Annotated in this window: 45 protein-coding genes (1 of these 45 running past the window's edge); 18 read left to right on the top strand and 27 right to left on the bottom strand. The window is 60.2% G+C overall.

Going from position 1 to position 57,671, the window contains the following annotated elements:
• Nucleotides 1–345: 345 nt before the first annotated feature.
• Both O9H32_RS24170 and O9H32_RS24175 read right to left on the bottom strand, forming a co-directional pair.
• Nucleotides 346–1,389 (bottom strand): HD-GYP domain-containing protein, encoded by a 1,044-nt coding sequence (locus O9H32_RS24170; protein ID WP_269868687.1) that lies wholly within the window; start codon nucleotides 1,387–1,389, stop codon nucleotides 346–348.
• 256 nt (nucleotides 1,390–1,645) lie between these two features.
• On the bottom strand, nucleotides 1,646–3,955 hold the full coding sequence (locus O9H32_RS24175; RefSeq protein WP_269868688.1) for a putative bifunctional diguanylate cyclase/phosphodiesterase: 2,310 nt from the start codon (nucleotides 3,953–3,955) through the stop codon (nucleotides 1,646–1,648).
• Nucleotides 3,956–4,165: 210 nt separating this feature from the next.
• Between O9H32_RS24175 and O9H32_RS24180 the strand changes: the two genes are divergently transcribed.
• The 6 genes from O9H32_RS24180 (at nucleotide 4,166) to O9H32_RS24205 (ending at nucleotide 10,169) form a co-directional block, all read left to right on the top strand.
• Nucleotides 4,166–4,966 (top strand): Cof-type HAD-IIB family hydrolase, encoded by an 801-nt coding sequence (locus O9H32_RS24180; protein ID WP_269868689.1) that lies wholly within the window; start codon nucleotides 4,166–4,168, stop codon nucleotides 4,964–4,966.
• A gap of 222 nt (nucleotides 4,967–5,188) precedes the next feature.
• The gene (locus O9H32_RS24185) at nucleotides 5,189–6,607 is read left to right on the top strand and encodes a hypothetical protein (RefSeq protein ID WP_269868690.1); all 1,419 of its coding nucleotides are present in this window, start codon (nucleotides 5,189–5,191) and stop codon (nucleotides 6,605–6,607) included.
• A gap of 93 nt (nucleotides 6,608–6,700) precedes the next feature.
• The gene (locus tag O9H32_RS24190) at nucleotides 6,701–7,105 is read left to right on the top strand and encodes a hypothetical protein (RefSeq protein ID WP_269868691.1); all 405 of its coding nucleotides are present in this window, start codon (nucleotides 6,701–6,703) and stop codon (nucleotides 7,103–7,105) included.
• Between the two features lie 207 nt (nucleotides 7,106–7,312).
• On the top strand, nucleotides 7,313–7,876 hold the full coding sequence (locus tag O9H32_RS24195; protein ID WP_269868692.1) for a hypothetical protein: 564 nt from the start codon (nucleotides 7,313–7,315) through the stop codon (nucleotides 7,874–7,876).
• Nucleotides 7,877–8,030: 154 nt separating this feature from the next.
• Nucleotides 8,031–9,137, top strand: coding sequence for an NAD(P)/FAD-dependent oxidoreductase (locus O9H32_RS24200; protein WP_269868693.1), 1,107 nt, complete (start codon nucleotides 8,031–8,033; stop codon nucleotides 9,135–9,137).
• A gap of 24 nt (nucleotides 9,138–9,161) precedes the next feature.
• Complete coding sequence (locus O9H32_RS24205) at nucleotides 9,162–10,169, top strand: DUF3231 family protein (RefSeq protein WP_269868694.1); 1,008 nt, start codon at nucleotides 9,162–9,164, stop codon at nucleotides 10,167–10,169.
• A 144-nt stretch (nucleotides 10,170–10,313) separates the two neighbouring features.
• Here the strand turns inward: O9H32_RS24205 and O9H32_RS24210 are convergent, their stop codons facing one another.
• Nucleotides 10,314–11,468 (bottom strand): hypothetical protein, encoded by a 1,155-nt coding sequence (locus O9H32_RS24210; protein WP_269868695.1) that lies wholly within the window; start codon nucleotides 11,466–11,468, stop codon nucleotides 10,314–10,316.
• 284 nt (nucleotides 11,469–11,752) lie between these two features.
• Here O9H32_RS24210 and O9H32_RS24215 point away from each other — a divergent pair, with 284 nt between their 5' ends.
• Both O9H32_RS24215 and O9H32_RS24220 read left to right on the top strand, forming a co-directional pair.
• The gene (locus O9H32_RS24215; RefSeq protein WP_269868696.1) at nucleotides 11,753–12,475 is read left to right on the top strand and encodes a class I SAM-dependent methyltransferase; all 723 of its coding nucleotides are present in this window, start codon (nucleotides 11,753–11,755) and stop codon (nucleotides 12,473–12,475) included.
• 179 nt (nucleotides 12,476–12,654) lie between these two features.
• Nucleotides 12,655–13,392: a nucleotidyltransferase domain-containing protein gene (locus O9H32_RS24220; RefSeq protein WP_269868697.1), complete on the top strand. Its 738-nt coding sequence runs from the start codon at nucleotides 12,655–12,657 to the stop codon at nucleotides 13,390–13,392.
• A gap of 239 nt (nucleotides 13,393–13,631) precedes the next feature.
• Here the strand turns inward: O9H32_RS24220 and O9H32_RS24225 are convergent, their stop codons facing one another.
• From O9H32_RS24225 to O9H32_RS24245, 5 genes are all read right to left on the bottom strand, one after another.
• Nucleotides 13,632–14,594 (bottom strand): ABC transporter permease, encoded by a 963-nt coding sequence (locus tag O9H32_RS24225; RefSeq protein WP_269868698.1) that lies wholly within the window; start codon nucleotides 14,592–14,594, stop codon nucleotides 13,632–13,634.
• Nucleotide 14,595: 1 nt separating this feature from the next.
• On the bottom strand, nucleotides 14,596–15,672 hold the full coding sequence (locus O9H32_RS24230; protein ID WP_269868699.1) for an ABC transporter permease: 1,077 nt from the start codon (nucleotides 15,670–15,672) through the stop codon (nucleotides 14,596–14,598).
• Nucleotides 15,665–17,203, bottom strand: coding sequence for an ABC transporter ATP-binding protein (locus O9H32_RS24235; protein WP_269868700.1), 1,539 nt, complete (start codon nucleotides 17,201–17,203; stop codon nucleotides 15,665–15,667). The genes O9H32_RS24230 and O9H32_RS24235 overlap by 8 nt, the downstream gene beginning before the upstream one ends.
• 152 nt (nucleotides 17,204–17,355) lie before the next feature.
• On the bottom strand, nucleotides 17,356–18,411 hold the full coding sequence (locus tag O9H32_RS24240) for a BMP family lipoprotein (protein ID WP_269868701.1): 1,056 nt from the start codon (nucleotides 18,409–18,411) through the stop codon (nucleotides 17,356–17,358).
• Between the two features lie 186 nt (nucleotides 18,412–18,597).
• The gene (locus tag O9H32_RS24245; RefSeq protein WP_269868702.1) at nucleotides 18,598–19,029 is read right to left on the bottom strand and encodes a universal stress protein; all 432 of its coding nucleotides are present in this window, start codon (nucleotides 19,027–19,029) and stop codon (nucleotides 18,598–18,600) included.
• A 184-nt stretch (nucleotides 19,030–19,213) separates the two neighbouring features.
• Here O9H32_RS24245 and O9H32_RS24250 point away from each other — a divergent pair, with 184 nt between their 5' ends.
• Entirely contained in the window at nucleotides 19,214–19,705 is a 492-nt protein-coding gene (locus O9H32_RS24250; protein WP_269868703.1) for a CcdC family protein, read from the top strand.
• A 108-nt stretch (nucleotides 19,706–19,813) separates the two neighbouring features.
• Here O9H32_RS24250 and O9H32_RS24255 read toward each other — a convergent pair whose 3' ends face one another.
• On the bottom strand, nucleotides 19,814–20,833 hold the full coding sequence (locus O9H32_RS24255; protein WP_269868704.1) for a Gfo/Idh/MocA family protein: 1,020 nt from the start codon (nucleotides 20,831–20,833) through the stop codon (nucleotides 19,814–19,816).
• A gap of 81 nt (nucleotides 20,834–20,914) precedes the next feature.
• Entirely contained in the window at nucleotides 20,915–21,688 is a 774-nt protein-coding gene (locus O9H32_RS24260; RefSeq protein ID WP_269868705.1) for a sugar phosphate isomerase/epimerase family protein, read from the bottom strand.
• Nucleotides 21,689–21,825: 137 nt separating this feature from the next.
• On the opposite strand from O9H32_RS24260, the gene O9H32_RS24265 reads away from it, so the two are divergent.
• Nucleotides 21,826–22,644, top strand: coding sequence for a helix-turn-helix transcriptional regulator (locus O9H32_RS24265; protein ID WP_269868706.1), 819 nt, complete (start codon nucleotides 21,826–21,828; stop codon nucleotides 22,642–22,644).
• Nucleotides 22,645–22,846: 202 nt separating this feature from the next.
• Here the strand turns inward: O9H32_RS24265 and O9H32_RS24270 are convergent, their stop codons facing one another.
• From O9H32_RS24270 to O9H32_RS24315, 10 genes are all read right to left on the bottom strand, one after another.
• Nucleotides 22,847–23,074, bottom strand: coding sequence for a 3-dehydroquinate dehydratase (locus O9H32_RS24270; protein WP_269868707.1), 228 nt, complete (start codon nucleotides 23,072–23,074; stop codon nucleotides 22,847–22,849).
• A 226-nt stretch (nucleotides 23,075–23,300) separates the two neighbouring features.
• Nucleotides 23,301–24,854 carry a GGDEF domain-containing protein gene (locus O9H32_RS24275; protein WP_269868708.1) on the bottom strand — a complete coding sequence of 518 codons (1,554 nt, stop codon included), beginning with the start codon at nucleotides 24,852–24,854 and terminating at the stop codon, nucleotides 23,301–23,303.
• On the bottom strand, nucleotides 24,851–27,646 hold the full coding sequence (locus O9H32_RS24280; protein WP_269868709.1) for an EAL domain-containing protein: 2,796 nt from the start codon (nucleotides 27,644–27,646) through the stop codon (nucleotides 24,851–24,853). The genes O9H32_RS24275 and O9H32_RS24280 overlap by 4 nt, the downstream gene beginning before the upstream one ends.
• A 473-nt stretch (nucleotides 27,647–28,119) precedes the next feature.
• Nucleotides 28,120–30,882, bottom strand: a complete 2,763-nt coding sequence (locus O9H32_RS24285) for a GAP1-N2 domain-containing protein (protein ID WP_269868710.1) — start codon at nucleotides 30,880–30,882, stop codon at nucleotides 28,120–28,122.
• Complete coding sequence (locus O9H32_RS24290) at nucleotides 30,882–32,144, bottom strand: TRAFAC clade GTPase domain-containing protein (protein WP_269868711.1); 1,263 nt, start codon at nucleotides 32,142–32,144, stop codon at nucleotides 30,882–30,884. Before O9H32_RS24290 ends, O9H32_RS24285 begins: the two co-directional genes overlap by 1 nt.
• Nucleotides 32,145–32,178: 34 nt before the next feature.
• Entirely contained in the window at nucleotides 32,179–32,814 is a 636-nt protein-coding gene (locus O9H32_RS24295; RefSeq protein ID WP_269868712.1) for a hypothetical protein, read from the bottom strand.
• 49 nt (nucleotides 32,815–32,863) lie between these two features.
• Nucleotides 32,864–34,153 (bottom strand): vWA domain-containing protein, encoded by a 1,290-nt coding sequence (locus tag O9H32_RS24300; protein ID WP_269868713.1) that lies wholly within the window; start codon nucleotides 34,151–34,153, stop codon nucleotides 32,864–32,866.
• Nucleotides 34,150–36,582 carry a hypothetical protein gene (locus O9H32_RS24305; protein ID WP_269868714.1) on the bottom strand — a complete coding sequence of 811 codons (2,433 nt, stop codon included), beginning with the start codon at nucleotides 36,580–36,582 and terminating at the stop codon, nucleotides 34,150–34,152. The genes O9H32_RS24300 and O9H32_RS24305 overlap by 4 nt, the downstream gene beginning before the upstream one ends.
• A gap of 51 nt (nucleotides 36,583–36,633) precedes the next feature.
• On the bottom strand, nucleotides 36,634–40,023 hold the full coding sequence (locus O9H32_RS24310) for a tubulin-like doman-containing protein (RefSeq protein WP_269868715.1): 3,390 nt from the start codon (nucleotides 40,021–40,023) through the stop codon (nucleotides 36,634–36,636).
• A gap of 727 nt (nucleotides 40,024–40,750) precedes the next feature.
• Nucleotides 40,751–42,511 (bottom strand): VWA domain-containing protein, encoded by a 1,761-nt coding sequence (locus O9H32_RS24315; protein WP_406627369.1) that lies wholly within the window; start codon nucleotides 42,509–42,511, stop codon nucleotides 40,751–40,753.
• A 358-nt stretch (nucleotides 42,512–42,869) separates the two neighbouring features.
• Here O9H32_RS24315 and O9H32_RS24320 point away from each other — a divergent pair, with 358 nt between their 5' ends.
• The 7 genes from O9H32_RS24320 (at nucleotide 42,870) to O9H32_RS24350 (ending at nucleotide 50,375) form a co-directional block, all read left to right on the top strand.
• The gene (locus O9H32_RS24320) at nucleotides 42,870–43,019 is read left to right on the top strand and encodes a hypothetical protein (RefSeq protein WP_269868717.1); all 150 of its coding nucleotides are present in this window, start codon (nucleotides 42,870–42,872) and stop codon (nucleotides 43,017–43,019) included.
• Entirely contained in the window at nucleotides 43,016–43,966 is a 951-nt protein-coding gene (locus tag O9H32_RS24325) for a hypothetical protein (protein WP_269868718.1), read from the top strand. Before O9H32_RS24320 ends, O9H32_RS24325 begins: the two co-directional genes overlap by 4 nt.
• Before the next feature lie 60 nt (nucleotides 43,967–44,026).
• Nucleotides 44,027–45,973, top strand: a complete 1,947-nt coding sequence (locus tag O9H32_RS24330) for a hypothetical protein (RefSeq protein WP_269868799.1) — start codon at nucleotides 44,027–44,029, stop codon at nucleotides 45,971–45,973.
• A 312-nt stretch (nucleotides 45,974–46,285) separates the two neighbouring features.
• Complete coding sequence (locus O9H32_RS24335) at nucleotides 46,286–47,821, top strand: spore germination protein (protein WP_269868719.1); 1,536 nt, start codon at nucleotides 46,286–46,288, stop codon at nucleotides 47,819–47,821.
• A gap of 9 nt (nucleotides 47,822–47,830) precedes the next feature.
• On the top strand, nucleotides 47,831–48,946 hold the full coding sequence (locus O9H32_RS24340; protein ID WP_269868720.1) for a GerAB/ArcD/ProY family transporter: 1,116 nt from the start codon (nucleotides 47,831–47,833) through the stop codon (nucleotides 48,944–48,946).
• Nucleotides 48,943–50,148 (top strand): Ger(x)C family spore germination protein, encoded by a 1,206-nt coding sequence (locus tag O9H32_RS24345; RefSeq protein ID WP_269868721.1) that lies wholly within the window; start codon nucleotides 48,943–48,945, stop codon nucleotides 50,146–50,148. Before O9H32_RS24340 ends, O9H32_RS24345 begins: the two co-directional genes overlap by 4 nt.
• On the top strand, nucleotides 50,145–50,375 hold the full coding sequence (locus O9H32_RS24350; RefSeq protein ID WP_269868722.1) for a hypothetical protein: 231 nt from the start codon (nucleotides 50,145–50,147) through the stop codon (nucleotides 50,373–50,375). Before O9H32_RS24345 ends, O9H32_RS24350 begins: the two co-directional genes overlap by 4 nt.
• A 63-nt stretch (nucleotides 50,376–50,438) precedes the next feature.
• Here the strand turns inward: O9H32_RS24350 and O9H32_RS24355 are convergent, their stop codons facing one another.
• The 4 genes from O9H32_RS24355 to O9H32_RS24370 form a co-directional block, all read right to left on the bottom strand.
• Nucleotides 50,439–51,827, bottom strand: a complete 1,389-nt coding sequence (locus O9H32_RS24355) for a phytase (protein WP_269868723.1) — start codon at nucleotides 51,825–51,827, stop codon at nucleotides 50,439–50,441.
• Between the two features lie 85 nt (nucleotides 51,828–51,912).
• Nucleotides 51,913–53,784, bottom strand: a complete 1,872-nt coding sequence (locus O9H32_RS24360) for a heparinase II/III family protein (RefSeq protein WP_269868724.1) — start codon at nucleotides 53,782–53,784, stop codon at nucleotides 51,913–51,915.
• Between the two features lie 323 nt (nucleotides 53,785–54,107).
• A complete protein-coding gene (locus O9H32_RS24365; protein ID WP_269868725.1) occupies nucleotides 54,108–54,332 on the bottom strand; it encodes a type II toxin-antitoxin system HicA family toxin in 225 nt (74 codons plus the stop codon).
• Nucleotides 54,325–54,744 (bottom strand): hypothetical protein, encoded by a 420-nt coding sequence (locus tag O9H32_RS24370; RefSeq protein WP_269868726.1) that lies wholly within the window; start codon nucleotides 54,742–54,744, stop codon nucleotides 54,325–54,327. The genes O9H32_RS24365 and O9H32_RS24370 overlap by 8 nt, the downstream gene beginning before the upstream one ends.
• A gap of 486 nt (nucleotides 54,745–55,230) precedes the next feature.
• Here O9H32_RS24370 and O9H32_RS24375 point away from each other — a divergent pair, with 486 nt between their 5' ends.
• Nucleotides 55,231–55,386, top strand: coding sequence for a hypothetical protein (locus O9H32_RS24375; protein WP_269868727.1), 156 nt, complete (start codon nucleotides 55,231–55,233; stop codon nucleotides 55,384–55,386).
• 127 nt (nucleotides 55,387–55,513) lie between these two features.
• Here the strand turns inward: O9H32_RS24375 and motB are convergent, their stop codons facing one another.
• From motB to O9H32_RS24390, 3 genes are all read right to left on the bottom strand, one after another.
• Complete coding sequence (gene motB / locus O9H32_RS24380; RefSeq protein ID WP_269868728.1) at nucleotides 55,514–56,347, bottom strand: flagellar motor protein MotB; 834 nt, start codon at nucleotides 56,345–56,347, stop codon at nucleotides 55,514–55,516.
• Nucleotides 56,340–57,134 (bottom strand): flagellar motor stator protein MotA, encoded by a 795-nt coding sequence (gene motA / locus O9H32_RS24385; RefSeq protein ID WP_269868729.1) that lies wholly within the window; start codon nucleotides 57,132–57,134, stop codon nucleotides 56,340–56,342. The genes motB and motA overlap by 8 nt, the downstream gene beginning before the upstream one ends.
• A 348-nt stretch (nucleotides 57,135–57,482) precedes the next feature.
• Nucleotides 57,483–57,671, bottom strand: the 3' portion of a protein-coding gene (locus O9H32_RS24390; RefSeq protein ID WP_269868730.1) for a DUF2512 family protein. 69 nt of this gene lie beyond the right edge of the window; the window shows 189 of its 258 coding nt (coding positions 70–258); its start codon lies beyond the right edge, outside the window — the gene reads right to left on this strand; its stop codon occupies nucleotides 57,483–57,485.

Raw genomic sequence — 57,671 nt, forward strand, 5'->3', positions numbered from 1 at the left:
TGCCTCCAGCTTCCTTCAGATTCCACCTCACGGTGGACACCCTTGCTCTTGGCTAACGGTAGGCGTTCGCCAGCCCCCGTTCGGGACTTTCACCCTAGAGATGACGCCCATGCTGGGCGTACGACCAAAAAGCCGCTTCTCCTTGACGGGGAAGCGGCTTTTATTGTGCTGCCCGGAGCAGCGGGCCAGAAGGATGACAGCCGAATGGAGCAGACGCACACAGTCCTGCCGCGACGCGCCAGACGCCCTTGCATCCAGCAGCGTGCCGCGAGCCCACTTTAATAACCGGCTTCGCCGTCCTTGTAAGGACCGCACTGCGAAGCCTGTTCGCGATGCGATTCCGGGTTAGACAGCGACCGTTTGAATAGACAGATGCCTCTCCTTACTGAGATCGACGAAGCTGGAGCCGGTCTTGACGAGCGGGGCCGTCTTGTCGTGCGAATGGATGAGCACCACTTCCCCTACCCGGCCGTCCGACAAGAGGACCTCCCGGCCAAGCAGCCGCTGGGCGATGCCGTTCAGGAAGACCGTAACAATCTCCGGATTGAGCTGCCCGAATACGCCTTGGCGCATCTGCTCGACCACCCCGGTGAACGGCATAGGCTCGTGATACGGCCGCCTCGAGGACATCGCATGAAAAATATCGGCGACCGCGACGATTTTGCTGAAAAGATCGGTCTGATCTTTCCTGAGACCGAGCGGATATCCCTGTCCGTCTTCCCGCTCGTGATGCTGCAGCGCAATCAGCGCGACCCGGTAATTCAGGCCCACCGTCTCCTTCAGGAGACCGTAGCCGTATATCGTGTGCTTCTTGATCAGCTCGTACTCTTCCTTGGTCAGCTTCCCCGGCTTGTTCAGAATCTCCAGAGGAATGTTCACCTTGCCGACATCGTGGAGCGTGGCTCCGAGACTCAGGAGGCCTAACTCCGTCTCGTCCAGTCCCATCCATTTGCCGATTAACGTAGAGAGCACCCCCACACCGATGTTATGCTGATACGTGTACTCGTCCTGCGCTTTGACGGCTTCGAACAAAGCAAACACATCCTCATTGGCGGCAATCTGCTGTACAGCGGGAAGAATGGCATTGCGGAATTCCATAACGGGGATTTTGCGGGTATGGGCCGCTTTGCCGAAGAGCGCCTTCGACTGCTCTGCCGCCGTCCTCACTGCCCAGGACAAGGAATCCGCGGCAGAACCGGACCGATGCCCTTCCCCTGTGATAAGCTGATCGTCCTTATTTGCGGTGAAGCTGAGATCCCCCTCTTGGATTCCATGCTTCCCAAGCAGCCCGATGTGCTCCTCCCGAATGAGGGTGCCCGCAGGTAGGATCACGAGCCCCGCCGCATTAAACACATCCTGCTTCAACCTTTTGCCAAGATAGTCCTTCATGATGATATCCCCCGCCTGCCAAGTATAAATGCCGCTTCCTATGTATCATTAATATTACATTCACTATACCACAGCGGAAGTCCTAGGACTATAGGCCTCTAATTGGAAGTTGCCTGCACTCTATTAAGCTGAACGTAAAAACAGATCCGAGCCCCCGCTCGAATCTGATCTTTGATGCACCCCATTATCCGGCATGGTACCAGGTATTCCGCCGGGCATTCCACCGGGCATTCCACCAGCCATTCCACCGGACTTTTTATCCCTTCCAGCCGGCCTGCTTCCGGAGGATCGCCGTCAATTCCTGCGGAGGCAGCGGCTTGTAGAAGTAATAACCTTGCACGAGGCATTCAGCTATTCCTTTGAGCAGCCTGAGCTGCCCCTCGGTCTCCACGCCTTCCACAATGACTTCCAGGTGCATGCTTCCCGCCATGGCCATGATCGCCCGGACGATCCCTTCATGCTCGGCCCCTACGGTAATCCGGCTGATGAAGGACTGGGCAATCTTGAGGGAATCGACCTGGAAGGTCCGCAGATAGCCGAGCGATGAATAGCCCGTACCAAAATCGTCCATCGAAATCTGGATGCCGAGCTTCTTGAGCCCGATCAGCGTATCGGTCGTTTCGGCCGTATTGAGCAGCGCGATCCCTTCGGTAATCTCGATGACCAGCCGCTCCGGCTGTACGCCCGTCTCCTCCAGGATCGACGCCACCCGCTGAACGAACAGGTTCTGCACGAGCTGCTTCGGCGATACGTTCACGGCGACTTTGAGCGGGGGCAGTCCCATCCGGTCCCACTGCGCAGCCTGCCGGCATGCGGTACGCAGCACCCATTCACCGATCGGTACGATGAGTCCCGTCTCTTCGGCCAGCGGAATGAATTCCGCAGGGGAGATCTGGCTCCCGTCCTCCAGCTTCCAGCGCAGCAGCGCTTCGGCTCCCATGATCTCCTCGGTCTTCGTGCATACCTGCGGTTGATAGTGCAGGTGCAGCTCGCCCCGGCTCAGCGCATGCCGCAGCGCGTGCTCCAGCGCCACCCGCTTCAGAATCTCCCCGTTGAATGCGGGTTCGAAGAACTGAATTCTGCCCTTGCCAAGCTCCTTGGCTTTGTACATGGCCGCGTCGGCATGCTTCATGAGCTCGGATCCGCTGTTCCCGTCCTCCGGATACAGCGCAATACCGATGCTGGTGGTAGTCAGAATTTCGTGGATCTCCACCTTGTAAGCCGCAGCAATCCGGTGGAGGAGCAGCGTGGACAGTTCCTCCACCTCCTCCTTCTCCCTCCAGCCTATGAACAGGATCGTGAATTCGTCCCCCCCGAGCCGTGCCACGAGCCCCCGGCCTGCCACGATCTCCGCAATGCGGAGCCCCACCTGGCGGATGAGCTCATCCCCGATCGCATGGCCGAGCGAATCGTTGATATATTTGAACCGGTCGAGATCCATGAACAGAACAGCCAGCTTGCCTCCGCCTGCCGCCGATTCCTCCACAGCCGAGCTCAGCCTCCGCTCGAACATACGCTTGTTCGGCAGACCGGACAGCTCGTCATGGAGCGCCTGATATTCGCTGCGGTTCAGCATATCCTTCAAGCGCGCGACGAGCCCTTCGTTCTCGAACAGAATTGAGATCTGCCGGACCACGATCAGCAGAATGACCAGAATGGTCCCGATGACCAGTCCGTCCACTGCATTGACACGCTGCACCATCAGGCAGCAGAGCAGCACCAAGCCGCAATACGGCGACAGATAACGCAGGCGCTTGCTGCGGGCCTCACGGCCGGCACCGTGTTCGGCGGAGGCCGAACCTTCCTCCTCGCCCCTGCCGTACATCGCCGCCAGTCCGCAGAGCAAGAGACCCACGCTCCAGAAGGGATCGTACCATCGTCCTACCGTATAAGTACCCGCCAAGATATCAAAGAAGTAGAGCACGTCCCCGATGACAAAAGCAATAAATCCATACGTAAACAGGCGCATAACACGGGAGGAAAACAGGCTAAGGTGTTCGAAATGGAGCATGAGCAGGCCCATGACCAGCCCCAGATCGCTCGCCGGATAGAGCACACCGCTCATGATCAGAATCCAATCCGGGTCGTTCACCATCATGGCCAGGTTCGGCCCTACGATGAATTCCCAGCCCAAGGTTCCGAAGACGAGCATCATGATCGTCGTGTCGAAGAGAAAGCGCATCCCCCTTACGGCACTGACCTGCTTGTACATGATATAGTACAGGGCCAGAACGAAGAAGGCCGTCTGCATGTTCCATAAGATATCCGCCGCACCCGCCGCCGGTACGGATACGTCCGCGCCGGTACTATAGTAATAGCACCAAATCGATTGGCCCGCGGCATAAAAACCGGCGCCCAAGGAGATCAACCCCCAGAAGTTTCGCAGGATGCCTCGCTGCCGGACAGCCGCCCAGACGGCAAGCACGGTGGTGACAACAGGTGCGGCAAGCTCCGCCAAGGTGACTGCGCTTTCGCTGGCCCCTCCCCATAAGAGCAGGCTCCAGAGACCGATTATGTACATGAGCACCGCGAGGCCCGCCCATTGGATTGAAGTCGATGGTTTCATGGCATTTCCAGCCTCTCCGTCTTGGTGAATATCGCATGATAGATGCAGGGATGAATGGACGCACTCTCGAACCATCAGCCTGCAAGTGCCGGACTGCCGGGTCCTCTACTTCCCTTCATCGGTTCGGCCGAAAGCTTTTTTTAGTTACAAATTTGGGGAGGGCTAGGGTATAATGAGAACACTTTGGAGAAACGGAGTGACCCTAGAGAGATGTATACCATGCTGGCTATTGATATCGACGACACCCTGATCACCGACGAGAAAGAAATTACCGAGGGCACGAAGCAAGCCTTGGCCGCTGCAGTGGCCCAAGGGGTGAAAGTCACGCTCGCGACAGGCCGGATGTACGCTTCGGCGAAGAAGCTCGCCGAGCAGCTGGAACTGAATGTGCCGATCATCACCTACCAGGGTGCCCTGGTCAAGAACGCGCTCGACGGCCATGTGCTCTACGAGCGTACGGTGCCTGAAGAAGCGGCCCTGCAGATCTTCGATTACTGCGAGGCGCACGGTCTGCACCTGCAGACCTACCTCGACGATGTGCTGTATGTCAAAGAGGACAACGATAAAGCGAGAGCCTACGCCCAGCTGTCCAACATTCCGTATACCGTGCATCCCGACTTCCGCGAGCTTGCTTCGAAGCCGTCGACCAAGCTGCTCATCATCGATGACCCTGCGCGCCTCGACGAAGTGGCCCTGGAGCTGCGCTCCCTGCTGGGCGCCGCGGTGCATATTACGAAATCCAAGCCCCACTTCCTGGAGATTATGCATCCGGAAGGAACCAAGGGCCACGCCCTGACCCACCTGGCCGAGCACTTCGGACTGGAGCTCTCCGGCGCCATTGCAGTCGGCGACAGCTGGAACGACCGCGAGATGCTGGAGGTGGCCGGACTCGGCGTCGCCATGGCCAATGCGGTCGATGCGTTGAAGGAGATTGCCGATTATGTCACGGCGGGGAATAACGAAGAAGGCGTGAAGCATGTCGTGGAGAAATTTATACTGCGGACGGTATAATCATACGTTATCTCGAGAGCGGCCCGGAGGACGAGGCCGCTCTTAGCCGTCCTCCAGGTGCGGTCCGGGCAGGTACTGCACCTGGAGCATGTTCTCACCTGTACAACCTCGCGTGCATAAGCTGTAGCACCCTACCCCATAGGCGGATGTCTACCGGGTAGCGATGACTTGCGGAGCGGCCCTCAGGCCTGCCGCTCAGGCATCTAACGGAGGTAGACGGCGATGGACATTACCCTGGTTTCCCTGCACTGGGCGTACCTGCTTCTCATTCTGGCGATGATCGGATTCATGGTGATGCGCAAGGATACGACGATACTGTGCACGGCCGGCATTCTGGCACTTGGCCTGCTCGCCACGCTTTCCCTGCCCGCTTCGGTCAGCGGCGTGTTCTCCTCCTTCATCTTTGCGATCAAAGAACTGCTCGGTACCATCCTCATTATCTCGATCGTCGTGTCGCTCAGCCGGACGCTGACCGCCACAGGAATCAACGAAGTCATGATCCGGCCCTTCGCCCGGTTGATTCGCACGCCGGCCCTTGCCTTCTGGGTGATCGGTCTGGTCATGATGACCATCTCGCTCTTCTTCTGGCCGTCCCCGGCGGTCGCCCTGCTCGGAGCCGTGCTGCTGCCTGCCGCCCGGCGGGTCGGACTGCCGGCGATCGGCGCCGCGGCAGCGATGAACCTGTTCGGGCACGGCATCGCGCTCTCAGGCGACTTCGTCATCCAGGGCGCCCCCAAGCTGACCGCCGACGCCGCAGGCCTTCCCGTCGCCGAGGTCGTGCAGGCCAGCGTACCGCTCGTGCTGATCATGGGCGCGGTCACCACGCTGACGTCATTCTGGCTGCTCCGCCGCGACATGCGTCTGGGCCGGCTGCAGCCAGGCACCGACAGCTTCGGCTCTCTGCCTGCAGGTGCCGAAGCCGCTCAGGCCGGAGAACCCGCGGTGCCTTCCCGCCTCACGCCCGGCGCCCGCCGCGAATTCGCCCTGCTGCTGCCGCTGCTCTTCGCGGCGGACGTCGCCGCCATGTTCGCGCTGAACCTGCAGGGAGGTGACGCTACGGCGCTCATCGGCGGCACGGCTCTGCTAGCCATGCTGCTCATCTCCCTTGCCGCGCACCGGGAGCAGGGGCTGGCACAGGCGACCTCCTACCTGACTAGCGGCTTGCTGTTCGGCTTCCGCGTCTTCGCTCCGGTCATACCGATCGCCGCCTTCTTCTATCTCGGCGACTCGGCTTTCACGGAGATCTACGGAGCGGTGCTGCCTGCAGGGTCCCACGGTCTCGTCAATGACCTCGGCTCCTCCCTGGCCGGTATCGTGCCGCTGAACCCGGCGATTGGCGCGGTGACCCTTACCGCCGTAGGAGCCATTACCGGTATGGACGGATCCGGCTTCTCCGGTATCTCGCTGGCCGGCTCCATCGCCCAGCTGTTCGCGGCAGCTATCGGTACGGGGCTCGCGACGCTCACGGCTCTGGGCCAGATTGCGGCCATCTGGGTGGGCGGAGGCACCCTCGTGCCGTGGGCGCTTATCCCCGCGGCGGCCATCTGCGGCGTCAGCCCGTTCGAGCTTGCCCGGCGCAACCTGGTGCCCGTTGCCGTCGGCCTTCTGGTGACCACCGCCGCCGCCATGCTGTTGATCTGACTTCGGCAGCGGCCAGACTGCTGCCGGAGGGCTTGGTTCAGGGACTGACCTCCCGGTTAATGAATAGTACTAACTCACCTGGAGGCGATTCCGATGCCGAAGAAAATCTACTATATCTCCGTAGGTCCCGGTACCATCGAAGATCAACAGATGCTGGCCGATCAGCGTAATTATACGTATGACTATCAAGTTGAAGCCGACGAATCCGAATACCAGGAGCTCCGCAGGCTGCTCCAGTCGACGGAAGAGACGCAAGACGGAACGTTCGCCAGAGCGCCGATTCCTTACAAATCGGCCGATCACGATCCGGCAACCGACCAGTTCAATGACCGGCTGAAGCATTTGTACACCCTCTTGTACCGTCTGGGAACAGCCGAGACCCGGGGACACATCGAGAAGATGGGCATCCTGAAAAAGCTCGGGAATACCGATTACGACCTCCCCGGTTATAGTCCGAACGATGCGGATGAAGCGATTGATGCGGGGAACCGACGCTAACTTTTGACGAACCGGGGCTCCGCCCCTTCATGAACGGCCGGCGCCAAGCTTGGCTTCCGAATTCCGGAGTCTCTCCGGAGGAGGGAACCAAGCTTGGCGCTTTTGTAGGTCAGCTTTGGGCGCCTCCGTCATAGTATGGTAGGGAGAACAGCGCATTCACATGGCAGGGATGTCCCCTACTTCTGCCCAAAGAGGAGAGAAATCAAGATGACCTATCCCGTCTACTACTTCGATCCCTATCGCAGCTTGTTCCCCGGAGTTCCCGGAGGACCAGGAGGCCCCGGCGGCGGTCCCGGCGGATTCCCTGGCGGCGGCCCGGGCGGATTCCCCGGCGGCGGCCCCGGCGGATTCCCCGGCGGCGGTCCCGGCGGATTCCCTGGCGGCGGTCCCGGCGGATTCCCCGGCGGCGGTCCCGGCGGATTCCCTGGCGGCGGCCCCGGCGGATTCCCTGGCGGCGGCCCCGGCGGATTCCCTGGCGGCGGCCCCGGCGGCGGGCCGCAAGGGGGCGGAGCTCCCAGCTCCCCGCCCCCTTCGTTCACGCCCCAGAAACAGCACCAGTCGCTGTATGCCGTTGACTCAAGCACGATCCGGGGCTGCCTCTTCCGGTATGTGTATATTTGGCAGCGCAACGGCGACCAGTATTGGATCTTCCTAACACGAGTCAGCCGTAATTCCATCGGGGGGTTCCGCTGGTACGGCTTCGGCCCTGTTGGAACCTGGGTCTTCTTCGGACTGGATCTCGACCGCGTCGATCAATTCCTGTGCTTTTGAGACAAGATGGAGAGCCCCGTGCGCCAGCACCGGGCTCTCTTCTTGTCTGCAGCATCCGGCATCCTCTTCTCAGGACCCGTTCACTGCATAAAAAAAGGCCATTTGAACGACGCTACCAGTATGTTTTTACTCTTCGAACGAAGGAAGTGTCCTCTTGAAGGTCGCCATCATGGGTGCCGGATTGTCCGGGCTCGCCTGCGCCATTACGCTGGAGCAGCACGGCATTGAGCCTGCTATCTTCGAAAAACGAAGCCGGGTGGGGGACCGCTTTGTGAATGCGGAGGTCCTCCTCTCGCTCATGACCCGTCCGGTTCACGACTGTATTGCCTATTTGTCGGAGAAGCACCGCATATATCTGCAGCCTACGGCGAATTTGCAGAAAATGACTGTCTATTCAAGCGGAGAAAAAGCGATATTGGAAGGACAGCTCGGTTTCACCAATGTGCGGGGAAGGGAGAGCGACGCTTTCGAAGTGCAGCTCAGCCGCCAGGTGAAAAGTCCCATCCGGTTTCACTCCGAAGAAACGTATGAGGATTTGCTCGGCCACTACACGCATGTAGTCATGGCGACCGGCGACGGGGATTATGCCAAGCGGACCCGGAACTTCCGCGAAGACCTTACCGTCTCCCTGCGCGGAGCTACGGTCGAGGGTACCTTTGACCGGTATGCCGTGTCCGTCTGGCTCGACAATGAACTGGCCCCCAGCGGCTACGGCTTCTGTATCCCGTTCTCGGAGAAGGAAGCGACGATCGTGATCGCCTTCCCTGATGATCCTGCCAAGGAGGAGCAGCCGGACAGCGGGCTCCTATGGGACCGATTCTGCGAGAGAACCACCCGCGATCTTCAGCAGACGCTGCATGTGACCGACACGTTCCAGTTCACCCGGTACCCGATCGGCATCTGCCGCTCCGCCCGCATCGGCAATACGTTCTTTACCGGCAACTGTTTTGGCAGCCTGATGCCTTATCTCGGCTTCGGGCAGTTTGCCGCGATCCTTACCGGCATCTACGCCGCCTATGACTTGACCGGTCAAGGGAGCTACGAAGAACTGACCGCCCCGCTGCGGCAGAGCTACGAGAATTCCCTCGTGCTGCGCCGGACCGTGGAACACCTCCGTAATGCGGATCTGGACCGGATCGTACGGGTGCTAGGCGGCGGCCTCGGCGGCCGGTTGATGCAGAACAAACAGCTCAATCCGCTTCAGATCGCCAGTTACCTGCTGAGGCCCTATGTCAAATGGAAGCAAGGCGTCACTTCTTAAAAATGAATGTGGAGATGAACACCCATGTCAACGCGCTTCCCCCGGCTGAGCAGCTCCGAGATCGGATACCTGTGGACCGGCTATATGATTGACGACATGTCCCTAAATGTACTGGCGGCTTTCGAGAAGCAGGCGGAAGATGCCGACGTGTTGCGGGCATTGGTCTATGCGCTGGAGCTGGCCCGGGAGAACAACCGCGAGCGCCTCGGCTTCTTCTCAGGCGAAGGACTCCCCCTGCCCCGCGGGTTCGCGGAGGCGGAGCCTGCCTCCTCCCTGCCCGCATTGTTCGAGGAACGGTTCTTCCTCTTCTACCTGCTGCAGGGCGGGCGGCTAGGCCTTCATTTCCATGCGGAGTCACTCTCGGTGTCGACCCGCCCCGATTACCGCGCCTTCTGTGCGGAGCGCCTCCACAAAGCTGTCCGGTTGTATGAGGAGATCATGGAGATGATGCTCGCCAAAGGACTCTACGCCAGACCTCCCGTCATCCCTGTACCCGAAGCGCCGGAGCAGATCCAGAAGACCAGTTTTCTCCAAGGATGGTTCGGGGACACGCGCCCCCTGCACAGTGTAGAGATCGCCAATGTATACAAGGGCATGGAACTGCTCGGCTTGATCCAGGCCATCTGTATAGCCTTCGCCCAAACCCTCGTGCCGAAGGATCTGCGGACGCTCTGTATCCGCGGAGCGGAAACGGCGGAGGAACACCTGGAGCGCCTCGGGGGACTGCTCACCAAGGACGATCTCCCGCTGCCCCCTACCCACGTAAGCGAGATAACCGGTTCGCAGACCCCGCTCTTCTCCGAGCGTCTCATGCTGTGCCATGTCTCGGGGTTGTTCGGGTCCTTGATCACGCATTACGGCCAATCCCTCGGCTCCGCAATGAAGCATGATGTCGTCGCCGCCCTGCTCGCCTTGATCGCGGGAGCGGGTAATTATACGGAGGATGTGACCGAGGCGCTCATCCGGCATGAATGGCTCGAAAAAACGCCGGGCGCGCTGGACCGGGACGCTCTCATTGATCATCCGCAGTAAGACGACAAGCTTGTAAGACCCAACGCACACCCAAAGCCCCCGTACCGGATCCGGTACAGGGGCTTTGGGTGTTAGCGGCGATGTTCGTGCCGATGTCCAGGAGGACGAAGAAGTCTGCGGACGCCATAGCCGCAGTCCCCCTGTTCAGGCGGACAACATCACCTGTTCTATCTTCCAGGGAGACTTCATCCCCTCGCGCTTCAACCGAAAAATTAACCTGCGCCGTTCCGGCTTGTGATCCTTCCGGTACACCGTCGTATCTACCGCCACCTCTGCCGACAGTACGTCGTCCCCCGGCGGATTCGAAGCCCCCTCCCGCTGGCCCTCCACCGGCTTGATCCCTTGGAGACTCTCCATCTCAGAGAGGAAGTAGGAGAGCTGGGAATGACCGGGACTGGCGAACGTGCGCTTCAGCAGCTCCCCGTCCTTCTGGTTCAGGGCGACGATGAAACCCTCCGCTACGCCGGCCGGGTCCGCTTGGCCCAGTGCTTCGTCCAGGCGGCCGGAGGCCTTATACACCATCCACTGGTGATCCGGATCCACATGCTTCGATCCGTGCGTCGCGCTGCCCAGGAAGTGAATGCAGAAGTGGCCCGAGAATCCGTTGTCCGGGATCCCGTCGCCGCCATGGGGCATGCCGTGCATGGAAGCGGCCAAGGCTGGACCTCGTCCGTCCAGCTGCACGAGCACCGCTCTGCGGCGCCAGCTCCAGGCTCCCCCATAGATTTCTTTCATGATCTTCGTATCCGCCTTCGATACCGGCTGCATGTCCGCATGGCTGCGGCCCGCCCGCCGCTGGGCCTGGAAGCTGCGGCCTGTCTCCAGATCCGTAACGGTACAGATGCTCTTCATCGTCACGGTCTTCGACGCTTCATCCCAAGGGACGAGCCGGCCGTAGTGGGCCTGCCGCGCGGCTTCGATATACCGGCTGAGTTCGGACCTCGCCCCTTCGGGAAGCTCCCAACCCTCTCCGGTTGCGCCCTCATGCCATACGCCATTTCCGTCTATGGAGAACTCCCGCGGGACTCCGCCTTCCTTCCAAGTGACGTAGGTGTCGCTGGGCGGCACTGGCGTATCCTGATGCTTCCGAACCCCACGCAGTCCCTTAGTCAGGTTAGGCGAGCGGACCTCGAGCTCGGTGGCGAACTCTGCTTCCGGCGATGCCTTCACGGTGATGGTCAGGGGCTCGGCCTCCTTAGGGCCCGCTTCCGCCGTGTCGCCGCCCGCAGCTGCAGCGAGCAGAACCCCCGCGCTGATGGCCATCCCCTGCAGGATGATCCGGTATGTGGTTTTGTTCATAGCCCGACCTCCGATAGTAAGCATACCGTTATAGCCTGTCTTCCCATCTCCTCTACCATTCCCGGAAAAAACATGCAGCCCCCTTTTATGAGCAGGCCCACCGGGCCGCACTGGGGCGTATAGACCGTGCCGGGAAGAACGGCAACTGAGCCGCTTGCTGCCGTCTCCCTTGCGTCCCCTAAAAAAGAAGCGGTCCCGGGACACCCATCCCTAACCTCTCCGCCCCTGGCCACATACAATGGAAAAACGTGGTTGTGCACCTAGACAGGAGGAATGCAATACCTATGGATTATTTGGATATGCTTACCCGCCTCGGCGTCTCCAGCGCCCATCCTGGCGGCTTCTCGGCAACCTTATCCCAGCTGCAGCGCTTCCCCCTGCCAGCCGGCAGCCGGGTGCTCGAAGTGGGATGCGGTACGGGCCGGACCGCCTGCCATCTCGCCGCCCTCGGCATGAACGTGACCGGACTGGACATCCGCCCGGAGATGCTCGCGAAAGCGGGGCACCGGGCCGCCCACCAAGGCGTCGATGTACATTTCGTGGCAGGCAGCATTACCGAGCTGCCGTTCGAAGAAGGCTCGTTCGACGTCATCCTGGCCGAATCCGTGACGAACTTCGCCTCGATCCCCGAGGCGCTCCGGGAATACAACCGGGTCCTCTCCCCCGGCGGCCTCCTGTACGACCGTGAACTCATTCTCTCCGCAGCCCTCCCCCGGGAAGCGTACGAACAGCTCGCCGGCTTCTTCGGATTCGGAGGCCTCCTTGGCGAAGATGGCTGGCGGGAAGAACTGCGCCTCGCCGGCTTTGGCGCCGTTCAAGTATGGGACCGCCTGCCATTCGGGCGGCCGCCCGGGGAGGATCTGACGGAGCATCCCGATCCGCACCAGCTCATGGACCATGGGGCGATCCTGGATGCGGCCGTCTGGCAGACTTCGATTGCCCATGACGAATTGATCGAAACCCACCAAGCCTATCTCGCCCATGCCTTATTCGCTGCCCGCAAGTAAATAGCCCCCTCTCCCGCCGCGCTGAAGCGACAGCGGCGGGAGCCGCCTTAGAAGATCCCGCGCGGATACGGCGCCTTCGACCGAGGAAGACAATGATGGACGGCAGCCCGCGCGAACCCCCGATTCCCCTGCCGCATAAGCTGTCGGAACAAGAGTTGGAATGACAGGAGGAACGGCGGATGAGACAAGATGCAGAGGCAACGGCCCGGAGGTTCCTCCGGGAGGAATATCCGGACTGCGAGGCGGCCCTGCTGGCCGGCAGCGCGGCCCAAGGCGAAGCTACGCCGACATCCGATCTCGACCTCGTGATCTTCGACGAGAGCGGGGAGGGACCATTGCGCCGGACCTATCTGGCAGAAGGCTGGGTTATTGAAGCCTTCGTCCTGACGCGGGATACATACCGCTATTTCTTCGACCAGGCGGTCGAGTCCGCGGTTCCCTCCCTGCTGCGGATGTGTGCCGAAGGCCGGCTGCTGCTGGGCGGGGAAGCGGCCCACAGCATCATAGCGGAAGCCCGCCGCGATCTGCTGGCCGGTCCCCCGCCGTGGAGCCGGCAGGAACTGCGCCAAGCCCGCTACGAGCTCGGCGAGACCCTCGCCGACTTCGAAGGAAGCGGGAGCCGGGAGGAAGCGCTCTTCATCGCCGCGAAGCTGGCGTTGCAGCTCGCCTCCTTCGCCCTGCGCACGCGGGGGCAGTGGCTCGGGGACGGCAAGTGGCTGCAGCGGGGGCTGCAGCGCTGCGACCCGCCGGCCGCTGCCGAGCTGCATGATGCGCTGGAAGCTTATTATGCCGGCGCCAGCAAGGAGGCTCTGGCCTCCCTCACCCGCCGCTGGCTGGCCCCCTTCGGCGGGATCCTGACGGAAGGCTATACCGAGGGCGGGTCCGGCGAGGGGGAGGAGGATGAAGAGGAAGCGTGAATGGCTGTGGCTGCCTTCTTTTCAGCCTCGCCCCGCGTCCTCCCATCTCCCTTCCAGCCCTTCCCCTTCGTGCTCCAGCCATGCGGGCGGGGCACTCCCCATATGGCATGCCCTTGGGAAAGAATGCGCCAAACGCAACAAAAAGGCGGTATCCCGCCTCTGCCGCGCAGAGGGAGATACCGCCTTTTCTTCATAAACTGACCAAAACCTGAAGACTAACCGAAGTCTGGCCGAACCGGTTACCGCTTGCCCGGATCATATGCTTCCCCGAGAGCCGACGGCGCTTTCGCCCGGCCGACTGCACCGGCGAGCACCAGGATGGTGAGCACGTATGGCAGCATATACAGGAATTCCATCGGAATGCCCTTGGCGAAGTCGAACAGCTGCACGAAGTTGCGGATCGCCTGGGAGAAGCCGAAGAACATCGCGGCCCCCAGCGCACCGACCGGATGCCACTTGCCGAAGATCATGGCCGCCAGGGCAATGAAGCCTTGGCCGGAGATCGTGTTGTGCGAGAACGAGCTCGTGGTGGTCAGCGTAATCGTCGCGCCGCCGAGACCCGCCAGCGCACCGGAGATCAGCACGCCGAGGTACCGGTAACGGGATACCCGGATGCCCATCGTATCCGCCGCGCCCGGATGTTCGCCGACCGAGCGGAGCCGGAGGCCGAACGGTGTCTTGTAGATGACGTAATAGGTCAGGGCGACGACGATGAGCGCCAGATACGTGGTCGGGTAGGCTTCGAAGAACCCTTTGCCGATCAGCGGAATCTCCGACAGGAACGGTATCTTGACCTTGCTGAACACTTCGTTCAGCGTCTCGGTCTGTCCCGCTCCGTCGTACATGATTTTGACGAGATAGACTGTCAGGCCCGCAGCCAGGAAGTTAATGACGACCCCGCTGACGACCTGGTCCGCTTTGAACGTGACGGTGGCGACCGCGTGGATCAGGGAGAAGATCAGGCCGAACAGCATCGCAGCCAGAAGGCCGACCCAAGGGGACACCCCGCCCATCCCCGCCTGCTCCGCGGTATAAGTGGCTACGGCCGCCGCGAAAGCGCCCGAGACCATCAAGCCTTCGAGTCCGATATTGACGACGCCCGACTTCTCCGAGAAGATGCCGCCCATCGCCGTGAAGATGAGGGCGGTGGAGAACACCAATGTAATATTGATCAGCTCGCCGAGCTTCAGCAGCAGATCCATGTTAAGCCGCCCCCTCTTTCTTGGATTTGCCCTTGAGCGGGCGGATGAGGCCGCGGACGATGCCGTGGGCCGCGACGAAGAAGATGACCGAACCGATGACCACGCGGATAATCTCCGGCGGAACGTCGGCTGCGAAGCTCATACCCGCCGAGCCGTACGTCAGCGATCCGAAGAGAACCGCAGCCAGCACGACACCGATCGGGTTGTTGCCGCCGAGCAGCGCAACCGCTACGCCGTCGAACCCGTAGCCCGGGGAACCGGCCATCACAGTCTGGTAGTGGAATACCCCCAGCACATCGACCACACCGGCGAGGCCTGCGAACACCCCGCCGATGAACATGGCGCGGACGATATTGCTGTTGACGTTCATCCCGGCATACCTTGCGGCTTCCGGGTTGTGGCCTACGGCCCGGAGTTCGTACCCTTGTCTCGTGCGCCACAAGACGATGTAGAAGATCACCGCACCGGCGATCGCAATGAACGTGCCCCAGTGGACGCGGGCATTGCCCATCAGCTCCGAGAGCCATCCGATCGTCAGGGACGCCGATTCATGGATTTCGTACGAGCGCTGCTGCCCCGGCTGGAGCAAGAACGCATTGATGATGTAGTTTGCCAGGAACAAAGCGGTCCAGTTCAGCATGATGGAGGTGATAACCTCGTTCACGCCCCGTCTCGCTTTGAGGTAGCCGGCAATCCCGCCCCACAGGCCTCCAAGTACCGCACCCGCGATCACGGCGAGCGGCATATGGATGATCCACGGCAGGTCGAACTTCACGCCGACCAGGGTGGCGCCGGTCATCCCCATGATGAACTGGCCTTCGGCTCCGATATTGAAGAGGCCCGTCCGGTTGGCGAATGCCACGGCCAGCCCCGTCAGGATGAGGGGCGTGATCTCGCGGATCGCTTCGCCAAAGTCGTAGGCGCTTCCGAATACTTTATCGAGCAGGGCCCCGTAAGCCGTGATCGGGTTGTAACCGCCCACCAGCATAACCAGGGCACCGAATAGGAGACCGAGCAGGATCGCCCCCAAGGGCACTAAGGCCGAGTCTTTCGTCATGATGCGCATGATTCTATCCATGGGCGGCGCCTCCTTTCCCTTCGCTTCCGGCCATGAGCAGGCCGAGTTCTTCTTCATTGGTCTGCTCCGGATCCACTTCGCCCACGATCCGGCCTCCCGAGATGACGGCGATCCGGTCGGACACGTTGCGGATCTCGTCCAGTTCGAAGGAAATGAGCAGGACGGCCTTGCCCTCGTCACGCGCTTCGATCAGCTTGCGGTGGACGAATTCGATCGCACCGACATCGAGCCCCCGCGTCGGCTGGGCGGCAATGAGCAGCTCCGGCTGTTTGTCGAGCTCCCGGGCGATGATCGCCTTCTGCTGGTTGCCCCCGGAGAGCGATCTCGCTTTGTTCTGGATGCTCGGCGTCCTCACGTCGAAGTCGCGGATAAGCCGCTCCGCCTGCTTATCGATCGCGGAACGGTCGAGGAAGCCGCCGCGGTTGTACGGCGGCTTGTAGTACGTCTCGAGCACCATATTCTCGCTCATCGTAAAATCGAGCACGAGGCCGTGCTTGTGGCGGTCCTCCGGAATATGAGAGACACCGGCTTCCGTGATCGTGCGCGGAGGCAGATTCGTCAGCGGCCTGCCTTTCAGCCGGATCTCGCCTGACGCCGCGGGACGCAGTCCCGTCAGCGCTTCGATGAGCTCGCTCTGTCCGTTGCCGTCGACGCCGGCGAGGCCGAGAATCTCGCCTGCCCGCACATTCAGCGAGATACCGTTCAGCGCCGGCACGCCGCGGTTGTCGAGCGCCCCGAGATTCGTGACCTCGAGCACCTTCTCGCCGGGCTGCGCCTTGCGCTTGTCCACCCGGAAGGAGACGCTGCGGCCGACCATCTTCTCGGCCAGCTCCTGCGGAGAGCTGGCCGCCACGCTTACGGAGTCGATGACCTTGCCTCGGCGGATGATCGTGCAGGTGTCGGCGATCGCCATAATTTCCTTCAGTTTATGGGTAATGATAATGATCGACTTGCCTTCCCCCGCCAACCGGCGGAGAATCTCCATGAGCTCTCCGATCTCTTGAGGGGTGAGGACCGCCGTCGGCTCGTCGAAGATCAGGATGTCCGCTCCGCGATAGAGCGTTTTCAAGATCTCCACGCGCTGCTGCATCCCGACCGAAATATCCTGGATTTTGGCTTTGGGGTCGACCATCAGTCCGTACTGTGCCGAAATCGCGGCGACTTTCTCTTCCGCGGCCTTGTAGTGGATGGAAGTCCCTTTGCGAGGCTCGCTTCCGAGAATGATATTCTCGGTAACGGTGAACGGCTGGACCAGCTTAAAATGCTGATGCACCATGCCGATGCCAAGTTCAATTGCCTTCGTCGGAGAGTCAATGGCCACTTCCCGGCCCTTGACCCGGATCTGTCCTTCATCGGGCTGGTACAAGCCGAACAGGATATTCATCAGCGTCGATTTGCCCGCTCCGTTCTCGCCGAGCAGCGCATGGATCTCTCCCTTCCGCAGCTGGAAGGAGATGCCGTCATTGGCTGTGATGCCGGGAAACCGTTTGGTGATTCCCTGCAGTTCAACCGCCACTTCCGGTGTATTCATGGGCGTTCCTCCTCTGTTGTTAGCGCCAAATCAAACGACAAGACCGGTGAGTACACCGGCCTTGTCGGAGTGTGTGCATGAACTATGATGTTAGATGTCTTGGGCAGATCCCACGAATCCGCGCAGCTGCGTCCATCGATCGGCTCTTCGGCTTATTTCTCCGAAACTTTGATCTCGCCGCTGATGATTTTGGCTTTATACTCTTCCACTTTCTTCAGTACATCGGCAGATACATTCTTCTTCGATGTCTCAGGCAGGCCTACGCCGTCATCCTTGAGACCGAGCGTTACGATCTTGCCGCCTTGGAACTTGCCGTCGATGAGGTCTTTCGTCACGCGGATGACCGCCTGGTCTACGCGCTTGATCATCGAAGTCAGCGTAACGTCGTCGCCGAACTCCAGCGACTGGTCTTTGTCTACGCCGATAACCCATACCTTCTTGCCCTGCTTCACACGGTCCTTCGCTTCGTTGAAGACCCCGTTGCCCGTAGCGCCCGCCGCATGGAACACGATGTCCGCACCGTCATTGAAGATCGTTGCCGCAGCCGCTTTGCCGAGGTCCGGTTTGTCGAACGCGCCTGTGTAGTTGATCGTCAGCTTCGCGTTCGGATTCACGGCCTTCACGCCTTCGCGGAAGCCCGCTTCGAAGCGCTTGATGACCGGAATGTCGAGACCGCCGACAAAGCCGATGTTGTTCGTCTTCGTAGTCAGCCCTGCCACAACGCCGACGAGGTACGCGCCTTCATGCTCCGCAAACGTAACGGACTCGACGTTCGGCGCTTCGACCACGTTATCGATAATAGCCAGTTTCGCGTCGGGGTTCTGCGTCGCTACCGTCTTGACCGCATCGCCCATCAGGAAGCCAATGCCCCAAGTCAAGTTGTATTTATCTTTAACATATTGGTTCAGGTTCGGGATGAAATCGGCATCGCTCTTGCTCTGCAGGTATTTCACGGATGCGCCGGAATCCGCTTCGACCTTCTTCAGGCCTTCCCAGGCGCTCTGGTTGAAGGACTTGTCGTTCACGCCGCCGATGTCCGTAACCATACCAACCTTGAAGCCGGCCGCTTTCTTGTCTGCAGTCTTCTCCGCAGCCGGTTTGCCTTCGCCTCCCGCTGTGCCTTCCTGCGCAGGCTTGGACCCGCAGCCCGTAAGTACGAGCGTTGCGGCGAGCATCAGGCCTGCCGTTGTTTTCATCCATGATTTCATGATTGATGAACCCCCCCATGTTAATAAATCCCACATTATATGTAAGACCCAAGTAATTAAAGAAAACAGCTTTATTATATAGCTTTTTTTGACCATCGTCCAGAGTGCCTCGACATTTTTTTCACGGTCCCTGAACATTTTTTCTCATATTTTTCCGCCAGTGGACCCAAAGCGTCGCTGCAATCTTTATTTGACGATTAATACCGCCACCTTGGCATGCTGTACCACATAGTGGCTGACGCTGCCGAGCATGAATTCGCCCAAGGTGCTGAGCCCCCGCGAACCCAGCATGATCAGGTCGCATCCCGCTTCCTCCGCCCGGGCCAAGATCGCCTTCGCCGGCGCCCCCTGCAGCATCCGCGCCTCGGCTCCGCTGCGCCCGGCCAGAGCCGCACGGGCCTTCTCCACGATCGATTCGGCATGCTCATACTCGATACGTGATACGTCCGCCGGCGCAGTCACCAGAGCCTCCCCGAACATCAGAGACGGCACGTTGAAGACATGCAGCACCTCCAGCTTCGCTCCGGGCATCAAGTCACAGAGCTGCATCGCGTGCGACAGGGCAAGATCGGACTCGGTCGAACCATCATAAGCAACCAGGATATTAGAGTAGAGCATGGATATCACCTCGTTATAGGATGTGGGGCAGATCCGGGCTTGTCTTTCATTGAAAAAGCCCTGTCCGAAGCATGCAAAGCCAAAGGTTCCCTTAGACTGCATTCGTGAAGGCAATGTCAAAGGCTCCCTTTGGTTGCAATCGTCAGGGAGTGGTATAATGGATTCAGAAAGAGAGGAATCGCTTATGATTCAATTCGGAAGCCTTCACCTACAGGCGTTATCTGGCATCGGAATGCTCGTCATGGCACTCTTCGCCGTCTTCGTCCGAAGCCGGGCAGGCCGCAGGCCCGTAACCACCGCAGCCATCGTGATCCCCCCGCTCGGGATGAGCACGGGATTCCTGATGTTCTTCTCCCCTTACTTCCGCCTGCCGGCCAGTTGGACGCTGATCGCCCTGGGGGCCGGAGCTGTACTGTTTTCTTACCCCTTGATCTACAGCTCGAAACTGGAGCGCAGAGAGGGCGGAATCTATGTCCGACGCTCCAAAATGTTCATGTTCGTCCTGCTGGGTCTGCTCTGTCTCCGGGTGGCGCTGCACACGTACATCGAGCGGTACGTGTCCATCCCGCAGACCGGGGCGCTGTTCTTCCTGCTCGCCTTCGGCAGCATCGTCCCCTGGCGCTTGTCCATGCTGAAGCAGTACCGCAGGCTTCGTGGAGACGCTATAAAACTGTAGAGATGACAAGCATGAGCTTGCGAGCAGGTTACACTTCCTGCAATGTCAAAGAAGGCGCCCCCGGCAAGGAGCGCCTTCTTGTTGTGCCTTGTGCCGCTTGGCGGCGGATTACAGCGAAATCACCCTGCCGGTTTCCTGCGATTCGAAAGCCGCCAGAATAACCTTCAGCGAGCGCAGACCTTCTTCACCGGATACGCTAGGAGGCGTCTTCGTCACAATCGAGTTCACGAAAGCGTCGATGACTCCGCTGGCAACCTGCTTCTCGTTGGTCGCGATCGCGCCCACGCGGTACTTCTCTACCGTGCCGTCGCGCAGTTCCACGATGACCTGGTCTTCCGGATCCGTTCCGATCTTCAGCACGCCGTTCTCGCACCAGAGGATCGTCCCGTTGTCTTCTCCCTTATAATACGTCCAGGAGGCGACAAGCGAGCCGATAATGCCGCTCTTCATCCGGAGCACGCAGATCGCATTGTCGTCGACTTCCGTGCCTTCTTTATGCTGGGTGCCGATGAAGCCTGTCACATTCGCCACTTCTTCGCCAAGCAGCCAGCGGATGAAGTCCGACTTGTGCACGCCGAGGTCGCCCATAGCGCCCATGACGGCTTCCGGCTTGCGGAAGAACCAGCTCTCGCGCCCGTCGACGCTCCAGCCCTCGGGGCCCGGGTGACCGAACGATGTACGGAACGTGAGCACTTTGCCGAGGCGGCCGGAATCCAGCACTTCCTTGGCCTTCACGTGCGGAGGCATGAAGCGCTGATTGTGTCCGACCATCAGATAAACGCCGGCCGCCTTAGCAGCTTCGATCATCGCCAGGCTCTCTTCTTCGGAAGCCGCCATCGGCTTCTCGACGAGGACATGCGCTCCCGCTTTGGCAGCGGCAATGGAGATTGGCGCATGCGTCGCATTCGGCGTGCAGACGCTGACCGCGTCCGGCTTGATCTCGCTGAGCATGGTCTCATAGTCCGAGAACGCTTGGCCTCCGTGCAGGGAGGCGTAGTGCTCGGCGCGCTCGCCTACCGGGTCGACGAAAGCGACAAGCTCTACATTCGGATTCGCGGCATACTCGGGAATGTGGCGGTGCTTCGAAATGGATCCGCAGCCGATAACGGCAACTCTAACTTTACTCACGGGTCAACTACTCCTTTGGGATAGGGTTCTTTGTTCTAAAGCACATGCTCTCACTTCCGGGCTTGCAATGTACGATAACGGTTACAGGTTCAGCAGATAGTTCGCCTTCACCCATTCGAGGCTGTTCTCGACGCTCTGCAGCGGAGGATTCTGGCAGTTGTCCTGTTCAACGATCAGCCACTCAACGCCAGCTTCCGATGCGGCTGCGATGACGCCCTTGAGATCCACTGCGCCTTGGCCCAGCTCCAGGGTCTGCATGCCGCCCTGCTCGTCCTTGTTGAAATCCTTGAGATGCAGCAGCGGCAAGCGGCCGGCATAGCGCGGAATGTACGCCAGCGGATCCTGCCCGGCGAACTGCACCCAGCAGACGTCCATCTCGACCTGCACCGCTTCCGGGGAAGTGGACGAATACATCGCGTCGAAGACGAACTCCTCGCCCACGTTCAGCTCGAACTCGAACGCGTGGTTATGGTAAGCGAAGGTCAGGCCCTGCTTGCGCACTTCCGCTCCCACTTCCTCGAAGAAGGCGAAGAGCTTCTGCCAGTCTTCCGGCGTCGCACGGCGTTCATCGGCCACATAAGGACAAATGACGTATTGTCCGCCGATGGCTTTGATATAATCGATCTGGCCTTGGAGATCCTCTTCCAGGCTCTGCAGGGAGACGTGGGCTCCGATCGCCTTCAGGCCGACTTCGCCCAGCAGCGCGCTGAGCTCTTCTGCAGACAGTCCGCCGAAGCCTGCGAATTCCACACCTTCATATCCAAGCTGGGCGACCTTGCGCAGCGTACCGGCAAAATCGGCAGCGGTTTCATTGCGGAGCGTATACAGTTGAAGTCCAATTCCGAGTCTTCTCATTGAGATGGCACTCTCCCTATGCATTAGTGGCTTCCATGTCCTTCATGGTACCGGACATAGCCCAAAAAGAAAATCCACGATATAATCGAAACATCAACGATTTTGCTATTAATTTTATTGGGGGAACGCATTCGACCATGACGGCGCACGTACTGCTCTGCGGCTATTCATATCACCGGGAACGCTTCTACACGCATTACAAGCACGGCGTTCCCTCCTATCTCTTCCGGCTTCAGACCGAAGGCTCGTCCACCGTGGTCGCCGGGGGCCGGGTCCACGAGCTCCAGCAGGGGGACCTGCTCCTCCTGAAGCCCGGGGACACCTACGAACTGCGGATTGAAGAACGCGGGGCCGGAGCCCAAGGGCCCATCGTCGCCAGCGCCGATTATTATATCGGCTGCGACGGCTCCTGGGTCCGTGAATGGTGGGACCGCTCCCCGAAGGAGGCGGTCACGCGGATCGACCTGGACGAGAAGCTGCTCGGCCTCTGGCAGCAGATTATTGCCGAGAAGCGGCGGCTGGAGGACGGCGGCAGTCCGGAGCTGACCGGCTATCTGCTGCGCGCCCTCTGTCTCTACCTCGAGAGAGCCGCTACAGATACGGCGCCGGCCAGCGGTCGGCCGTTCAGCGTCACAAGGATGAGGCGTTTCATCGAGGAACACGCCACCCGCACCTTCAAGGTGGAGGAGGTGGCGCGCCATGCCGGGCTCAGCGTCTCCAGGGCGGTGCACCTGTTCAAGGAAAGCTTCGGCAAGACGATGATGGAATACGCCCAGGAGATCCGTCTGACGGCCGCTTTGGAGCGGATGAAGTACACCTCCATGACGCTCGACCAAATCGCCGAGACGTGCGGTTTTGGCGGTTATACGTACTTTCACCGGGTCTTCAAGGAAAAGTACGGCGTCTCCCCTGGCGCTTACCGCTCCGCAGCCGGGATCACCGCGGAACAAGCCTGACCGGCAGGGCCGGCTTTTCTCTATTTTGCTCAAGAGCGGTCTGCCCTTCTCTTACGGCTTGTCATGAAGCGGGCCATAGGCCCATATATCAAGATAGACAGCTTAGCCGTCCTTTAAGGATGATGCGCGATTATGAGATATATAAGAAGACTGAATCGAGCCCTGGCGAGATATCAATGCTCCTATATTAAAAAAGTCTCTCTTAATAGAGAGACAGGGCGAGCGTATCCTTTTCGTTCAATGAATGAAGAATCGCCTCACAGCCGACCACTTCGATGCTGATCAGGGTCTGCAGACATTTCTTTAATGTATGTCTTCCGGTTTCCACTTTCTTCTCCAGCGCCGTTTTCAGCAATTTTAACGTTTTCTTATTCAAGCTGTCGGCGAAAACGGGGATTTCTTTGTTTTGAATGGTCACGAACACTTTCATCCCTAACACCGTCCCTACTTATCATTATTTACTCTTTGCTATTAGGATAAATTACGATCATTAAATTAAGCTTAAAAAATTATTACAAATTGTCAACAATTTTTTTGTGAATAACCCGTTTCACGTCCCAGCTTCCACGTGAGCGTCCTGGGTACGCCGATGCCTTCCCCTTCCAGAAATATAAAAAGGGCTGCACCTCTTAGTACGGGGCAGCCCTCGTTTCGTTTCAAATATCGTAAAATCCGTCCCGGATGGTTTCCGCCGCAGCCCGTTTGGCCCGGTACATCTCTTGGTCCGCTTCCCGGATGAGCTGCTGGGCCCCCTGGCCGCCGTACTTGGCGATGCCGATGGAGATGCCAACCGACACGGCCCCGCCCTCTATCTCCATCGGAAGGCAGACGGAGCTGCGAATGGCCTCCGCCCGCGCCTGCGCCTCTTCGGCCGCCTCCCCCCGCAGCAGCATGATGAATTCGTCGCCGCTGAGGCGGGCCGCGAAGGCCCCCGGGCCGCATCCCTGCCGGAGAACCTCCGCCGTACGCTTCAGGACGCGGTCCCCCGCCTGATGTCCGTACGTATCGTTGACGTGTTTGAAGCCGTCCAGATCCATCAGCAGCAGGGCCATATCCCCCCAGGCCGACGCAGCCTCCGACACCGCTTCCTCCAGAATCTGATGGAACAACGCCCGGTTGGGCAGCCCCGTCAGACTGTCGTGATAGGCGAGGAAGCGGATCTTCTCCTCCTGCCGCTTGCTTTCGGTAATCTCCCGGAACATGATCATCAACACCGTTTCATTTCCTGATTCGAAGCGCTCGGAATCCGCCTGAACAATGGTCTCTTCCCCGCTGCGTTTGCGGAGCGTAAGCTCACAGCCTCTCAGCGGCTGCCCCCCCTTCGTACCGGACCCACCCACTTCACGACGCGCCTGATCCCACATCGGCTCCGAGATCCAGCGGAGCGCCTCGTCCTGTCGGATCTCCTCCGATGAGAGGCCCAGCAGGTCCAGCGCATGCTGGTTCGCCTCTGTCACCTGTAAGTTCTGATTCAGCAGTACGATGCCAAGAGGAGAGCGTTCGAAGAGCAGGCTGAATTTTTTCTCGTAGGAAGGCACATAGTCGTACTTCGCCGTATTGACCCAGATGATGAGGCCCATGATCAGCGCGCTGAAGATATAGAGGGGCGGCAGCCCGTAGCGTTCCGTCCAGCCCGTGCTCTCTGCGAGCCCCGATAAGGTGCACCACACGGCCACCAGTCCGATACCGATCCGGTTATTGCGTACGCGGGCGCGGTCGTTCGCCGACTGGGGGCGGTAGGCAATAAAGAGGCAGAACACGAACACGGTGATCAGAAGGCTCGAGGCCAGCAGTATATAGTGGCCCGGTCCGAAGGTCCACCGGTGATCCGCGGGCATTGAAGTGTATATCCACCCCGGCCTCTGAAAGAACGGAATCTGGATGCCTATGGGCCCATAGCTGACCATGCGCACCACCCAGGAAGACCACTGCCGGTCATACCCTGTGTAATACAGCGTCAGCCGGGTGGCGATCATACAGCAGAGCGACACGGAGGGAAGCTGCACGCAGAAGATAATCGGTGCCTGCAGCTCATAGGAAGCCGACTTCAGCAGGTACTCGGTCAGAAACCAGAGCATGATCGCTCCGAGAAACAGAGCCGTGAGCCGGTTTCCCGGATGATTCTTATTGCTGAGATAGGTCTGTACCGCCATGAAGCCCAGCAGAAGACAGGGGAGCAGATAGAAGATCAGCTGAAAATAAATACTCATTGGCCGCCCCCTTTCTCCCCTTGGGCCGAACCAGCATGCAGCCCGGTCATGAAGCGCTCAAAGTCCGCCGAGGGAACCGGAGGAGAGACATAGTAGCCCTGAATCTCGTCACAGCCGAGCTGCTGGAGCAGCTGCAGCTGCCCCTCCGTCTCGACCCCTTCGGCCACTACGCTGAGCTTCATATGGTGGGCCATCGAGATCATGGCATGCACGACGGAGGATGGCTGTGCCGGCAGTCCCGAGATGAAGGAGCGGTCGATCTTCAGCACGTGGACCGGCATCCGGTCCAGCATCGACAGCGAAGAATACCCCGTGCCGAAGTCGTCGATCGCGATCCGGATACCGAGTGCCGTCAGCTGCTGGAGCACCTCCAAGATGGCCTCGTCCCGAAAAGCCACGCTCTCCGTCACCTCGAGACAGAGGTACTGAGGCTGAAGCCCCGTCTTCTCCAGTATGTCTCTCACTTCCTCTACGAAAGGCCGGCGCTTGAGCTGAAGCACCGAGATATTCACCGACACGGTCACCCTCGGCAAGCCCTGCTCCTGCCACGCCTGATTCTGCTCACAGGCCGTACGAAGCACCCAGCTTCCGATCTGCGTAATAAGTCCGCTTTCTTCCGCAATAGGAATGAAGCGGTCCGGAGCCACACGTCCCCGGTCCGGGGATTCCCAGCGGATGAGGGCTTCCATCCCGACCAGCGCCCCGGATGACGCATCGGTCTGAGGCTGGTAGTGCAGGACGAATTCTCCCCGCTCCAATGCCCGGCGCAGGCCGTTCTCCAGCTCCAGCCGCTCGCTGGCCCGGTCGGTCATCCCCTCCACGTAGAGGGCTGCCCGGTCTCTCCCCTGCTCCTTGGCCGCATACATCGCCATATCCGCTCCGCGGATGAGCAGGTCGGCATCGCCCTCCTTCTCTTGGCAGTAAGCAATGCCGATACTTGCCGTGCTGAAGAGCTCCAGATCGCCGACCCGCAGCGGCTGCCGGAAGCGGGCCAGGATCGCCTCCGCGGCGGATATCGCCTCTTCGCGGCAGGTGACCGCTTCGAGCAGGACGGCGAATTCGTCGCCGCCCATCCGCGCCGCGAGATCCCCCGGCCGCAGGACGCCCCGGAGCTCGACGGCAGCAGACTGCAGCAGCACATCGCCCGTACGGTGCCCAAGCGATTCATTGATCAGCTTGAACTGGTCCAGGTCCAGCAGCAGCAGCGCCGTTCCCTGACCGCGCTGCTGCGCGTCCTGCAGCCTCTCGGTCAAGTGTTTGTGGAACAGCAGCCGGTTGGGCAGGCCGGTCAGCGCATCGTGATAAGCCAAGTAAGTGATCTCTTCCTGGGCGCTGCGGCGCTCCGTAATATCCTTGATGGACCCGATCAGCCGCAAGGGCTGTCCTTGGTCATCGCGCGCAGCTTCGGCCGCGCAGTAGACCCAGATGTATGTATCCTCTCCCCGCAGGAGACGGAACTCGCACTCGAAGGGAGTGCCGCGCAGCTTATGGGACTCGCAGATCTCACGGACTGCTTCGCGTTCCTCCGGATGAATAAGAGCCATGAACTCATTCAAGCTCATCTCCGGCACGCTGCCGCCCAATGCTTTCCCCCCGCCGGCGAGCCCCCACCGTATCCGGTTCGTGGCCACATGATATTCCCAAATTCCGTCATTGGTGGTCCGGGAGACAATCTCCAGCAGCTCCGCCAGGTTCCGGTAACGCTCCTTCGCCTCCAGATGCTCCTCCATCCTAAGCTTCTCTTCGGTGACGTTCCGGATGATAAGCAGCATGAGCCGCTCCCCATCGACTTCCAGGAACTCCGACTCCACCACCACCGTGGACAGCTCTCCCCTTACGTCGAGCATGCTGAACTCCAGGTCCTTCTCCCCTTCAGGCGCCGCAAACCGCTGACGATATCTGGCCAGAGCCGCCGACCGGTGACCCGCAGGCAGAACGTCGAGCACCGAGCTCTCCGTCCCGTCTCCTCCGTTAGCGATCATCATTCCCCGGGCGGACGGATTCATCTCTCGGATCGAAGCATGCTCATCCAGCAGCATGATCCCGAACGGCGAGAGATTGAACAGTTTCTCGAATTTGCGGGAATAGTGGGGAAGAAAATCGTACTTGAGCACAACATACCTTACCGTGACCGCCCAGACGATCGTACAGTGGAAAGCCAGCGACACGGTCCAAGACAGCTCGACCGATAAGCAGGAGACCAGTGCTATGCCGAACCCCCAGAGGATCGAGAAGATGCCGTTGGCGAGCAGAATCGCATACATGGCACGCGCCCGTTCGGACCCGGCTGTACGGCGGGCATACAGAAGAAGCAGCGTACCCGACACTGTGTACAGCAGCAGACTGGACACCATGACGGTGAACACCCGGCCGTATACAGCGAATCGCCAGCCCGAAGGCAGTTCTACGACATCGGCCAACAGCGAGCCCGACATCTGCAGAAGAACGAAGGCTGCCAGCGCAGGCGAAAAGTAAAGCAGTCCCCGGACCAGGCGCGGAATCCCGGTCTCCAGCCGGGTAATCCTCAAATAAAAGCGCATGCCAAGACCGGCGCTCAAAAATGCCAAAGGCTCAATGAGCACAAAATGCAGCTGCCGCGCATGCTCCATCGGCATCACCATCGTCAGATAGAGCGCCGTAAGGATCAAGGCAAAGCATAAAATAAACTGCGCGGCCGCTCGGTTCGAGGAATGCTTCGGATGACGCAGATAGATCTCGGCGGCAATGTACACCATGGCGAAAGCGGGAAGCAGAAAAATCAGTACGGGAGCAAAGCTGTGTGACAGGCTCAAGGTGAGGACCTCCCCAAAAATAAACGATCCGCTGCGCAGCACGTGGGCTGCGTGCCGCAGCAGAAGCATCGGTACATTGCGAACATAGAAAACGACATAAATCGACCATTATATAGGTCTTATATCCTATTTATTCGCCGTTTATGTCGATTTTCCTGCTTTCCGCCGCATTTCCTTATTTTTCACGGGGCTCCTCCAGCCCTTGTCGATTTCCCGGGAAATTTGAACGCGAAGCAGCCCGATGCAGCCCCCGATACGAGATAAACGGCTTCACCGCTCTTTAAGGACGGTGAGCGTGTATAAGAAATACAAGATTACAGGATCGAGCCCTGCGAGATATTCATTCTTATACATTCTTACATTCTTATAAATCAAAAAAAACTGCCGCCCTCGCTGAAGAGGGACGGCAGGGTTGAGCGGCTCATACGGCAGCGGGTGTGAGTGGCAGGTCTTCGCTCACCTACCGCTGCAGCCTATGGCGATTGGGTTCTAGACTTGCCTGTGGAAGCGCCCGGCAGTGTAGGCCCGGCCGGCGTATCCTTCGCCGAAGCGGGCAGGCTTGGACCCGCCGGCTGTTCGACCGGGATCGCCGGCAGCGGGGCCGGCGGCTCGAAGCGGACCGTCTGCTTGAACGGTTCGCTGAACTCGCCGTACTTGTTCTCCGCTTTGATCACAATCTCGTTGCCGCCCGTATTCAGCGGGATCTCCTTGATGACGCTGCTTTCTCCGGCGAGCACGTCGTTCACGTAGATCTTGGGCTTCGGGTCGTACTCGTCCGCCGCTTGCGCCTTCACCGTCACTACTCCGGTAGGCGAAGTCTCAGGCACCGCCTCGACCCGGAGCTCCGGTGCGGGCTGCAGGAGGGCTCCCATCATGGACTTGCCGTAAGCGCTGATGATGATCAGAAGCAGCAGGACCGGCACGCCGGTCATCAGCAGCGTCCGGCGTTTGGCCAGCAGCAGACGCTGCCATGCAGGCGCCTGCTGCCGGCGGACCTCACGGAACAAGCGCTGGAACGCTTCGTTCGGGACGCGGAGCAGCTCGTCCTTCACGTCCTTCTGACGGAAAGCGTCGCTGCCCTGCGCCTCGAAGTAACGGCTGAGTGCGGCTCTGTAATGCGGGTCGATCCCTATCTTCGGCGGAGCGAACCGCTCATCCCCGGCGCTCCACACGATAAAGTCGTAGGCCACTCCGCTGCCACGGCTGTGCGACGTGACATAATCGAGCATGAGGCCGTACTGGAAGCGCGCCCGGCCGGCCGAGCCTCCTCCGGCTTCGCTGTCCGGGTGATAGAAGGCATAAGGAATCCGCGGGAAATGCTCCGGGGTAATCCGGTCTTCCAGTGCTCGCCTCAGCACGCTCTGCACCCGCTCCAGCTCCCATGGACCGAGGCCCTCCATGGCCGCGGCAGCGGTTCCTTCCCCCCCGCGCTCCAGGGTAAGCACGCGGAATACCGCGCTAAGCCAGCCCAGCGTCAGCTTCGTTCCCGTATCGAGATGGGGCAGCAGCTCCGGACGAGGTGAAGCCAGCATGAAATCCAGGCGTACGATATCGTCATACCCCAGCGTATCCGGCTCGAGATCTTCGAGCAGCGAGAGCTGAATGTCGAGAAGGATCAGCTCGCACAAGCTCGCGTAGGAGCGGGCGCCTTCGCGGCGGGACAGTGCGTCGACCTCGGTGTACAAGGACTGCGCCGTCTCCATGCGCCGCCGGGTGTCTCGCCGGAGCAGCTGCCGCACTTTCTTCAGCGATTCCTCCGCGAAGAAGCGCATCGGCACCCCGCCCGCCGCGTTCAGCAGGTGGCCGAGCTCTTCGACAAACTGGCCTGCGCTGCCGGTTTGAGCGAGACGATCCGCCACCACCCGCTGTCCGAGTACGGGGCTGCGTTCATACAGTTCCTCGAAGACGCCAGCCAGCAGCGCGGAGCGGCCGTACAAGGGCTCGACCAACCGCCGCAGGACGCCTGCCGGATCATCTGCATCCTGCTTCGCGGCGCGTTCCAGCAGATGGGACAGGCTGCGGGCCAGCTGTGGCTGTACCGCGTCGCCCGCCAGCTCGCTGTACTTGACGACAACGGAGATATACTCTGCCGTTACCGCGCTGCCGCTGTCCCCGGTCTCCTTGCGCAGCAGCCGCTGGAACAGTTGATGCAGTCTCAGCTTCCCAGCCGCCTCCTCCGGCGGCTGCAGGTAGCTCAGGATGCGTTCCATCGTGCCCTGGCGGTCGGCCGCATACAGACTGTCGCGTCCCTGCTCGATCTCGAAGAGCGTGCAGAGTTCCCCGTACGAAGAAACCGTAAGAGCTGCCGCCGAGTCCATGCCGCGCAGCGCTTCGTCGCAGAACTCGAAGAGCGGCTCGAGCCGCTGCGGTTCGTGGCGCAGCGCCCAGACATGCTTGAAGTAAGGGTGGTCCTCCGGGGGCAGCTCTGCCCCCGTGATGGTGCCGCCGGGCATGTCGAACAACATGTCCTTTTCGAGCTGCCTGTCAGGCAGTTTGAGGCTGCCCCGCTCTACGAAGGTTACGTGGATATCCTGCTTGCCCTCGGGTTCCTGGCTGTACGTCAGGAAGCCCAGAACACGACGCAAGGCAAAGGGCAGGCACGCGTAGACAAACTCCATGAGGCGCTTCGCCTCTTCCGCCGCCTCTGCCGGTTCGGCATCCAGGGCTATGTAGACCTTGCGCCGTGTGAACGGGGAACTCATCACCGCATGGAGCAGCTGGCGGAAGCTCTCGCGACCAAAGCCGGTGCGTCCAAGTAGCGCATCCGCTTCTTCCGGTACCGCTTCGGCGTTATAGTCGATATCAGGCAGCTCAGGCAGTTCCTTGCCTCCCTGGAGGTCGTAAGAAGTCCGGAAGCCGCCGATATGAAAGAGACGCGCCGGTTCCCTTACCCAGTCCTCCGCCCGTGCCGGAGGCACGATGAACTGGTGCGTGAAGAATGCGCTGCGCTGGCCCGTGAAGTCGACGGGCATATAGAGCGTACGCCCGATGACCAGTTCCCCGCTCTCCGCCCGAAACGCGCCGAAGGCGGCCGGATACCGGTCCGCCTCGGCTTCCCCCCGGGTCAGCAGCTCCTGAGGCGCTTTGTACACGCAGTAGGGGTGGAGCGAGTTTTTGATGAAAGCAGGCTCCAGGCCCGGGGATTTGGCTACGGTATCGAAGCCCTCGTTCGTCCGGAAGACCCCTTCCCGGTCCCTCGTGAAGACCTGCTGCTGTATGCCTTGCTCCCGGTACACTACACATCTCTCCTATCGATATACTGAAGCTGCTGCAGGAGCCAGATGAACGGCTCGTCCACCCGCAGCGGCTCAATGACGCCGCCGACCTGCCCCTTGACCGGGTTGGTGCCGAGCGCCGAGACCGCAAAATAGGCGGTATTCTCGAAGTAGACATCGAGTGCATCCTTGAACGGACGGTCGACCTTCTCAATGAATCGGCGGATCTCGCCGTCGATATTCTCGAATTCCGTCTGGTTCAATGCGCCTTTGTGCACCACCGGACGGAACACGTTGCTGTTCCCTTGGATATAGTCGCCGCCGTCTTCCTTCAAATACTGCAGCATATCGCTCTTGGTGAGAACCACCGCCGTCGGAATCGGCGTCCGGCTCCCCTGCTGGTGGGCGATGAAGTTCTCGAACAGCGAGATGACCACCTCTCTCGGCTCGTCGTAACGACTCGCGAATTCGCCCTCCTCCCCGCCTACGTTCAGCCGGATTTTATCGCGGATCGTGCGGATCTGCAGCGGATCGACGAGAAACAGGATGCCGGACGAGTTCTGGATATGCGAAGCGTAAATATCGAGATAGCCGCGCTCCACCATGCCCTCGCCCGCCACATCGAAGAACACGAGCGTGAGCGGAGCCCGCCGGCTGTCCTTGAAGACGAATTGAAAAATAAACGGCTCCTGCTGCTCGTTCGGGTTCGTCGATTCCAGCATCGAGCCCCGCTCGAAGATCGGTTCATGGTAATGCTGCCGGAACTTGCGCGAGATGTCGGCTGTCAGCGGCATGCAAGCCGCATCGAAGTTCGCCGCCGTCACCGTCTGCAGTGTGTGGATCAGCGAAGTCATATAGACCGACTTGCCGACCTGCGACGCGCCGACGATCGAGATGATGTTGCTTGGCGTACGGCCGGCCGAGACCGGCAGCTCGTTATGGCAGCCCGGACACAGGCGCTTCCGGGTCAGGATGCCGTAACGGTCCGTGACGGCGGTCAGCACATTCTCGGTGTAGCTCCGGTTCTCCGGCGGAATCGTGGAAGGATCGATGACCGCCTCCATGTCCGGCTGCGAGAGCCGGAACTTGCGCCGCCAGGCATTCAGCCTCTCGTCCTCCTGCAGGGCGAATTCGTCGTCGTTCTCCTTCGTGTGTGCCGCGCGGAACACCACTTCCTCCGGCTCGAACCGGGTGAAGCAGTGCGGGCAGACAATGCTGTAGTAGGGCGGGCGCTGCGGCGGTTCCGGCTTTTTGTCGAACAGCCCTTTTAAGAAACCGAGCATGGTACTCCCTCCTCTCTTGGATACTTTGGATCAATCAGTCCGGTACGATCTCGAACAGCTCGCCATACTTCGGACCGTCGGTGAAGAAGATCCGGATCTTCTCGCTGCGTCCGACCCGGATCTCCGGCAGTTCGGTACGGCCCGCCGGCAGATCGCTCACCAGCGGGTAGACCGTCCCGTCCTCCTTGTTCAAAGGCACGCCGCCGTCCTTCTTCACATAGCAGAGCGCTTCCCGGGGCACGGGCACCTCGCAGAACAACCGGATCCGCACCGGACGGTGGCGGCTGAAGAGCGCCGTCCCGTAGTCGACCGAGCAGCGGATCTTCGCCCTCGCCCCGGTCAGACGGGTGAGGTTGTCCTTGTCGAGCTGTCTCAGCAGAACCAGCTCCCCGCCCGACATGACACAGGCAAAGATGCGGAAGCACCGGGCGCCGGTGAAATCGGCAGCTGCCCGGTACCCTCCATGCACCTTGTATTCTTCGCGGGTGTACAGCTTAAGCTGACCGCTCCCGAGACTCGCCGGCGGCTCTTCCTCCCCGGCGGCAAAGCTGTATACCGCTGCATACTGAATGTCCTTGGGCCACTGCCAGGTCACCACGCAGCCGCCTTCCCCCATCAGGGAAGAAGCCCTGGTGATCTGCTGGCCTTCAGCCGGTTCGTGCCACTGCATAAGCCTCTCTCTCTCCTTGCGCCGAAGTCCCGCGCTTCATTGATCACCGTTACCGGAACTGCTTCCCGCCTCCGGGCGGGCGGCTGCGTCCATAATCGTTCGCAGGCTCCGGCAGCTCCCGGGACCGGTTCCCCCGGAGCCCCACATTCGCACTGCCCTGCGCTACGCCGAAGAGAACCGTCGAGAGGGAGAGCAGCAGCGCCAGCAGCAGATCGGCCTCGCCGCGCACCAGCCACGGCTCGGAGGAAGGCAGCCCGTACTCCAGCAGCAGGCCGGCCAGCAGGCCGGACACCGCTCCGCCGGCTAGGAAGCTGCGCGCCAGGAACCGGTTGTCAAATATAATACCGAGCGAGAGGCCGAGCAGGGCACCGATCAGCAGGATCAGCACGATGCGGAGAATCGGCAGGAAGAGCGTCTCAGCCGTTCCCTCCGGGCGGTCTCCTACCAGGTGCCAGGTCGATTTGCGCTCGGTGTAGAGGCTGCCGATCGCTTCGTTCAGGAGCTCTGCGCTCTTCACCTGCTGGAAGGTGCCGCCCGATGCGGCGGCGATGCTCTGCAGTAGACGACCGCCTTCCTCATCCGCCCCCTCGAGGCCGACCGTATGAATCTTGAATCCGTTCTGTACAAAAGGCGCCGTGACGGAAGGTACGTCCATCGGGCTATACCCGTCCGAGAAGAGGATAACCGTCCCCCTTTGGGCCGGAGTACCCGCCTCCTGCATCCCCCGGGCCGCCTCGGTCAACGCCCGGCCGATGTCCGTCTCGCCGCTTGGCTTCGCCGCCTGGCCGAGCCTTGCGCTGAGGTCCTGCTTCGCCGCCTCTCCCCTCAGCTCGGTGATCGGCTGCACCCAAGAGAACTTCTCGTTGAAGGTCAGCACGCCGAAGCGCGTCCCTTCATCGATCCGCTGAATGAGGGACTGAGCCGCATGCAGACTCTCTTCCCCCGGATCGTTGCGCTTCATGCTTGCCGAGATATCGAGCACCAGGACGTAGTCCCGCAGCGCTTGCCGCTTCTCCGGTTGGAAGCCGTAGCCCCATTGGAACAAGGCCCCGGCGGCAAAAAGCAGAAGCAGCGTCGAAGGAACGAGCAGCTTCCAGCCGTCGGGCGCATAGCGCAGCCGCCAGTTGTGCCCGTTGAGCTTAGGAGACACCGTCTCGGCCAGAAGAGCGCCGAGCCCGATCCATAAGGCCAACTGGCCGAAGTAGATCCCCATCAGGAGAGTCTCATGAAGCACGCCGCCATACCGGGACAGCAGCCATTCGCCGACCCCAAAACCGATCACCCCGCCGATCAGGCTGAACACCGTCAGCAGAGGATTCCAGATGCGCCGTGAAGTCATAGTGCCCCCCCTCTCTTCTCATCCGGCAGCCGCCCCTCCCCCGGCACTTCCTGCCCTGCCGGCAGGACCGTGCCATGGAACGTATAGCCGCCGGTCGTATACGTATCATAGTAACGCAATCCGCTCCGGTAGTACATCAGGTCGCTGAGGCGGAAGCCGCCCATCAGGTTCAGCTTCGCCACCCCGCTTGCCCGCTTCTCATGCACGCAGCCGAGCTTGTAGGAGCGGTTCCCGCTCTCGGCTTCGAGCGCATACCGGATCAGTTCGCTGTCAAAGTCGCCAAAATAATATTTCTCTTCATACCGGTGGGTATGGGTGAAGCGGTACACATCCGCCCGGACCGCCGCTTCGTTCTCGAGCGTCCGGTACAGGTCGCGGTATAACTCCTCCTTCGACAGTACCTCGCGGTGGTCGTAAGGAACAGCCACATTCGCCCGCTCCAGCAGCTCCTGCTCGAACGGCTGCCGGAAGAGGGCATGGGAGAACCAGTCCCTGCGCACGAAAGCGATCAGGCGCTGCAGCAGCGCCTCGTCTCCCTCCTCCAGACCCTTGGCCAGACTGCCGATTCCCCGCTCCTCCATATAGAAGCCCGGGCCCCGCCGGCTTTCCAGGTCCTGTTCCACCGCCGCGGTCACCTGGTTGTAATATTCCGGAATATTGCGTCCAAGCTCCTCCCCCGCCTCGGAGATGGACCGGCGGCTGGCTTCGCGGAGTACATCCTCCAGGCCTTGAAGGCGCTCGACATAGCCCGCCATCCGCAGATGGATGGCCTCCAGCCGGTCTTCGTAGCTCCGCAGCAGCTCTACTGTCAGCTCTCGGCGCAGCAGCTCCAGCTTCAGGCCGTAGATCCGGCCGAGCAGCCCGGCGGAGACCGCCTTGATCGTGCCCCGGCCGCCTCCGAGCAGCCCGCCGAGCCACGAAACGCGCCCCCCTCCCCCAAGGGAGGAGACACGCTCTTCGTACGCGGCTTCGAGCTCTGCGTGCCCGGCCGCCAGCCCGCGCTCCGCCTCGACCCGCCAATCGCGGATCACCGCCGCGAGGCTCGGCCTGCCGTCCGGCTGCGTCCACGCATAGGTGCACAGCGGGCCGTACCGCGGGTCGTCCGTCACCTTCGCTGCGAGCAGGCGCTCCAGCCGGCGGTCGAGACGCACGGCCTGCAGCGCCGCCCGGGCCTTCGAGGCCGCATTCGCCTCGAAGAAGGCCTGGGCGTGCCCGCCGTAGAGGGCGCGCTCTGCGTCGCGCAGCGACATGCGCTGCAGCTCGGCAGCGGGCACCGGGGCGCTCATCAGCCCGTGCATGTCCTCCACGGGATGCGGCACACCCCCGAGCAGCGTGCCCGCGTCGGCCTCCGGCGCAGCCGGGTCCAGCTCCAGCAGCTCGAGCAGCTCCCGCTGGCTGGGCGCTGCCGCCTGGTCGCGCTGGCGCTGCAGCATCCGCGTATAGACCGCGTGCAGCACGGTCAGCGCGATGGCTCCGCTCGGGCGGGATACCCGGGCGAACCCGGCCGAAGCATAATGGCCGTCAGCCGCCCCCGCCGGAAGCAGGTTCTGCTTGAACTGCCCGTGATGGTAATCGTTGTGCCGCGGATCCGGATCGCCCGAGGTGCGCCGGTTCTTCAGCAGGATGACCTGCGAGAGCGTCTCTGCCAGCATCCGGCCGGCCGTGCCCGTCGGGGCGAACAGCCCGCGCTCGTCCTTGTCGCCCAGCATGTAGACCGTGTCGAACAGCGGCCCCTGATGGGCTACGGGCAGCTTGAGTCCGTCGCCGGTCACCTGCAGGTCCGCCTCGAACCGGTAGGTCCGCCGCTGGCAGGCGTCCAGCTCACGGAGGAACGCTACGCCAAGAGCAGCTTCGTAGGCGAAGTGCTCCCCGTCCTGCCGCTCCTGCAGCAGGACGTAGGCATCCGCCTGTACGGAACGGAACCGTTCGCCCAGCGTGACGGCGAGCAGCGACGTGAGCTCGGGCACGAGCACGCTGTACGGATCGTCCGCCCGCGTGACGACGGCGATATGCAATCGGTCGAGCGACGCATACAGCCTCCCCAGCTCCGCCAGCCGGTTGTGGAGCCCCCGGACCAGGATGTTCAGCTCCAGCAGCTTGGACTCTTCACTGTGGAACCTGCTCGAGATCTCCGAACGCAGGGTCCGTTTGTCCGCTCTACTCTCCTGCGGGGCCTGAGGCTTCCAAGAGACCAAGTTCTCGCGCGGGGAGGGGGCAGCTTGTCCTGCATACAAGTACAGCACACCTTCATGGTTGCTCCACTTCCGCCGGTTCCCTTCATATAAAGGCTCCAGCACTTCCGCAGACCGGTCCCCTACGATCAGGAACAGCAGAGGGTGGCGCAGACTGCGCTGCTCCTCCCCCCGCTCTCCCGAGCGCTCCGCTTCCGCCGCATAGGCTGCGGCGAAGTCGCGAAGTAGTTCTTTCATGGTCTTTCCCCATTTCAAGCTTCTTATTTCAAGCTTCTTATTTCAAGCTTCTTATTTCAAGCTTCTTACCATATCGTTCACCCGGCTGGCCACCTGCTTGTAGAATTGGTACAGGTCTTCCCCGTTTACATATTCCCCGCGGTCATAGTCCAGGATCGCCTTTGCATCGAGATAGACGGCGCTCATATTCTTCAGCTTCTCTACAAGCGGGGAGATATCCTCCGAGGCCGTCACTTCGCCGCTGCGGCGGGATGCTTTGCGCTGCAGCAGACTGAGGCGCTTCGGATCCAGGCTGCGGAGTTTGCTGTAAATGTCATAGTCCGGGAACTTGCTTCCCTGCATCAGGTTCACGAACGGCTCCCACGGATCTTCTTCCGCGTCATGATCATAGACGTAGAGCGCGCCCTTCTTGGCGATCGTTCCCGTGTAGAGGCTCTCGATGAACAGCTGGATGAATTTCTCCTCGTCCTGATGCGCGCTGAGCACGGCCTCCAGCTCGTCGATCTTCGCCTGCAGCGCGCGGTATTTGGCAATCTCCTCGCGCACCCGCTTCAAGAGCTCCGGCGAGCGGATCAGGTTCTCCTTCGCCATCTCCTCATTGACGGAGCCGTAGATGTCCTTGACCGTCTCCAGCTCAAGTCCGTTCTCCATCAATCCGCGCAGCTCCTGCACGGCCTTTTTCACCTCGCCGAGGTTCGGTCTTGCAGCACTAAGGCCCATCGGATAGGCGCCCAGCCGGCGTTCCAGCTCGAGCGGCTGCGTGTATGCCACTTCGTAGCGTCCGACCGAACCGTTGTCCGCCGTTTTCTCGCGTACGATGCCATACGACTGGGCGGTAGCGAACACCCCGCGCACTTCGCCGTTGTAGCTGCGTACCCGCGGGTTGATGTACGTGTCGCCCCACGATTTCTCGGGGATCGGCGACGGAAGGTATGTCCAGTTGACCTTGTCGGTCTGCACCAGGTGGCGACCGATGCCTTCCGGCTCGAGAATCGTGCGCTCGTAGCTCTCTTCGTACACCTTCAGCGGCGTGTAGAGGAACAGCGGCACCCCGTTCTGCGTGTTGAGCCAGAAGATGCGGTTCTTCACTTCGCTCTCCTTGATCGTGAAGCGGGAGTTCGCAATCGCATTATCCTGGAAGTTCCGGATACCCTTAAAGATATTCGGCGCCTTCACCGGCACGGACACGAAGCCCCATGACGGGAAGTTGAAGTTGCCCGAGGAGTTCGTGAGGTGGAACACCGGCTTCGCCTCTTCGTACAAGCGGGCGGCCAGCTTCTGCTCGACGATCTTCTCGATCGAATCCTCGTGGCCGAATTTGATCACAAGATACTCTTCCATCGACTTCGTAATAAGTTCGCCGAACTGCTCGGTGAGGAAGTCGGAGATCGAAGAGACCACATCCACTTCCTGCTCCTTCACCCACTGGTTCGACTTCTCGAGCAGCGTCTGCGTGAAGTCGCGGATGAGCTCGGACACATTCTTCTCATTCGTCATCTCTTCGATCAGCCTGGACATATCCGGAACGGACACCACGTTCCAGTAGTACGTTTTGTTGCCGCGGTGATCGACAGACTCCTCGCCGTTCATGAGAATGGAGCCGTTCTTCTCAAAAATCTTGTTCAGCTCGCTGAGAATTTCCGTGAACACCTGGTAGATCCGCGAGTTCTCGTCGTTGATCAGCGTGTAGAGATCCTCGTAGAACTCAATCATCTGCTCCATCCGCTCGCGGTCCGAATACAGGAGATACTCCTGAATCTTGGCTTCGATATAGGCGTCCTTCTTGCGGTCCTTGGAGATGAAGGCGCTCTTCGCCTCCGTCATCTTCTGCTGCGCGCTTTCCTTGGCGGCGTCAATATCCCGCGGAATGCGGTACAGGTTCTCCTTGAGCGCCTCGATGTACGAGGAGATCAGCTTCAGGAGACAGTAGCCCCCGTCCTGCAGGATGATCCGCGACACATAGAACGGCCCCTGCTCCGGATGGCGGAACATGCGCGTCGCCTGCTCGGTGAACGCTTCTTTGAGCTGGCCCGGCAGCTGCTTGCGCGCCTTGATGTATTCCTCGCGGGCCCGCGACAGGTAGCTCTGCTCGAGCTCGGTATCGACGTGCACGACCTGCTGCTTAATCACATTGTTGTAGGAGAGGCGCTCGGAATTCTGGTAGCCCGGCAGCGGTTCCGGTACGTTCTTGTCGAAGGTGCGGTGAATCGAGTCCGGGTCAATGGCCAGCTTATGCGCGAGCTTCTCCACATCCTCCTGCAACGGGCCGACCTTGAACATCGACTCCATGCGGGTGAACACGCGGTACGCGAGGTACGTCGTCATCTCTTCGATCGGCAGCACCGCCGAGGACGCGCCGAGAATGTTGTACTGGTAGTTCGCCGCATAGGCCTTCGGCATCTGGTTAATATTCGTGCGGATGTTGCTGATATAGTCATGGATCGCGAACTCTTCGCCGGAAGCCTTCTGCTCGCTGGCCATGAAGTTCGTAATGTTCTCCGCCGTCACGTTCATGCAGTAGTCATACGCATTCTCGAGCAGCTTGCCTTCGAGGTTCGTCGCCGAGATCAGGTGGGCCAGGTTGTACGGCGGCATCGGCGAGTTCACCGTCAGGATGTTCCCGTACTGCTGCCGGAACCGGTCGCCCCGCTCGTCCACGTTCATCCAGTAGTCGAGCTCCTTGAGGGCAGCATAGCCGTTCTTCTTGATATACTCGCGCGAGTGCTCGGTGAGGCTCTTGTTCGCCAAGTTCACGTCCGGGGTAAAAAGATACCCGAGCAGCGCGACCTTATCGACGCCCGCCGTGCCGTAATCCCGCTCCAGGATCCCGCGGACGATATACGAGATGTCGAGGAAGCAGCCGCTCCCCGTCCCGCCGGAGAGGCCGGTCAGGATGAACACCATCAGCTTCTTGTTCGTGCCGACGGACAGCGATTTGATCTTGCGCTCGATCGTCTGCACGACCTGGTTGATCTTCGTGAAGAGGAGCAGACGGCCCGCCTGGCGGATGCCCGATGCTCCGTTGATCCCGTCGGTGATCGTCAGCTCCGGCGACAGCCATTCCTTGATGTACGGCTCGAGGATGCTGCGGTTCTGCAGCACGCTGCCGATCTCCGGGTTCGAGAGCAGCACGAATTCCGTCATCGGGTCGAGCCCGACACCCTTGTACCGCTTGCCCCGGTCGTGCTCGTTCGTCTCGAACGCGAGGAACTCGATATTGGCCGGCTTCTCGGCCTTCTTCTTCGTGAAGGGGTCCTGCGGCAGCTTGAAGCGCCGGTTGACCTGGTATTTGAGCCGCAGCAGGGCGTCGATGCCCGTACCCCCGAGGCCGATGACGAGCATCGGGTTGTCGATCGTGTCGACGCGGATTTTCTCGGATACGATGCCTCCCCCGAGGGAGACGTCCAGCTGCTGGATGTGTTCGCGGACAATGGATTTCAAATGGATCACTCCTTGTGTAGGTGCCTGCGGCACGATTTCTAAGGGAGGGCCCCTTGGACCCCCCATGGGTAAGGGTGTGGTCCCCCTGGCCCCCCGTATTTTTAGTTCATCATTGGTATGGGTGCTTCCCCCATACCCGAACCCCAAGGGCGGTTTACCCTCGAACCCGAAGGGCGGTTTACCCCCTAAATCCCCCTATAGGGGGACCCCAAAGGGCACCGGCCCTCTGGACTCGCGGAAAGGTTAACGGGGGCGGGTTGGAGACGCATTGACGGTACGTGGTGCTGGGAGCGCTTTGTCCCTTGCAGGGACACGCTTTACTGCATGAAGGGCGTTCTACCCTCTGACCCCGCAGGGGGAAGACGATAACGAATTTCCGTTCCGCTAGAAAACACACCCTAGTAGATACACTGTCTTGATATTTACCCAATTAAGTTATCGCTGTTCCGTTAGGGGCCGCCGTGGCTGCACGAGTCAGGTCATGCAGGCTGCCAGGCCCCGGTGAACGTCTATTCGTACGGGTCCCTACGGGTGCGGGCGCAGGGCACTCGGCTCTTCGACTATGGGTGTGCAGTGGCCTAAGGTCAGCGCCATAGTTAACCCGTCTTACCTTTCACGGGGCGAATGGCTAATGCAGCCGACCTTGGAGGAGGCTGATGTTCGGCCCCGTCAACTACCGGGCCGGCGCTTCCTGCTCGGTCTGTGCGGCTATACGCCTCACCCGGATTTACTTGATGTACTCCAGGGTGACCGACTTGTTCACCTGGCTGAGCGTGACGCGGAGCCGGTCGCCGGCGCGCACTTCTTTGGGCTGGGCGGCGTCGAAGATGCGGCCGCCCTTCTCGATGACGGCCGGCGTGCGGTTCTGCAGCAGCAGCGTATCGGACGGGCCCGGGCGGAGCACTAGATCGCCGGTCTCGGCGAATTCGGGCGCCAGCTGCAGCAGCTGGTGCAGGGTGACCTTGCCCTTGAACGCATTCAGCTTGCGGTACTGCGGGCTTGTCCGCTCGCCGGTATCCTCATCCTTGATCTCGATGACGATCTGGCCGAAGAATCCACGGTTCGCCCTGCGCCACTGGGCCATAGCGAACAGTACGGCAGCAGCAACCGCAAGTACGGCAGCGATGATGCCCGCCCATACGCCGGCTCCAAGTCCCGGTTTCTCGGCGGCAGGGGTTCCCGGCGGCTGCACCGGTGCCGGTGCGCCGGATTTGGCCGTAATCTTGAGCGGTGCCGTCTCCCTCACAAGGTTGGCATCCTCCACCTTCACCTTGAGCTCGTAATCGTGGGCTTCCGGAAGCTTATAGCTGCCTTCGATGCCCTGCACGGCTGCGGCTAGCGGCTGCTCCACCGTTTTGCCCGTATCGAGATCCGTCACGAGCAGCGTCGACTTCAGATTCTTATAGAGGCTCGCATCGCTGACCTTCTGTCCGCCGGATTCCAGATAAGCCTTGACGCTGACCTCATCCCCCGGCTTGTACACCGTCGACTTCAGAGGCTCCAGAGTCAGCGCCAGATCGTAATTGTAGACGAGATTGATGTTGATGTTGTCCTGCGGTACGCCCTTCACTTGCAGCTTCCATGCGCCCTGGGAGGGATTCAGGATCTTGAGCAGGGAATAGGCGTTCGATGAAGTATAAATGACCGAATTCGACGGTACGGTCTGCGGCTGGCCGCTCGGGTCGAACAGCTTCACCTCCACCGGGTTCGGCGACATGATCGAGATGTTCGCCTCCTGCACGCTCGCATTCGGAATGTCGATCGTCACGTCCTGGAACTGGCCGTTCGCCGTTAACCCCTGCAGCGGGACCACCTTCAGCTTCAGGTGGCTCGCATAGATTTCGCTGAGGATGCGGGGCAGGTCGTCCGCCGTCGAAGTAACGAAAGATTTGGCATTCGTCTCGCCTGCAATGCGGTCGAGCACGGACTTGTTGAGCTGTCCGTCGGCATTGAGTCCGATCGTGTAGACCGGGATGCCCTTGTCCTTGGCCTGCTTCAGCGCGGCGTTCAGCATCTGGTCCGACTGCGCCTGTGTGCGTCCATCCGGCAGGTCGTTGTTCCCGTCGGTGAGCAGCACGATGATCGGGATATGCCCCGGTTCCGTGCCGTTCTCCAGCACCTTGACCGCTTCGTTCACGCCCATGGCCAGATCCGTCCGCGGCCCGCGCACCAGTCCGTCGATGAACGCTTTGACGTCCTGTTTGTCCTGGGCCGTGTTCAATTTCATCAGTGCTTTTTCCCGCAGCACCTGGTCGGTGTAGGCCACCACGCCCACTTTATCTCCTTGGGCGGACGCCATGTCGACGAACATTTTGACCGCCTCGTAGCTCACTTTCCTGCCATCGCTCTCGTCCATCGACAGGGATACGTCCACCGCCATGACCGCATCCATCGGAGAGCTGCCTGCCGCCGTACCTGCGGCACCGGCCGGGAGCCCCGGAAGGGCCAGTCCGATCGCGAATACCAGGGTGAGAAGCAGTTTTATCATATCTTTCACGGCGTTCGTGCCTCCATTGATCATCCACCCCTGCCTTGTCGAACCCGGACGAATAGGGGCGGGGGGTGAAGTAGTATTTTCGATGCATAGATAGTAAAATAGCAGTGGCTGCCATCTACTAAACTTTATAGTAACGGGTAGAAACTCAAAATTCCACTCGCCAATTCTTATAGAATTCTTAAGAAGCACGCGGGTTGTCCCGGAAATCTATCTTCTCCGGCAAGACTTTGGTATCGTAAAAATCATGCAGCCGCCCGCCGGGCCGGGTTATCCCCCATGCTACGCATACGGGGTGAAAATTCGGTGAAACGCCCGGCTGCGTTATATTCGACGAAGGAGGATCCCCTCGATGCGAACCGCAATTCTGCTTGCGCTGGCGACGGTCTTCGTGCTGTACCGGCTCGCAAACTTCCTGCTCCTGCGGCGCAAAGACGCCTCTTTGGAAGCGATCGACACGGATTTTGCCTCGCGGCTGGAACAGAAGGAGGAATCTCCATGAGCGACAAACCCTTGGTAAAAATTCCCGTACACTTCCGTAAGACGAATCCTACGGCTCATTTGTTTCAGCGGCTGCAGCTTTGCCGCAAATGCGGGCGCTATTCCTGCCTCTGGCACGAGCACTGCTTGTCCTGCGGGGCCCAGGGAACCCGGACTCCCGTGGAGCAGGCGGCCCGTACGGTAATGAAGCGCGGTCTGCAGACCGACCTGCTGATTCTTGCCGCCCTTGGCCTCGCCGCCTTCGCGGCTGCCGGGTCCTTCGAAGAAATGACCGCGGCGCTGGCCGGGGCCCTTCTATTAATAGGAGTGCGGTATGGACTGGGCAGGCGCTTCGAGCCTTATATCTATAGACGTACGCTTCACCGCCTGCTCCTGCAGGACGGCAAAGAAATTCGCGCCGGCCTGCTCAGCGACATCGACGATGCGGAAGAGGACTTGAAGCAGGACGACTACCTAGCCGCCTATGAAAAATTTCGCGAAATCGGTTATTTTCTGCGGAACGACCCGATTAAGGTGCTCCGCCTCCTGTGCTTGAGCCGGTTTATTCTTCGCAGCGACATGGATCTTGAGCTCTCCTCTCTGCTTCCGAGCCGCTTCGACAAGGACTTCATCCACTACCTCCACGAGGTCGGCAGGGTTCGTCCTCAGCTGATCGGCAAGGATGTGCTGGACTACTGCATGAAGTACCGCACGGTGGTCCGCGAGATGGCCGTCGGCCCCGGCGTGCTGGCTGCCGCAGCCGGCGCCGCACTGCGGGTCAGAGAGCACTTAGCGCTCTACTACGACCTGATCCTGGAGCAGGCGGAGCATCTGCCGAAGGACCGGCTGCTGCGTCTGCACCGGCTGCTGACGGAGTCGCCCGGGACGTACCCGGAGCTCCACGCCAAGGTGCTCGAGGCCGCGAAGCAGCGCTTCCCGTCGGATGCCGAATTCGCACCCATTTTGTAGAAAAGGCGGCGTTCCTTCATGATCCACTTTACGTATAGACGGGCGGGTCGTTTCAGAAATGTGGCGATTTTGTTACTAATTGTCGCCGTCCTCGCCGCCGCCGCCAAAATCTACTATGTGCGCGAGTATCTGGCGCTTCTATCCCAGGCCGGGAGCGCCCGGGCCGCGGGCGATCTGCTCGCGGCGGAAGAGCTGTACAGCCGGGCACTGGCCGTGCCTGGGGGCTTCGCGGAGCAGCGCGGCGAGATCGACGCCGCGCTGCTCGCCCTGCAGCCGGTCACGCAGGCGAAGCGCGTGACCGCAGAGCTCGCCGCCGAGGTGGAGGCGGCTTCCGCCGCGGGCGACGTGCCGGCGCTGCTGCAGGCGCACGACCGCTTCCGCGGGGCGCAGGCGGCCGCCGCCAAGGCCGGCGAAGACGCGAAGCGGCGCTTCGCGGAGGCGGCGCAGGCCGCAGGCGTCGAGGCGAAGCTCGCCGAGGCGTATGCGGCAGCGCGGAAGCGCGCTGCGCAGCAGCTCGAGGCGGCGGTCGCCGCCAAGGGCGAGCCCGGCGAGGACGGCGGCAAGGCGGCCGCGGTCGCCGCGGCTGACCTGCTGCGGCTGCCCGCGGCCGTCTACGGCGGCGAGGCGGCGAAGCGCAAGGAGGCGAACGCGCTGCTCCAGCGCTACGACAATGCGCGGCTCGACGCGGCGGCGAAGACGCAGAAGCTGGAGGCGGTGCTCCAGCTCGGCGAGTCGATCCGCAGCTGGTACGCGGCGGTGCCGTGGGAGGCTCCATGGCTAACGCCGAAGCTCGACAAGTATGCGCTGGCCGAGCTCACCGCGCTCGAGAAGAAAGACCTGCCCGCCTTCCTCGCAGCCGGCAAGGCCGTGCAGGCGCATGCGGCGCTGCTCGGCACCGGCGGAGGCAAGGCCGGCGCCTTCGCGGAAGCCGCGGTGAAGCGGCAGCTCGCCCGGGCCGATCAGCTTGCGGGCGCCCGCAAGTATGACGAGGCGCTGGAGCTGTACCGCACGCTCGGGAGCTACCGCGACACGGCGAAGGAGATCGCCGCGCTGGAGCTGCGCCGGCTCGAGGGCGACCCGGCGGCGCTGCTGGCGAAGGCCGGCGTGGCCGGCGAGCTCTCGCTGACCGCCTCCGGCAAGGCGGCAGACGGCGCCGCGCTGGCCGCCGGGCTGCTGGCCGGCGAGCGGCCCCGGCTCGTGCTCGCGCGCCTCGCAGGTGCCGCGGGTGGTGCCGAGCCGGGGCAGGCCGCGCCGGTCAGCGAGGGCGAGCTGCCGCCGGGGCTGAAGCTGCAGTCGCTGCGCTTTGCGGCCGAGTACAGCCCGCAGGGGCGGCCGCTGCTGCTGGCCGAGGCGGAGCCTGCGGAGCGCCGGGGGCACTACCTGCTGTACGAGCTGCAGCAGGAGGGTGCCGGGCTGAGGCTCATACTCGACGTGGAGGCCGACCGGCTGGCCATCACGGCCAAAGGCAAGCTGACCGCCGAGCGGCCGCTTCTTGCCGAAGATGCCGGGGATAGCGGCCGGAACAACAGCGGCCGCGGTACGCGCGGAGGGGACTCTGATCCTTCTGCGGGAGACGCGGTCAAGGGATACTTCGAGTATAAGAACGGACGCTATGAGCTCGTCCGGGTTGAAGCCGACAAACCAGCCGCAAGCACGAAGAACGACGTTACCGAGGGGACTCCCCCTGGTATGGACAGCCAGGGCAACCGGAATGGGACGGATGCGCAGCCGGGCGAGGAAGCTCTTCGCATACAGGCCGGCGATCTGACGAAGCACAAGAACGAGCTCGTCCGCTTCGAAGTGACGCTGCCGGCTGCCGGCAAGGATCGGGCCATCGTGAGGGCCGGCAACCGGACGCTGCTGCTCCAAGGCCTGGGCGCTTACGATGCTGGCAGCGCGCTTGTCACCGGAACCTATATCCGCGAGGAGGAAGTCGAGGTGAACGGCGGACGGGTCAAGGCCTACAAGGTGGAGGTAGCGGAGATCCGGCAGCCTGCCGAATCCTAAGGCAATTCCCTCACTGCCTTCCCCATGCCGTACTCCATTCCACTTGATCGCTTCCACTGCTTGCCCCCTTATAGGACATGCCGCCTCTCCACCCAGCCATTGCGCTGCGGTGAAGAGGCGGCATGTTTTTTGTATGGGTATGGACATGAACCCTGCGCGTGGACCTGGATCCCGCACAGAATCTCATCGCCTTCCGGAACGTCTGATTCGAACTCCCGGCCTGCCGTAATTCCCCTTCCGGGCCAGTATAATATTACCTGTTTAGGTTAGCCTGAAGGATGTACTCTTGCAGCCGCCAAAGGAGACAGGACCATGAGCCACTCGTCACGGAACGGGCAAGCGGAGCCGCCTCCCGTCCCTCCATCCGCCGAAGATACGCTCGGACCGGATTATAACCGGAACATCCTCCTGCTGCATGACATGTTCGATGGCTGCGACGATGTCTTATTCTGCGAAAGCGCCCTCGGCAGCGGCCAGCGTACGGTCATCGCCTATATTCCCGGCATGACCGACAGCGCCCTGCTCCAACAGCAGGTAGTCGGGATCATGCACGATATTCATATGGTTGAACAGGATCCCCCCCTGACCGCAGACTACTTTACACAGCATTTGCCCCTTGCGTCCGTGGACGAAGTCCACTCCTTGATTGACCTGGGGCAGCGGCTTCTGAACGGGAATCCGGCTCTATTGATCGAAGGGCACGCCGCGGCCTTCTCCCTTGCCATCCCCAAGTGGGACAAGCGCTCCATTGAGGAACCGCAGGCAGAATCCGTTGTCCGGGGACCGCGCGAAGGGTTCACGGAAGACCTGGGCTCCAATACGGTGCTGCTCCGTCGGAAGATCCGAAGCCCCAAGCTGAAAATGAATTTTTTCTCTGTGGGCGAATATACAAAAACGGCACTCGCTTTGGCTTATATCGAGGGGATCGCCAGTCCCGGCCTCATCCGCGAGGCCTCCGAACGAATCCAGCGCATACAGCTGGACGGCATTCTGGAGAGTTCCTATATCGAAGAGCTGATAGAAGACCATCCATATTCTCCTTTTCCTCAGCTCAGAGCAACCGAAAGACCGGATGTATGCGCCGCTGCGCTGCTGGAGGGCAGGATTGTCCTCCTGTTGGAAGGCACCCCTTTTGCCCTCATCGCGCCTGTCACCTTGTTCACCCTGCTGCAGTCGCCTGAGGACTATTACCAGCGCTCCGTCAGCGGCACGTTAATCCGTTGGATCAGGTATATGTTCTCCTTCGTGGCTCTCTTCGCCCCTTCGTTCTATGTAGCTATACTTACGTACCATCAGGAGATGGTTCCGACGACCCTCTTGCTTTCCATAGCCAAATCGCGGGAGGATATCCCGTTTCCGGCGGTGGTAGAAGCCTTCATGATGGAATTAATGTTCGAGGCGCTTCGGGAAGCAGGTATACGGCTGCCCAAGCAAGTGGGCGCCGCCGTCAGCATCGTAGGGGCGCTGGTTATCGGCCAGGCGGCTACGGCCGCAGGACTCGTATCCTCCCCCATGGTGATGGTGGTCGCCATTACCGGGATCGCTTCCTTCATGATCCCCCAGTACCAGACCAGCATCGTGTACCGGATTCTCCGCTTCCCTCTGATGCTCCTCTCGGGGATCCAGGGCTTGGTGGGGTTAACCCTGGGCGTCATTATCATTGTGGTCCACTTGTGCCGGCTGCGTTCATTCGGTGAGCCCTACCTCAGCCCGATCGCCCCCCAGAACAAGAAGTCCTGGAAGGATGCGCTGTTTCGGGCACCCGTGTGGAAGATGGATACCCGGCCAAAATTGAAGCACTCGGGGAACCCCGTTCGTCAGCGCAATCCACGAGGCCAAAGGAGTTGACTAGCCGGCATGTTAGAGAAAGGACGTATTTCGGCTCTGCAAATGGCACTGCTTCTCTATTCTACCGTACTGGCGACGGTGATCCTGCAGGCCCCCTCCATTATGGCAAAACACGCGGAGAGAGACATGTATCTTTCTCCGCTATGGGCTTCCTTCACCGGCCTGCTCGTAATCTGGATGACCATAGCCCTGCACCGGCGCTTCCCGAACCGGACGGTCATTGAATACAGTATGGATATTTGCGGCCGCTTGGGGGGCAAGGTGCTGGGCATGGTCTTCTTGTTCTTCTATCTCCAAATCAACAGCCTGAATCTACGGCAATATGGAGAGTTCATCGAAGGATCCGTTCTCCCGCGGACCCCCCTTTTGTTCATCATGGGCAGTATGATGCTGGTTTGCATGTTTGCCGTTTCCGGCGGAATCGAGACGGTGGGGCGAAGTGCCCAAATGTTCGTTCCGGTTGTCGTTTCGCTGTTGATGCTGGTGATGCTCCTGCTCCTGCCCGATTTGGATATTCTTCAAGTACAGCCTTTCATGGAGAAAGGACTGACTCCTTCCTTAATGGGTTCCATCTCCGCCCAGAGCTGGTACAGCGAGCTGTTCCTGATGGCGTTCCTTCTTCCTTACGTATCCGATTCGGAGAAGCTTACGTTCCGGCTGTCCCTCTATGCCTTCTTAGGCGTGCTGGTCACCTTGGTGCTGACCAGCCTGCTGTCGCTCATGCTGTTCGGCAGCACCGTATCCCGCCAGTTGTATCCTCTCATGAGCGCTGCCGAATACATTAGCTTAGCTGGTTTTCTGCAGCATGTGGAAGCGCTGATCGTTGCTATCTGGATCTCCGTCATGTTCATCAAGATCAGCATGATTCATTATGTGCTCTGCTTGGGTACGGCCCAATGGCTCCAGCTCCCGAATTACCGGCAGGTTGTTATTCCCCTGGGCTTATTGACCGCGGTATTCGCCATCTGGGCCGCTCCGAACCACCAGGAGCTGGCAGGATTTCTTGGCAGCGCGGTTCCCTTCTACGGTCTGATCGTTCGTGTGCTTCTTCCCCTCCTCTTACTGGCCTGGGCTATCGCTTCCAGGAAGGGGAAGCGCCCGGGCCGGCGGGAGATGCAGCCGTGATCCGGGGGTGGAGGCTGGCCTTCGCTGCAGCCAGTCTTGTCTTGGGGCTGACAGGCTGCTGGGACCGGACGGAAGTGAACGATCTGGCCTTCGTCATGGCCATGGCCATCGACAAAGCAGGTGCTCATGCCATCGAAGTCTCGGCCCAGATCTTCATTCCCCGTTCTTCCGGAGGCGGCGGAGGCGGAGGCGGCGGGGAGATGCAGGCGGGCCAAGGTGCGGGCGGCTCGACGCTGGTCCGGTCCGCGACCGGCAGCTCGATTGGCGACGCTCTCGGGAAGCTGCAGGAGCAAATTCCCCGTACGCTTTTTCTCGGACATGACGAAGTGTACATTCTGGGGGAACAGGTGGCCCGAGGGGGCATAACGGACCATGTCGATTTTCTCGCGCGCTCCTCGGAGCCCCGAAAGAGGGCTTACGTATTCATCAGCACAAGCAAAGGAAAGGAAATGCTCATGAATCAACCCCGCCTGGAACGCTCGTCGGCCGAAGTCGTGCGTGAAATGGCGGAACTCAAGACGGGCATGAGCGTGACGATCAAGGATCTGGAGCTGCAGCTCAGCGGCCAATCGGGAACTGCCGTTCTCCCTCTCCTGCAGAAGCTTCCTCCGGAAAGCGCTAAGAGTGATCAATCGACGATTCATTACATCCGCGGGGTGGCACTCATCAAAAAAGGAAAGCTGGTTGGTACGATGGACGACTCGCTTACCCGCGGCGTCTTATGGATACGCAACGAACTCGACACGGCGAACATTACCTTTCCAGCCGGGGGCAAGGACGGAGGAACGGCTTCGGTGCGTTCCATTAAAAATAATGTGAAGCTGATCCCAGAAATACAGAATGGGCAAATGATCATGAACGTTGTACTGAAGGCCGAAACTTATCTGATCCAGAACACCTCCAAGATGAATCCGATGAATCCGAAGTTCAACCAACAGCTGGAAAGCCAGTTAAACCTGACTCTGGAGAAGCGGATTCGGCAGACACTCCATGCGGCACAGCAGAAATGGAATACGGATATCTTCGGATTCGCCGATGCGATTCACCGGAAGTATCCCGGAGAGTGGCGGAAGATGAAAGAACAGTGGGACGAGATCTTCCCCAAGCTGCAAGTGGCCATCCACGCTCAAGCAGAAATTCAACGCAGCGGATCCATCGGCGGAAGCACGGCTGTTCCTTCATCCGAGGTGATCAACCCGTGACCGCCCTGAAAATCCTCTTGGTTACCCTGCTGTATGCAGGATTGGCACGCTGGGAATGGAGCAGCATTCGTCAGAACCCCGTACGGGAAAAAGTTCTATGGGGACTTCTTTATATCGTAGTCTATGCGTGCTCTCTCCTCGTATGGATCGCTCCGGAGACCCCAGGCCCCACCCAATGGGTGTCTTCCGTACTCCATCCGCTGGGCAAACTCCTGGAGAAGGGATAGCAGCATGCAGCAAAAGGATGCAGACCACATAGGGCCTGCATCCTCACTCTTGCCTGCTTGCTGCTACTCGCCCCGCTTCACCAGCTTGCGCGGGTCGGTCTGCCCGGCGGCAGCCGGAGCGTTCAACCCCTTCGCGACCGCCTCCCAAGGGACGATCTTGAAGTTCTGGTTGATCTTCACGCCGTCCTTCATGTTCGCGTCGTCCTGGGAGACGAAGATGCCCTGCGGGTACTTCGCCCCAAGCCCGAAGCTCATCACATCGATGCCGTCGGTCTCCGTCGTGCCGTCCACCTTGTCGCCGTCTGCGATCGTGAAGTTCGAGAGGTAGTCGTTCGCGCCCTCGCGCTGATAGACCGCATACGAGTTGCTGCCCTGGCTCGAAGCGATCAGGAAGCCTTGGCCGTCCGCACCGTAGTAGAGCGTGAGCCCTTCCACGTCGTCCTGCAGGCGGCGTCCGTCCGCGATGTCGACTTGAGCGAGCGGCTTCAGGCCGCCGTCCGGCTCCGCGCTGTACTTCCAGATACCGGCATCTTCCTCGGCGATGTACATCGTGCCGTACTCGTCGTCGGCCGCCAGACCCTCGGACTGAGAATCCAGCATGAACTCCCGCACGAGCTTGCCGGTCACCTTCCCGCTGCCGTTGTCCGCCAGCTCATACTGCTCGAACTCGCCTTTCTTGCCGAGGACAAGCGCATAGAACTTCCCTGTCCGCAAGCTGTGGTACAGGCTGAATCCGTAGACTTCGCCCATCTTGGAGCGGATCGGTTCGGCTGCGATATCCTTCAGTTCGCCGGTTTCGCCCGAGACCGCCCATACATCGATCGTATTGGTCGTCCGGTTCGTTGCCGCCACGATATCGACCTTGGAGCCGCCCAGCGGAAAATCGTACCGGAGGTCGATATTGTTCATCTTGCCCGTCGGGTATGAATGCAGCTGCTTGCCGCCCAGATCATACACGAGCACGCCGCCGGCCTTGTTCGTCGCGATCAGCTTGCTCTTCGACGGGTCGGCCCCGTCTACCCAGATCGCCGGATCATCCGCCGCATCCTCGCCGTTGCCCACCGCTTCGGTCTCGGCGTCCGCCCGGACTTCGAAGAACTTCGGCGCTTTCGCTCCGTCCGTATAACCGCTATTCTCCGCCTCGATCTTCGCCCACAGCTCGGCAGGGATGTGCGTGTGCTCGTCCACCAGCTTCACTTCGCCTGCAAGTTCCCCCTTCTTGCCGGCCAGCCGGTAGTCCTTCTCGCCGACCGCCACCGTGCCGACAATCCCGTTCTTCAGCTTGAACACGACGGTCCGGTCTTCATCGTCCCAGTCCAGCTTCGCCCCCAGGTTCTCCAGTCCCGCGCGCAGCGGCACGTATCCCGCCGTTCCGTCCGCGGCGTGGGCTGCTGCTGGCAGCAGCAGGGCCGCCGTGAGTACAGTCAAATTCAAGGTATGTAACAGCTTCATGTAGTCTAACTCCCCGTCTCTAAGTTAAGTGAACAGGACTCAGTATACGAGAGTTTTGTTAATGGAATATATGAATTTATTTAAGTTATTGTGAAGAACCACCTTCGAAGGACGGCCGTCCCAGCCTGCACCGAATCGACATAGAAGCCTCGAACGAGCGGCCTATGTTATCCGCGACCAGACGGGTCCGGTATACGGTAACGGGATGGCCGTGATGATCGGCCGTAGGGATCGCATCCGTCTCGGCCTGCCACAGACCGGCATCGAACGAGAGCTCTGCGGCCCCCTGCCCGCCCTGCCAGGTGACTTGCCCCTCCCCGATCCGCGGCTGATGCAAGGAGATGAACCGTTCTTCCACCCGGTTCCCTTCCTCCCCGAACCCGAAGCGGTCCGTCAGGAGCAGCTCTCCCGCCGAGCTTCGGTCTTCGCCGCCGCGCGACCAGGCGAAGGTCCGTACATAAGAAGAAAGGCGCGCTTCCGCCGGATACGCCTCTGTAAGCTCCAGCTCAAAGTGCCGTACGCCGTCCTGCTCCTCCTGCCGGATGACCACGGCCTCCGCTTCCGCTCCGGGCCGCTGCGGTGTGCCGTTAATCAGAGGCACCGAGTGCCCGTCCGAGGAATTGTGGAGATACCCGTACCGGCCTTCCCCGAAGTAATCCTTGGTATATACCCCGGCGCCGAGATCGGCCAGCAGCGTATCGCCCGCTAGATGTACGATAAAATGACCGAGATCGTTATGGTTATGCGGCTCGTCGTTGTGCCCGCCCTTCGCCGAGAACACGGCCCATGCGCCGTCGCAGACGCTTTTGTCGATGAACCAGGCCGCGTCGCGATAATAGACCGTCCCGGCTTCGGCCGGCCGCCCCCCCGCTCCGCCCCCGGTCCACTGCAGGTTGCGCGCCGTATGGGGCCAGCGGTAGCAATGGTCGCTGTGCAGAGACGGCCCGCCCGCCATCGGGGGCAGGGGATGGCCGAACCTGGCGGACAGCCTGCCGTTCAGCCCGGGCTGAAGCCGGTGCTCCGGCGAGGCATCGGAGTAATTGATGAACTGCGGCACGGTCAATGCTACGCTCTCCGGGAAAGCTGCGATCCGAGCGATCTTCTCCCCCTCCAGCAGACAGACCTGCCCCGCCGTCAACCTCTCCAGCATGTCGGCGAAGTATACGTAATAGCCGAAGCCGTAATTCCAATAGCCGATCCCTTCAAGGCAGCAGCCGTCCTCGGCATAACCGTCCAAGAAGCATTCCATGGCCCGGATACACCGATCGAGCATGCCGGCGAGCCGGTTCTCATCCTCCACCAGAAGCATCGCCGCCATGCCCGCAGCCCCCGCGCAGACCGACGACCAATTATGGTCGGCGGTCTCCCAGCCGAAGGAGCGGGCTGTCTCGAATAAAGGCCGGAACACCCGCCGCTCGATCTCCTCCCGGACCCGGTAGACGACCCAAGGGTCCAGACGCCCTTCGAGCAGATACAGCGCTTCGGCCAGCGCGTGGGCGGTCTCGGCCGCGAACAAATCCACCGTTTGTTCCGGCTGCACCAGTGCTCCCGGCACCGACTCGAAGGAGGACGGCAGGTGCGCGGGAAGCGCCCAGCTGTACTCGGAGCAGATCTCCCAGAGCAGGTCGTTCAGCGATGGGAGGAAGGCATCCGTCTCATCGACGACCGACGCCATACCGAGTGCGAGCAGGCGGCCGCGCCGTTCAAAATAGGGCGCTTCAAACTCCAGCCGGGAGCCTTGGGCCGCAAACTTCACGAACAGGTGAAACGGCAGCGGGGGCAGCGGCTCGGCCGCAGCCCGCTGCGCCTCCTGCCGGATCTCGCCCAGCAGGCCGGCGAGCAGCGGCTCCTGCCTCATCTGGCCCAGACGCTCCCGGTCCCACGAGCCTCCGGCAAGTCCGGGAGGCTTATATCCAGCCGCAGGTACGGCAGCTCGCAGCTTATTAAAATGAATCATAGGAATTCCCCCTTGCAGCGAATGGATAATCTTATATTATTTAAACGTTTAAATAATCTTTATTGTAAGAGAAGAATTTTTTTTGTGCAACCGGTATTTCCCGAAACTCCCCCCTGCCTTTGCCGATATATCCGAGTGATGCCCATGCCGAGGCGGCACAAGCCGTATACCGGCCGGGCCGAGCCTTCTCCCGGCCTTAAGAGCCCGGCTGATCGCCTACGAAGAGAAAATAACGCTAGACCAGGTCTCCTCCAGGTACGGCCTCCGGGCTGCTGCAATTTCATAGACTGCAAAAAGGAGCCCGGGCAAGGGCTCCTTCTGTTTTACAGTTTGGAGTTGAAGTATTCTTTATCGACTTTGAGTTGCTGCTTCAGTATCTTTGCGAACATCCCTTTGGAGATCTCACCTGTCCCCTTGGAGCATCTGCTGTAGCGCTTCTCTCCATTTGGGAAAGTTTTTACGTACCAGTCGTCAGTACCGCTACGGTCAGGTAAATGAGTCCAACCATCGTTATTAAAGAAGCGCCTAAGATCTTTCCAACTAGCCATGCAATAACTCAGCCACCTCGCTCACGTTATCGTACAGCAAGACGCGGAGAATATAAGGTGCATGGGTCTTACGGTTGGGTGCCGCCATATGCTCTTCAAAAGCATCATAGAAGATCTGGGAGTACTCGATAAGCTGCTGGGCCAGATCAAGCTTCATCTCTTCTAATGTATCGGCCTCACTAATCAAATCCTCGATCTGTTCAATGGAACCAAGATATTTACCATCCTCAATCTCATACTCAAAAGTAAGCTCATACGCAGAGAGTAACAATTTTAAATGATCAACGGACAAGCTAGTAATCACATCACGGTTACGCTTCACAAACTGGGGCTTCTCACGGACAACAGTGTCGATGAAGCCGCCAAAGTTGGCGCGAACCTCGGTGGCATTAAGTATGGAGTGCACTAACATCCCCTCCTCTTCACCTCCTATCTTATCAGATTCCGAACAATGTGTACAGAGTGCACACTCCGTACACTCTATACTTACTAGTATATGTTTACCCACCTAAGCCCGTTATTATTCCAACAAAAAAAGGCCCCCGCTTCAGGCTTCAGGGACCCTATGTTTACTGTAATATGAAGGACTGAAAGCTCGGTGAACGCATCTACCCATCCAGGATGCAGTTCGCCGCGCCTATCCGGAGATCGTTGCATCCGGATAGGCGCGGGTGCATTCGGTTTGGTACCGGGTAAACAGGCGGATCGTGTCCTGCTCCAAATGCAGCAGGCATCTATGTCCATCCCACTGATCCCCACAAAGCACAATCTAGTCATCACCCGCCTGGGTAAACCTTCCGGCCTACGCATCAACAAAAAGGCCAAGTCTTCATCCGCGGCCACGAGATCCAGACGGATTTCGACGGCAGCAAGCTGTACGAAATGCTTATGTCCCTTCTTGTTCTCCTTCGCCATTCTGCTGACGAACATGGGAAGCGGCCAGTGCCTGCTCACGGCAGGCTGGGTCCTCTTCACCGGCGGAGCGCTCAGCGATACCATCAACCAATTCGAAGAATTCGATCCCCCTGCGGAATATGACATATTCATGGAGTAGGGGCTACGCTGCTCGGCAACGGCCGTTCCACGCCAAAACGGTACAGCCCCCTCATGCGCAAGGGACTGTACCGTTCTCTTTTCACCCGTTCTCCGGGCTTCGACTTCAGCTTTGACTTCAGCTTCCTCTACTTGACCTCCGCAGCCTTCAGGTTGCGGATAATGCTCACTTCTACGCGGCGGTTCTTCGCCCGGCCCTCCGGCGTGTCGTTCGTGTCTACAGGGTGGTATTCCCCGTAGCCGATCGTACGGAATTTCTCCGGAGGCAGCGCGCTGTTGCTCAGCAGGATCTTCATGAAGTTCATAGCCCGCACGGCGCTGAGATCCCAGTTGCTCTCAAAGTCGCGACGGGAGATCGGCACGTTGTCGGTGTGGCCCGATACTTCGATGTTATAGCCCGGATACTGGGCCAGCATCGTCGACATCGAGACCGCCAGTGCCTGCGCTTCCGGCTTGACCGTGGCCGAGCCTGAAGCGAAGAGCGCGTTGTCGCGGATCGTGATCATCAGCATATCATTGGTCAGCTTCGTATCCAGCTGCGCCGACAGGTTATTTTCTTGAATATAATTATCAAGCTTCTGCTTCAGTTCCTCGAGCTGCCGCTTCTCCTCTTGGAATGCGACTTCGAGCGCCTTCTGCTTCTCTTCATCGCTCTTCTGCTCGGCAGGCGTCTGCGGCGTCTCGGGATTCTCCGGCTGGCCGTCCGCACCGTCATTCTTCTTGGCGCCCGGATTCGGGTCGCTCATCGGCACGACATTGCTCATCTCGAAGAATCCGGTCCCGCTCGTGAAGGCGGCGCTAAGCGACTGCATGATCGCATTATACTTCTTCTGGTCCGTCTGGCTCGAGGCGAACAAGATGATGAACAGGGCAAGCAGCAGGGTCAGCAGGTCGGCATAGGGGATGAGCCAAGACTCATCCACATGCTCCTCGTGGTGGTGCTTCTTATGGTGCTTACTCACCGCCGGCCCCTCCCTTTTCACCGTCCTCTGCATCACGCAGGGATGGCGGGATGAAGACAGCCAGCTTCTGCTTCACGGCAATCGCCGAGATCCCGGACTGGATAGAGAGAAGACCCTCCACCATCATCATTTTCACTTCCGCTTCTTTCTTCGCTTTCTGCTTGAGCTTGTTGGACATCGGATGGAAGATAACGTATCCGAAGAAAATCCCGAGCATCGTGGCAATGAAGGCCGCAGAAATCAGATGGCCCAGCTTCTCTACTTCGCTCAGGTTACCGAGCGCGGCAACCAGACCGATTACGGCCCCGAGAACGCCAAGGGTCGGTGCATAGGTACCGGCCTGTGTGAAGATCAGTGCCCCGGTACGGTGACGCTCTTCTGCTGCCGAGATCTCCTCGAGCAGTACGTCGCGGACAAAATCCTGATCGTTGCCGTCAATGATCATCCGCATGCCGTTCTTCAGGAACGGTTCTTCGATGGCATCTACTTTGCTCTCGAGGGCCAAGAGACCTTCGCGGCGGGTAATCGATACCCACTCGATGAACATATCCATCAGTTCTTTCTTGTCAGGAAGCACTTGCTCCTTGAAGAGGATCCCGAGCAGCTTCGGGAATTTCTTCAGATCACCCAGGGGAAATGCGATAATAACAGCCGCGGCGGTACCTACCAAGATGATCATGAAGGCTGCCGGGTTCAGAAGTGCGCCGATGGAAGCTCCTTTGAGCACCATACCAACCAATACTGCAATAAGTCCTAATGCAACGCCAAGATAAGACGACTTGTCCATAACTATATGCACCCTCCAGCTCGCTTGATATCCGATTTCATATTGTTTATTTCGGCAGATATCGACAAAAAGATTAGAGGGAGAGGGCGCGTTATCCCGAGTTAAAAATGGCAAAACCGACCGGGGCTGCTAATTGGCAAGATATAAATTGTCAATTCAAAAAGCACTACCCTCTTGGGCAGTGCTTCAGTCTGCGGATGACGATCGTTCGAACCTCCGTCTTCCCTCCGGCAGGCTACTGGATCTCGTCGTACGAGAAGGCGTTCTTGTTCTTATCCCACTTCTGCAGGATGATGTGGTATATGAACTCCATCAGGCCGAGCACACCGGCCGCAACGAGCAGATCGCTCATATCCAGATTCCAGCCGTAATAGGCGGAGGCGCCCCAAAGGAACAGCCCCCGATCCCTGTATCAGCGAGGGTGGCGAGCCCGTTATTGCTCTGGCGCAGGATCCATTGATCCCCAATCAGGAAGGCGATCACGCTGAGGGCGCCCGCGGCAGTGACGAGCTCCAGCGGCGTAGCCTTATCGTCGGA

It is taken from the genome of Paenibacillus caseinilyticus (genome assembly GCF_027533645.1).
Taxonomy (GTDB): Bacteria; Bacillota; Bacilli; order Paenibacillales; family NBRC-103111; genus Paenibacillus_G; species Paenibacillus_G caseinilyticus.

Excerpts from the sequence above, each read along its gene's own strand:
- O9H32_RS24170 (WP_269868687.1), bottom strand. The coding sequence starts at position 1,389 with ATGAAGGACTATCTTGGCAAAAGGTTGAAGCAGGATGTGTTTAATGCG.
- O9H32_RS24175 (WP_269868688.1), bottom strand. The coding sequence starts at position 3,955 with ATGAAACCATCGACTTCAATCCAATGGGCGGGCCTCGCGGTGCTCATG.
- O9H32_RS24180 (WP_269868689.1), top strand. The coding sequence starts at position 4,166 with ATGTATACCATGCTGGCTATTGATATCGACGACACCCTGATCACCGAC.
- O9H32_RS24185 (WP_269868690.1), top strand. The coding sequence starts at position 5,189 with ATGGACATTACCCTGGTTTCCCTGCACTGGGCGTACCTGCTTCTCATT.
- O9H32_RS24190 (WP_269868691.1), top strand. The coding sequence starts at position 6,701 with ATGCCGAAGAAAATCTACTATATCTCCGTAGGTCCCGGTACCATCGAA.
- O9H32_RS24195 (WP_269868692.1), top strand. The coding sequence starts at position 7,313 with ATGACCTATCCCGTCTACTACTTCGATCCCTATCGCAGCTTGTTCCCC.
- O9H32_RS24205 (WP_269868694.1), top strand. The coding sequence starts at position 9,162 with ATGTCAACGCGCTTCCCCCGGCTGAGCAGCTCCGAGATCGGATACCTG.
- O9H32_RS24210 (WP_269868695.1), bottom strand. The coding sequence starts at position 11,468 with ATGAACAAAACCACATACCGGATCATCCTGCAGGGGATGGCCATCAGC.
- O9H32_RS24215 (WP_269868696.1), top strand. The coding sequence starts at position 11,753 with ATGGATTATTTGGATATGCTTACCCGCCTCGGCGTCTCCAGCGCCCAT.
- O9H32_RS24220 (WP_269868697.1), top strand. The coding sequence starts at position 12,655 with ATGAGACAAGATGCAGAGGCAACGGCCCGGAGGTTCCTCCGGGAGGAA.
- O9H32_RS24225 (WP_269868698.1), bottom strand. The coding sequence starts at position 14,594 with ATGGATCTGCTGCTGAAGCTCGGCGAGCTGATCAATATTACATTGGTG.
- O9H32_RS24230 (WP_269868699.1), bottom strand. The coding sequence starts at position 15,672 with ATGGATAGAATCATGCGCATCATGACGAAAGACTCGGCCTTAGTGCCC.
- O9H32_RS24235 (WP_269868700.1), bottom strand. The coding sequence starts at position 17,203 with ATGAATACACCGGAAGTGGCGGTTGAACTGCAGGGAATCACCAAACGG.
- O9H32_RS24240 (WP_269868701.1), bottom strand. The coding sequence starts at position 18,411 with ATGAAATCATGGATGAAAACAACGGCAGGCCTGATGCTCGCCGCAACG.
- O9H32_RS24245 (WP_269868702.1), bottom strand. The coding sequence starts at position 19,029 with ATGCTCTACTCTAATATCCTGGTTGCTTATGATGGTTCGACCGAGTCC.
- O9H32_RS24250 (WP_269868703.1), top strand. The coding sequence starts at position 19,214 with ATGATTCAATTCGGAAGCCTTCACCTACAGGCGTTATCTGGCATCGGA.
- O9H32_RS24260 (WP_269868705.1), bottom strand. The coding sequence starts at position 21,688 with ATGAGAAGACTCGGAATTGGACTTCAACTGTATACGCTCCGCAATGAA.
- O9H32_RS24265 (WP_269868706.1), top strand. The coding sequence starts at position 21,826 with ATGACGGCGCACGTACTGCTCTGCGGCTATTCATATCACCGGGAACGC.
- O9H32_RS24270 (WP_269868707.1), bottom strand. The coding sequence starts at position 23,074 with ATGAAAGTGTTCGTGACCATTCAAAACAAAGAAATCCCCGTTTTCGCC.
- O9H32_RS24275 (WP_269868708.1), bottom strand. The coding sequence starts at position 24,854 with ATGAGTATTTATTTTCAGCTGATCTTCTATCTGCTCCCCTGTCTTCTG.
- O9H32_RS24290 (WP_269868711.1), bottom strand. The coding sequence starts at position 32,144 with ATGCTCGGTTTCTTAAAAGGGCTGTTCGACAAAAAGCCGGAACCGCCG.
- O9H32_RS24295 (WP_269868712.1), bottom strand. The coding sequence starts at position 32,814 with ATGCAGTGGCACGAACCGGCTGAAGGCCAGCAGATCACCAGGGCTTCT.
- O9H32_RS24300 (WP_269868713.1), bottom strand. The coding sequence starts at position 34,153 with ATGACTTCACGGCGCATCTGGAATCCTCTGCTGACGGTGTTCAGCCTG.
- O9H32_RS24305 (WP_269868714.1), bottom strand. The coding sequence starts at position 36,582 with ATGAAAGAACTACTTCGCGACTTCGCCGCAGCCTATGCGGCGGAAGCG.
- O9H32_RS24315 (WP_406627369.1), bottom strand. The coding sequence starts at position 42,511 with ATGATAAAACTGCTTCTCACCCTGGTATTCGCGATCGGACTGGCCCTT.
- O9H32_RS24320 (WP_269868717.1), top strand. The coding sequence starts at position 42,870 with ATGCGAACCGCAATTCTGCTTGCGCTGGCGACGGTCTTCGTGCTGTAC.
- O9H32_RS24325 (WP_269868718.1), top strand. The coding sequence starts at position 43,016 with ATGAGCGACAAACCCTTGGTAAAAATTCCCGTACACTTCCGTAAGACG.
- O9H32_RS24335 (WP_269868719.1), top strand. The coding sequence starts at position 46,286 with ATGAGCCACTCGTCACGGAACGGGCAAGCGGAGCCGCCTCCCGTCCCT.
- O9H32_RS24340 (WP_269868720.1), top strand. The coding sequence starts at position 47,831 with ATGTTAGAGAAAGGACGTATTTCGGCTCTGCAAATGGCACTGCTTCTC.
- O9H32_RS24355 (WP_269868723.1), bottom strand. The coding sequence starts at position 51,827 with ATGAAGCTGTTACATACCTTGAATTTGACTGTACTCACGGCGGCCCTG.
- O9H32_RS24360 (WP_269868724.1), bottom strand. The coding sequence starts at position 53,784 with ATGATTCATTTTAATAAGCTGCGAGCTGCCGTACCTGCGGCTGGATAT.
- O9H32_RS24365 (WP_269868725.1), bottom strand. The coding sequence starts at position 54,332 with ATGGCTAGTTGGAAAGATCTTAGGCGCTTCTTTAATAACGATGGTTGG.
- O9H32_RS24370 (WP_269868726.1), bottom strand. The coding sequence starts at position 54,744 with ATGTTAGTGCACTCCATACTTAATGCCACCGAGGTTCGCGCCAACTTT.
- motA (WP_269868729.1), bottom strand. The coding sequence starts at position 57,134 with ATGGACAAGTCGTCTTATCTTGGCGTTGCATTAGGACTTATTGCAGTA.